The organism is Ignavibacteria bacterium, assembly GCA_025612375.1.
Classification (GTDB): domain Bacteria; phylum Bacteroidota; class Ignavibacteria; order Ignavibacteriales; family SURF-24; genus JAAXKN01.
Genome location: JAAXKN010000002.1, coordinates 115,343 through 173,013 on the forward strand (window position 1 = coordinate 115,343; position 57,671 = coordinate 173,013).

The 57,671-nt window shown below is 44.7% G+C and carries 47 protein-coding genes (2 of these 47 running past the window's edge); 44 read left to right on the top strand and 3 right to left on the bottom strand.

The window, feature by feature from the left end; translation table 11 throughout:
* Positions 1-2,436, bottom strand: partial view of a CHRD domain-containing protein gene (locus HF312_02275; protein MCU7519012.1) — the 5' portion only. 126 nt of this gene lie to the left of the window's left edge; 2,436 of the gene's 2,562 nt are visible here — the first part of the coding sequence; its start codon is at positions 2,434-2,436; the stop codon falls past the left edge of the window.
* Between the two features lie 517 nt (positions 2,437-2,953).
* Here HF312_02275 and HF312_02280 point away from each other — a divergent pair.
* The 14 genes from HF312_02280 to HF312_02345 all read left to right on the top strand — a co-directional run bounded on the left by HF312_02280 (position 2,954) and on the right by HF312_02345 (position 20,467).
* Positions 2,954-3,976 carry a phosphatase PAP2 family protein gene (locus HF312_02280; GenBank protein MCU7519013.1) on the top strand — a complete coding sequence of 341 codons (1,023 nt, stop codon included), beginning with the start codon at positions 2,954-2,956 and terminating at the stop codon, positions 3,974-3,976.
* 169 nt (positions 3,977-4,145) lie between these two features.
* Complete coding sequence (locus HF312_02285) at positions 4,146-4,994, top strand: phosphatase PAP2 family protein (GenBank protein MCU7519014.1); 849 nt, start codon at positions 4,146-4,148, stop codon at positions 4,992-4,994.
* 314 nt (positions 4,995-5,308) lie between these two features.
* The gene (locus HF312_02290; GenBank protein ID MCU7519015.1) at positions 5,309-5,959 is read left to right on the top strand and encodes a TetR/AcrR family transcriptional regulator; all 651 of its coding nucleotides are present in this window, start codon (positions 5,309-5,311) and stop codon (positions 5,957-5,959) included.
* A gap of 1 nt (position 5,960) precedes the next feature.
* Positions 5,961-7,331 carry a TolC family protein gene (locus HF312_02295; GenBank protein ID MCU7519016.1) on the top strand — a complete coding sequence of 457 codons (1,371 nt, stop codon included), beginning with the start codon at positions 5,961-5,963 and terminating at the stop codon, positions 7,329-7,331.
* Positions 7,332-7,417: 86 nt separating this feature from the next.
* Positions 7,418-8,503: an efflux RND transporter periplasmic adaptor subunit gene (locus HF312_02300; GenBank protein MCU7519017.1), complete on the top strand. Its 1,086-nt coding sequence runs from the start codon at positions 7,418-7,420 to the stop codon at positions 8,501-8,503.
* A 20-nt stretch (positions 8,504-8,523) separates the two neighbouring features.
* Complete coding sequence (locus tag HF312_02305) at positions 8,524-11,679, top strand: efflux RND transporter permease subunit (protein ID MCU7519018.1); 3,156 nt, start codon at positions 8,524-8,526, stop codon at positions 11,677-11,679.
* 114 nt (positions 11,680-11,793) lie between these two features.
* The gene (locus HF312_02310; protein ID MCU7519019.1) at positions 11,794-12,093 is read left to right on the top strand and encodes a hypothetical protein; all 300 of its coding nucleotides are present in this window, start codon (positions 11,794-11,796) and stop codon (positions 12,091-12,093) included.
* A gap of 277 nt (positions 12,094-12,370) precedes the next feature.
* Entirely contained in the window at positions 12,371-12,751 is a 381-nt protein-coding gene (locus HF312_02315) for a DUF4870 domain-containing protein (protein ID MCU7519020.1), read from the top strand.
* Between the two features lie 304 nt (positions 12,752-13,055).
* A complete protein-coding gene (locus HF312_02320) occupies positions 13,056-14,552 on the top strand; it encodes an aminotransferase class V-fold PLP-dependent enzyme (protein ID MCU7519021.1) in 1,497 nt (498 codons plus the stop codon).
* 75 nt (positions 14,553-14,627) lie between these two features.
* Positions 14,628-14,930 (top strand): polyhydroxyalkanoic acid synthase, encoded by a 303-nt coding sequence (locus HF312_02325; protein MCU7519022.1) that lies wholly within the window; start codon positions 14,628-14,630, stop codon positions 14,928-14,930.
* A gap of 185 nt (positions 14,931-15,115) precedes the next feature.
* Entirely contained in the window at positions 15,116-15,916 is an 801-nt protein-coding gene (locus tag HF312_02330) for an FRG domain-containing protein (protein MCU7519023.1), read from the top strand.
* Between the two features lie 136 nt (positions 15,917-16,052).
* A complete protein-coding gene (locus HF312_02335; GenBank protein ID MCU7519024.1) occupies positions 16,053-18,629 on the top strand; it encodes a hypothetical protein in 2,577 nt (858 codons plus the stop codon).
* 166 nt (positions 18,630-18,795) lie between these two features.
* Entirely contained in the window at positions 18,796-19,989 is a 1,194-nt protein-coding gene (gene serA / locus HF312_02340; protein MCU7519025.1) for a phosphoglycerate dehydrogenase, read from the top strand.
* 10 nt (positions 19,990-19,999) lie between these two features.
* Positions 20,000-20,467: a methylated-DNA--[protein]-cysteine S-methyltransferase gene (locus tag HF312_02345; GenBank protein MCU7519026.1), complete on the top strand. Its 468-nt coding sequence runs from the start codon at positions 20,000-20,002 to the stop codon at positions 20,465-20,467.
* A 78-nt stretch (positions 20,468-20,545) separates the two neighbouring features.
* On the opposite strand, the gene HF312_02350 is transcribed toward HF312_02345, so the two are convergent.
* Positions 20,546-20,821 (bottom strand): hypothetical protein, encoded by a 276-nt coding sequence (locus HF312_02350; protein MCU7519027.1) that lies wholly within the window; start codon positions 20,819-20,821, stop codon positions 20,546-20,548.
* 369 nt (positions 20,822-21,190) lie between these two features.
* Here HF312_02350 and HF312_02355 point away from each other — a divergent pair, with 369 nt between their 5' ends.
* The 28 genes from HF312_02355 (at position 21,191) to HF312_02490 (ending at position 51,791) form a co-directional block, all read left to right on the top strand.
* The gene (locus HF312_02355; protein ID MCU7519028.1) at positions 21,191-22,060 is read left to right on the top strand and encodes an ATP phosphoribosyltransferase; all 870 of its coding nucleotides are present in this window, start codon (positions 21,191-21,193) and stop codon (positions 22,058-22,060) included.
* 22 nt (positions 22,061-22,082) lie between these two features.
* Positions 22,083-23,372 carry a histidinol dehydrogenase gene (gene hisD / locus HF312_02360; GenBank protein MCU7519029.1) on the top strand — a complete coding sequence of 430 codons (1,290 nt, stop codon included), beginning with the start codon at positions 22,083-22,085 and terminating at the stop codon, positions 23,370-23,372.
* A complete protein-coding gene (hisC, locus tag HF312_02365; GenBank protein MCU7519030.1) occupies positions 23,366-24,415 on the top strand; it encodes a histidinol-phosphate transaminase in 1,050 nt (349 codons plus the stop codon). The genes hisD and hisC overlap by 7 nt, the downstream gene beginning before the upstream one ends.
* A 321-nt stretch (positions 24,416-24,736) precedes the next feature.
* Positions 24,737-25,318, top strand: a complete 582-nt coding sequence (gene hisB, locus HF312_02370) for an imidazoleglycerol-phosphate dehydratase HisB (protein ID MCU7519031.1) — start codon at positions 24,737-24,739, stop codon at positions 25,316-25,318.
* Positions 25,315-25,899 (top strand): imidazole glycerol phosphate synthase subunit HisH, encoded by a 585-nt coding sequence (gene hisH, locus HF312_02375; protein ID MCU7519032.1) that lies wholly within the window; start codon positions 25,315-25,317, stop codon positions 25,897-25,899. Before hisB ends, hisH begins: the two co-directional genes overlap by 4 nt.
* Positions 25,896-26,612: a 1-(5-phosphoribosyl)-5-[(5-phosphoribosylamino)methylideneamino]imidazole-4-carboxamide isomerase gene (gene hisA / locus HF312_02380; protein ID MCU7519033.1), complete on the top strand. Its 717-nt coding sequence runs from the start codon at positions 25,896-25,898 to the stop codon at positions 26,610-26,612. The genes hisH and hisA overlap by 4 nt, the downstream gene beginning before the upstream one ends.
* A complete protein-coding gene (hisF, locus tag HF312_02385) occupies positions 26,605-27,360 on the top strand; it encodes an imidazole glycerol phosphate synthase subunit HisF (GenBank protein MCU7519034.1) in 756 nt (251 codons plus the stop codon). The genes hisA and hisF overlap by 8 nt, the downstream gene beginning before the upstream one ends.
* A 9-nt stretch (positions 27,361-27,369) precedes the next feature.
* On the top strand, positions 27,370-27,978 hold the full coding sequence (locus tag HF312_02390; GenBank protein ID MCU7519035.1) for a bifunctional phosphoribosyl-AMP cyclohydrolase/phosphoribosyl-ATP diphosphatase HisIE: 609 nt from the start codon (positions 27,370-27,372) through the stop codon (positions 27,976-27,978).
* A 177-nt stretch (positions 27,979-28,155) separates the two neighbouring features.
* Positions 28,156-28,359 carry a 4Fe-4S binding protein gene (locus HF312_02395; GenBank protein MCU7519036.1) on the top strand — a complete coding sequence of 68 codons (204 nt, stop codon included), beginning with the start codon at positions 28,156-28,158 and terminating at the stop codon, positions 28,357-28,359.
* On the top strand, positions 28,349-29,515 hold the full coding sequence (locus HF312_02400) for an NAD(P)/FAD-dependent oxidoreductase (GenBank protein ID MCU7519037.1): 1,167 nt from the start codon (positions 28,349-28,351) through the stop codon (positions 29,513-29,515). The genes HF312_02395 and HF312_02400 overlap by 11 nt, the downstream gene beginning before the upstream one ends.
* Complete coding sequence (locus HF312_02405) at positions 29,515-31,020, top strand: PAS domain S-box protein (protein MCU7519038.1); 1,506 nt, start codon at positions 29,515-29,517, stop codon at positions 31,018-31,020. Before HF312_02400 ends, HF312_02405 begins: the two co-directional genes overlap by 1 nt.
* A 17-nt stretch (positions 31,021-31,037) precedes the next feature.
* A complete protein-coding gene (locus tag HF312_02410; GenBank protein MCU7519039.1) occupies positions 31,038-32,411 on the top strand; it encodes a sigma-54-dependent Fis family transcriptional regulator in 1,374 nt (457 codons plus the stop codon).
* An 86-nt stretch (positions 32,412-32,497) separates the two neighbouring features.
* Complete coding sequence (gene rpmE, locus HF312_02415; protein MCU7519040.1) at positions 32,498-32,707, top strand: 50S ribosomal protein L31; 210 nt, start codon at positions 32,498-32,500, stop codon at positions 32,705-32,707.
* A gap of 267 nt (positions 32,708-32,974) precedes the next feature.
* Complete coding sequence (locus HF312_02420; protein ID MCU7519041.1) at positions 32,975-34,234, top strand: transferase; 1,260 nt, start codon at positions 32,975-32,977, stop codon at positions 34,232-34,234.
* A 114-nt stretch (positions 34,235-34,348) separates the two neighbouring features.
* Positions 34,349-35,713, top strand: coding sequence for a 16S rRNA (cytosine(967)-C(5))-methyltransferase RsmB (gene rsmB / locus HF312_02425; protein MCU7519042.1), 1,365 nt, complete (start codon positions 34,349-34,351; stop codon positions 35,711-35,713).
* Between the two features lie 107 nt (positions 35,714-35,820).
* Positions 35,821-36,696 (top strand): DUF4115 domain-containing protein, encoded by an 876-nt coding sequence (locus tag HF312_02430; protein ID MCU7519043.1) that lies wholly within the window; start codon positions 35,821-35,823, stop codon positions 36,694-36,696.
* The gene (gene ligA, locus HF312_02435; GenBank protein ID MCU7519044.1) at positions 36,689-38,707 is read left to right on the top strand and encodes an NAD-dependent DNA ligase LigA; all 2,019 of its coding nucleotides are present in this window, start codon (positions 36,689-36,691) and stop codon (positions 38,705-38,707) included. The genes HF312_02430 and ligA overlap by 8 nt, the downstream gene beginning before the upstream one ends.
* The gene (locus tag HF312_02440; GenBank protein MCU7519045.1) at positions 38,673-39,260 is read left to right on the top strand and encodes a glycosyltransferase family 9 protein; all 588 of its coding nucleotides are present in this window, start codon (positions 38,673-38,675) and stop codon (positions 39,258-39,260) included. Before ligA ends, HF312_02440 begins: the two co-directional genes overlap by 35 nt.
* Before the next feature lie 14 nt (positions 39,261-39,274).
* A complete protein-coding gene (locus HF312_02445; GenBank protein ID MCU7519046.1) occupies positions 39,275-39,622 on the top strand; it encodes an STAS domain-containing protein in 348 nt (115 codons plus the stop codon).
* The gene (locus HF312_02450) at positions 39,619-41,151 is read left to right on the top strand and encodes a sodium/solute symporter (protein MCU7519047.1); all 1,533 of its coding nucleotides are present in this window, start codon (positions 39,619-39,621) and stop codon (positions 41,149-41,151) included. Before HF312_02445 ends, HF312_02450 begins: the two co-directional genes overlap by 4 nt.
* 20 nt (positions 41,152-41,171) lie before the next feature.
* Positions 41,172-42,038 carry a Cof-type HAD-IIB family hydrolase gene (locus HF312_02455; GenBank protein MCU7519048.1) on the top strand — a complete coding sequence of 289 codons (867 nt, stop codon included), beginning with the start codon at positions 41,172-41,174 and terminating at the stop codon, positions 42,036-42,038.
* Positions 42,022-44,214: an HDIG domain-containing protein gene (locus tag HF312_02460; GenBank protein ID MCU7519049.1), complete on the top strand. Its 2,193-nt coding sequence runs from the start codon at positions 42,022-42,024 to the stop codon at positions 44,212-44,214. The genes HF312_02455 and HF312_02460 overlap by 17 nt, the downstream gene beginning before the upstream one ends.
* Before the next feature lie 21 nt (positions 44,215-44,235).
* On the top strand, positions 44,236-45,129 hold the full coding sequence (xerD, locus tag HF312_02465; protein MCU7519050.1) for a site-specific tyrosine recombinase XerD: 894 nt from the start codon (positions 44,236-44,238) through the stop codon (positions 45,127-45,129).
* Between the two features lies 1 nt (position 45,130).
* On the top strand, positions 45,131-45,793 hold the full coding sequence (locus HF312_02470; protein ID MCU7519051.1) for a site-2 protease family protein: 663 nt from the start codon (positions 45,131-45,133) through the stop codon (positions 45,791-45,793).
* Positions 45,794-45,798: 5 nt separating this feature from the next.
* Positions 45,799-47,064 carry an SPOR domain-containing protein gene (locus HF312_02475; GenBank protein ID MCU7519052.1) on the top strand — a complete coding sequence of 422 codons (1,266 nt, stop codon included), beginning with the start codon at positions 45,799-45,801 and terminating at the stop codon, positions 47,062-47,064.
* Positions 47,061-48,917, top strand: a complete 1,857-nt coding sequence (locus tag HF312_02480; GenBank protein ID MCU7519053.1) for an ABC transporter ATP-binding protein — start codon at positions 47,061-47,063, stop codon at positions 48,915-48,917. The genes HF312_02475 and HF312_02480 overlap by 4 nt, the downstream gene beginning before the upstream one ends.
* 4 nt (positions 48,918-48,921) lie before the next feature.
* Positions 48,922-51,024 carry a hypothetical protein gene (locus HF312_02485; protein ID MCU7519054.1) on the top strand — a complete coding sequence of 701 codons (2,103 nt, stop codon included), beginning with the start codon at positions 48,922-48,924 and terminating at the stop codon, positions 51,022-51,024.
* Positions 51,024-51,791 carry a glycosyltransferase family 2 protein gene (locus tag HF312_02490; GenBank protein MCU7519055.1) on the top strand — a complete coding sequence of 256 codons (768 nt, stop codon included), beginning with the start codon at positions 51,024-51,026 and terminating at the stop codon, positions 51,789-51,791. The genes HF312_02485 and HF312_02490 overlap by 1 nt, the downstream gene beginning before the upstream one ends.
* A gap of 80 nt (positions 51,792-51,871) precedes the next feature.
* Here HF312_02490 and HF312_02495 read toward each other — a convergent pair whose 3' ends face one another.
* On the bottom strand, positions 51,872-54,079 hold the full coding sequence (locus tag HF312_02495; protein ID MCU7519056.1) for a S46 family peptidase: 2,208 nt from the start codon (positions 54,077-54,079) through the stop codon (positions 51,872-51,874).
* 142 nt (positions 54,080-54,221) lie between these two features.
* Between HF312_02495 and recG the strand changes: the two genes are divergently transcribed.
* Positions 54,222-56,411: an ATP-dependent DNA helicase RecG gene (gene recG, locus HF312_02500; GenBank protein ID MCU7519057.1), complete on the top strand. Its 2,190-nt coding sequence runs from the start codon at positions 54,222-54,224 to the stop codon at positions 56,409-56,411.
* 435 nt (positions 56,412-56,846) lie between these two features.
* Positions 56,847-57,671, top strand: the 5' portion of a protein-coding gene (locus HF312_02505; GenBank protein MCU7519058.1) for a D-alanine--D-alanine ligase. The gene runs 249 nt beyond the window's last position; 825 of the gene's 1,074 nt are visible here — the first part of the coding sequence; the start codon lies at positions 56,847-56,849; its stop codon lies beyond the right edge, outside the window.

A 57,671-nucleotide genomic window follows, 5' to 3' on the forward strand; every position in this document is an offset into this window, starting at 1 on the left:
ATTCATGAGCATCTGAACCCTTTGTCCAAGCATATTATAAATTGTAAGGTTTACAAATCCCGATGCCGGCAGTGTAAACCTGATTGAAGTTGAAGGGTTGAAAGGATTCGGATAGTTCTGCTCAAGAGCGAACTTTTCAGGCCTGTAGGTTTTATTTCCAGCCGACATTACCGCGTCTTTAACCAGTTTTACAATCTGGCCTCTGATCTCGCCGCTTGGGTTCAGGGCTGTGGAGGCATTCAAATAAAGGCCTTCGGTTAAGAGAGCGGCAATGTTATCAAAGTCCAGAGAATCCTGTCCCGTTGTAAGCCATACATCTGAGACGGTTTTGGTCTGGAAATTGGAGTTAACGTTATGAATAACATTTCCATTCTGTCCCAGCGGACCCCTGTAGATGCCAAGTCCTGCCGGTTCAAGACCCGTCAGTGTTGCATCGAGCACCAGGCCTGCAGGTGTAAGTGTCATGGAAGCGTTGCCGCGGGCAGTTGTTGTTACAGGCGGGACTTCCTGTACGCCGTTCATATGGGCGCTGAAGCCCCATCCGCCGTTAAGCTGTATCTGTCCTCTTATTTCTCCCATCGGGCGGCCGGGTGAATGAATTGAGAAGTAGAGTTTACCCGTCATTAAGGCTGTAATTAAATCGGGAGTCAAGGCCTGGTTGCCTGTAGTCTTCCAGATGCCTGTAGCAGTATTGCCCACAAAGTCGGTTATAATGTCTTTTACCACATTGCCCGGAACTCCGGGCTCTCCCATGTGGAAGTGCGCGCCGGAGATGACAATGCTGTCGGCCGTGATCTTATAAGTCAGTCCTTCATTTGTAAGCGTGAAGCTTCCAGTAGCCTTGGCGTTTGTAGCAACTTTAGGCACTTCCTGGCTTCCTGTAAGGCTTGCCCTGAAGTTAGTTCCGTTAGCTAAAAGGAGCTGGCCCCTGATGGCGCCAAGAGTATCAACTTTTGTGCGCACGTTCAGATAAACCTCGCCCTTAAAAAGGCGGCTGATCAGGTCGGGTGTAAGGGCCTGGAGCGAATCGGTGTATTTCCATACGCCGTTTGCGGTATAGCGCACGAATTCTTTTATGCTTCTTACTATGTCCCCGTTCTTACCTAATTTTCCGGTGTGGAGGTGAGCTGATTTCAGGGTGTCTGAATTTGCAAGCGTTATATTAAAAGCGAGTCCTTCATCGGTAAAATAAAAGCTGGCGGTACCTATTCCCTTAGTATTCTGCGGGGCTGCCGTGTGTACCTGGGAAGAAGAAAGGTTTGCCGTAAACAGGGTTCCGTTAACCATTGTAAGCTGGCCTCTGATTTCCCCGGCGCGGTTTTTATCGGTCATCAAATTGATATAGATGTTGCCTTTCATCAGCTCGGCAAGTATATCGTTTGAAAGAGGTTCGGGATCGTCAAATTTCCAGATGCCCGCGGCCTGGCTTCCTTTTAATTCATTTAGCGTTCTTACAACTCCTCCAATCATTCCTGCCGGCGCCCTGTAGAACTGTGCGGCAATAATGGAGTCCTTTGAGTTTACCGTAATATTGAAAACGAGTCCCTTGTGTGTAAGGACAAAATATCCGGTTGCCTTTGCCGTTGAATTCACAGGGGGTACTTCCTGCGCACCGGTCATATTTGCATAGAAGCCGATGCCTCCCTCAAGGTGAATCTGTCCCCTGATTTCCCCTTCGGTATGGGCTTTTGTGTGGACGTTTACATAAAGGCTGTCTGTAAGAAGAGCGGTTATCAATCTATCAGTAAGGGGCGCCGTAGCGTCAGTTCTGGACCAGATGCCGACAATCCTGTTGCTTGAAATTGAGAGCGGTTTTACCACTTCGCCGCTTAAGCCCAGCGCTCCCAGGTGGAAGTGTGCCTCGGTGGGGTCACTCAGCTGGTTTACAGTAATTGAATATACGAGTCCGGCATCAGTTAAAAGGAATGTTCCTGTGCCCGCTCCTACTGATGTTACGGCTGGTACTTCCTGGTCGCCTGAGAGGATTGTGCTGAGGCTTGTTCCGGAAGTCACCAGTACCTGTCCTCTTATCTCCCCATTGGGGTGATTTTCGGAATGTACGTTGACATAAATTTTCCCGGACAGCAGGGCATTGATAATTTCCTCAGTCAGTGGAACTGTATCATTTGATTTCCAGACGCCGTAGGCAACGTTTCCCCTGAAGGTGGGAAGAATTGATATGAGTGCCCGGCCCGTATCGCCCGGTGCACCGAAATGGAAATGAGCATCTGTAATATTTGAGATGCTGTCCACTGCAATTATATAGGTCAGACCTGAGTCTGTGAGCGTGAATGCCGCTGTTCCTGATGCCTTGGACGTATCGGCCGGGACTTCCTGCGAGCCGGTAAGCCTGGCTGTAAAATGAACCTGAGCTATGACTGCTTGTGAAAGAAAAACAAGCAGAAATAACATGCTGAATAACACGTACTTCTTCATCTAGATCCCTCCTTTTGTAATTAATTTTTTCAAAGTCTATTCACTTAATCTGCTGATGGTTCCATGTCCTGCTTTAGAATGCCGGCTTCAGGTTTTGAAAGTTAACGGGACCTGAAATGGGCAGAATGATTTTAATAGTCCTGTTTTTAGTATCTGTTTTTCAGCAAATAACATTTCAGATAAAAATACATGGCTAACTTCATCTGGTTATAATTTTGTAAAACATAGCTGGAATAGTCATAGAAGATTTGCTGCTGAGGTCTTCCGCGCTCCCTCTTAATAATATTATATTTTAATAAAATCAGAGTGTCAAGTTTTTGTTGCATCAGGAGTTATGAAATTTTTTATGTGAGGCACGGACTGGGCCAATTGTGATTTATATAAAGTTTTGTGGAAAAATTAATTCACACTCTGGCGGCTCTGTGCTAAAGATTTATATTAACTAAATGGACCGGACGCAGAGTTCCAGCGTAAACGTGATTAAAGTGCATACTAAAACAGATAATACGGACGCAGAATGAGAACAAGAATTTTATGCCTGATTGCAGCAATACTGTTTATACCGCTTTCATCTTATCCCCTGACATTATCGGCGGGGGATTTTTTCAATATATCAGACAGCCTGCTAGTAAATGGAGGAGATAAAACTGAAACGGGAGTGGCCGGCTTAAGGTCTGATTCAATTTCCGGCAATTTCAATATAAAAGAAAATCCTTCAGGTGAAGAAAAGCTTTCTGAAGGGAAGCCTCAGGATTATCTGCCCAAATGGTATGAAATGATATCAAACATTCCGGGCGATTACGTGAGGTATTACAGGACTGAGCTTACCGAGGAAAACCTTCCCCTTTATGCCGGAATATTTACTCTTACGGCACAGCTTATACTAGCCGATGACATTACCTGGCAGGGGTCTCACGGGATTTATAAGAGCAGTACATTTGCCAAAAACTGGAGCGACATATTTACCGAGATCGGCGACGGCAGAACACAGTTTGCGCTTGCGGCCGGTTTTGCGGCCTACGGCTTTATCGGCGGGAATAACCGCGCCCTTAGAACCGCAAGCCAGATAGTTGAAGCTGTGCTTGCCTCAGGCGCCGTTGTACAGGTGCTGAAGCACCTGACCGGAAGGCAAAGTCCTTATGTTTCCTCTCAGCCCGGGGGGGTGTGGCGGTTTTTCCCCAACCAGATTTTATATCATAAGCACGTGCCTGAATATGATGCTTATCCTTCCGGGCACATTGCAACCTCAATGGCTGCATTTGTGGTAATTGCAGAAAATTATCCTGAATATAAATGGATCAAGCCCGCAAGCTATTCACTGGCCGCTCTGATATGCATAGGCATGGCCAATAAGGGAATCCACTGGTACAGCGATTACCCCCTTGGAATTGCACTGGGATACGCCTTCGGAAAGATGATTGCTCATCCTGAACTGACACCCCGCAAAGAAACGATGGAGAAAAAGAAAAAAGTTGAAGTAAGCCTGATGCCTTACGTAACTCCTGCTGCAAACGGGCTGAGCCTGGGCGTGTCATTCTAAAAAAATGTTTTGTTTTTTTTTATGGCACTGCTCTGCCATAACAAGGACAGTTTTTCGCATTCAACAACTGACATTTGGGAATATGAAATATATCTTTTCCGTTCTCTTAATCTTATTGTCTTTTTTCTGCGGGATAAGTGCGGCTGCTTTTAGTGAACCTGACTCACTTATGGCAGCAAGAGGTGATTCCCTCGTGACAGAAAAAAGGGTCCAGTTAATTGTTCCCCGGGAGGCTGATACCATTCAGGCCATACCCTGGCATCAGATGATTACCCGTATTCCGGAGGATTACAGCTTATTTTTTAAGACTACTTTTTCCTCCAAAGCCCTTCCTGTTGTAGCAGGGCTTGCGGCCCTGACCGGTATACTTATGACAGTGGATGAACCTCTGGGTTCCTGGAGCCATTCGCTTGTCCACAAGTCGGAGGGCTACAATCGTTTTTCCAGGCTGATGGTGGAATTTGGCGACGGGAGGTATCATTTCCTCTTTGCCGGGGCACTTTCGATCTATGGAATTTCAGCAGGCGACTCAAGGGCCCTTTCCACGGCAAGCAATATAGCAGAAGGGATAATTGCAAGCGGCATTGTGGTTCAGGTGTTAAAAAGAATAACAGGCCGTCAGAGCCCCGAGGCATCAGGAAACGATGCGGGCGAATGGCGCCTGCTTCCAAATCCGCAAAAGTACCAGAGGAATCAGCCGAAATATTACGCGTTCCCCTCAGGCCACATAACAACTGCAAGCCTTACAGTTACAGTTCTTGCCAATAACTATCCTGAAATCAAATGGATCAGGCCCGTTGGGTATGCTCTTGTAGGAGGGCTGGGTATAGGGCTAATGTCAAAAGGGATGCACTGGATCAGCGACCTTCCGCTTGGGATCCTCCTTGGATATACTTTCGGCAATATAGTTGCGCCTGAAAAAAGGAGCAGCCCGGGGGAAGCCACAAAAGGGGGATTGTCGGTCCTCCCGCTGTTTTCCCCTGATTCATATTCTTTAATGTTTGCCTACAGGTTTTAGGACCATTTCATGCGAGCATGGGGCGGCTTACCTTTCTCTTTTTTGCATCCGCAGGTGTCTCTGCTCCCTCTTACCGGCCAAATTCCCATATTGGCCGATATTCCCTTTAAAGGCCTGAAGGATCTCATATTTTTGTACTATAGATAAATTCATTAAATGAAAAACCCCTGATTTGGGCGAAATTAGATGGATTTTGTAAAAAGTGAACGGTCGTTCGGAAAATGAATGGTAAAAATAAATACTACAATTGATATTCATCTAGTGAATACATATTTTAGTATTTGAATTATCATTTATATTATGGTTAAGAAAAAATGGAAGATATCAGTAAATTGGGCAGAAAAGAAAGAGAACGCCTGCAAAGAAAGCAGGAAATACTCAAATCTGCCGCAAAACTCTTTGCCGAGAAGGGATTTTCAAATGCTACACTGGAAGATATAGCTACAAGTTCTGAGTTCGGGATCGGTACGATCTACAACTATTTTCAGAATAAAGAGGAGATCTTCAGGAGTATTATAGAAACCATTCTCAATTCTAACCTGGAGATTGTAAGTGAAACGGACCGCACCACTACCGGGCTCATTGAATTTTTGAAGTCATACACCAGAAGCACATTTAAAAACTTTATTGATAACAAAGATGAACTGCTTCTGCTTGTAAGTTACTTTACCGGCATCGGGGAAAAACCGGTTCACCTCAGCCAGGATTGTTTTAAGGACAAGAATTGTCAGATTGACGAGGTATTCAGGAAAAGAATCCGTGAGGGAATTGAAAACAGGGAAATCAGGGATCTGAATCCCGAATACTTCTACTACTTTTATCATACGTTAATTTTCCCTTACGTCGTTACGCAGCTTAAAAAGAAAAGGCTGGATCATTCAAACGTTGATGAGCACTTAAATTTCGTACTGGACATTTTATTTAATGGAATCTTAAACAAGCAGATAGATCGTGAAAGGAGTTAAAGTGAAAAAAAGCATATTGTTAGTTTTAGTATTGTTTGCAGCTAGTCTGTATGCCCAGACCTCTTCAGAAGGCGTTCTGAAGATATCACTGGGTGACGCAGTAAATATGGCTCTTCAGAAAAATAAAGATATACTCATTTCCAGGCAGGATCTGGATAAGTCGGAAGCCCAGATAAGCGAAGCATACGGTAATGCTCTGCCGCAGGTCAATCTGTCGGCCAATTATTCAAGGAATATTGAGCTCCCGGTGCTCTTTCTTCCGGCCGGCGTGTCATTTGGCGCGCCAAAGACTGATTCGCCGTCCGGCACGGCAGCTTCTGAACATCCTACAGCCTTAAAGCTTGGTTCAAATAACAGCTACACGGCAGGTATTACGTTGAACCAGGTCCTTTTCAGCGCAAAGGTTAATACTGCAATACAGATTGCAAAGGAGTATCGCAACTATACTCAATACAACACGGATGCAACCCGTGAAAATGTGGTTGATTCTGTAAAGAGAGCTTATTATAGTGTTCTATTGCTCCAGCAGGTGCTGGAAGTAAGCCGCCAGGGGCTTGATCTTGCAAAGGCTAACTATGATAACGTAAGCCAGCTTTACAAGCAGGGGATGGCAAGCGAGTTTGATTATCTTCGTTCAGGCGTTCAGGTATCAAATACGGAGCCCGGAGTAAGCAAGGCTGAAAACACGCTCCAGCTGGCAAAGAACGGACTCAAGTTCCTTCTGGGAGTGGATCTGAAGGAGAATATTGAGCTTACAGGCGCACTTGAACTGGATGAACTGCCGCAGGGTGTAATTGAAAGCGAGAGCCAGACGGCTGTTGAGAAGAACAGCATGATTCAGGCGCTTGCTTCACAGGAAAACATACTGGAGAAGAACATACAGATACAGAGATCTGATTATTTCCCTACTCTGGCAGCATTCGGTTCCTATCAGTACCAGACGCAGGATAACACATTCCAGTTCAGTAATTACAACTGGGCCAAAAATTTTACGGTTGGCCTTCAGATCAGTTATCCTATATTTAACGGTTTACAGACTAAATACAGGACAGAGCAGGCGGTTATAGACAAGGAAAAGCTTTCTATTACGCGTTCAAAGCTGGAAGAGGGAATTAAGATTCAGGTTGAGGCCGCGCGCCTTAAGATGATGGAAGCCAAGAAAAGAATTGATGCGCAGCAGAAAAGTGTGGAACAGGCTGAACGGGCAGTTACAATTGCAGAAGTCCGCTATAAAAACGGCCTTGGCACACAGATAGAGCTCATAGATTCACAGGTGGCGTTGACAAATACAAAGATCAATAAGGCTCAGGCGGTATATGATTATCTGACTGCACGCGCCGACTGGGAAAAAATAACAAGTTTTGGAAAATAAATCTTTCGGGGAAAGACTCAAAAGAAACAGGGCTTCCGGGACAAAACCCGGTGCGGGATTAAAACAATAAGAGGAGTTTTCAAAAAATGAAAAGAAAGTTTGGATTTTCAGGAGGGACGGCAGTAATGCTGCTCTTAGCTTCTTCGCTGGCTTTGACAAGCTGCGGCAAGAAGGATGCAGAGGCGGAAAACAGGACTGCCAAAAAGGAAAAGTCGGACTCGGTTTCTGTAATTACGGCCAGGGTTGAAACAACCAGCATGTCATTAACCAAGACTTATACAGGTACTCTTGAAGGCGATAAACAGGCTAACATTGTGTCTCAGCTTGCCGAGAGGATTGTGGATATTCCGGTTAAAGTCGGGGATAACGTGAGGGCCGGGCAGGTTATAGTAAAGCTTGACAAGGGAGGCCTTACCTCGCAGTACTATCAGGCGCAGTCGAATCTGCAGAATGTGCAGAAAAGCCTGGAAAGGACAAAGTCGCTCTTTGAAAGCGGGGCTATTGCGCGCCAGGCTTTAGATCAGGCGCAGACAGCTTTTGATATAGCCAAAGCAAATTTTAACGCCGCAAGAAACGCCGTTGAGATAACCACTCCGATAAGCGGCGTTGTTACAAGTGTAAAGCTTAACATTGGCGACTTTACCTCACCCGGCACACCGATTGTAACGGTTGCCACAATAAGCCAGCTTAAGCTTATAATGAGTGTAGGCGAAGGAGACATTCCTTATGTGACGGCGGGTAAGAACGTTAAGATTTATTCCGAGCTGAATCCCGATATAACTGCAAAGGGGAAAATTACAGAAATATCGAAGAGTGCGGACCTCAGCACGCGTACTTTCCAGATCAAGGCCACGTTCTCAAATGCAAAGAACGCCTGGTTTAAGCCGGGCATGTTTGCCAAGGCCGACCTGGATCTTTCAACTCAGAAAGCTGTAAACATTATTCCAAGGGAAGCCGTCGTTTACGCTGAAAAAGGCCCGCAGGTCTTTGTTATTTCAGAAGGCAAGGCTTACTCAAGGAACGTTAAACTTGGCCTGCAGAATGACAAGTATATTGAAGTTGTTGACGGCTTAAAACCCGGTGAAGCAGTTGCACGCGTGGGCATGAATAACCTGAAAGACGGAATGCCTGTAGTTGTTTCTACGGACACGAAGCTGCTTTCAGAAAACTAAAAGAAAGGGAAACTAATTGTATGAAACTTGCTGATGTATCAATAAAGCGTCCCGTATTTGCTACGATGATGATTTTTGCTCTCGTGGTGCTTGGGCTTTTTGCTCTGACGAGGCTTAATATTGACCTTTATCCGGACGTTGATATACCTGTAGTTGTTGTAACAACAGTTCTTCCGGGTGCAGGTCCTGAGCAGATAGAGTCGGACGTTACGAAACTTATAGAGGATGCAATAAATCCTGTTGCGGGCGTGGATCATATATCATCAACCTCACAGGAAGGTGTGTCAATTATAGTCACGCAGTTCAAACTGGAAGTAGATGGAAAACAGGCCGCACAGGAAGTGCGCGAAAAAATAGCTGCAATCAGGAGCACTCTTCCGCAGGACATAAAGGAACCTATTATTCAGAGGTATGACCCTGCAAGCCAGCCGATACTTACCCTTACAGTTGCAGGACAGCGTTCTGAAAAAGAGCTTACTACGTTTACAAAAGACGTTATAAAGAAGCGTCTTGAGAACGTGCCGGGCGTAGGTTCTGTCGATCTGATAGGCGGCGCCGAGAGGGAAATACATATTGATGTTGACCTTGAAAGGCTTAAAGCCTATGCGCTTTCAATTAATGACGTTGTTCAGGCCGTCGGCGCCTCAAACGTGGAGATCCCGGGTGGTAACCTCGACCAGGGTACGCGCCAGTTACTTTTGCGCACGATGGGAAAATTCCAGAACATTGAAGACTTTGGGAAAATTATCATTGTTTCGAAGTCGGGCGGTATTGTAAGGCTTAACGAAGTTGCACAGATCAGTGATGCCGCTGTTGAAAGAACGAGCCTCTCCAGGTATAACGGAAAGCCTGCCGTTGGTCTTAACATCATGAAGCAGTCGGGAGCCAACACGGTACAGGTTGCCGATGAGGTCCAGAAGGAGCTCAAAATACTCCAAGGGGATATTCCGCAGGACGTAAAGGTTTCGGTTGCAGAGGATTATTCAACATTCATACGTGACTCTGTAAACGACGTGCTCTTTGACCTTTTCTACGGCGGTCTATTGGCAGTTATAGTGGTTTACCTCTTCCTTGCCAACATGAGAAGCACGATTATTAGCGCCATAGCGCTTCCGACATCCATCATAACAACGTTTATGGTGATGTACATGCTGAACTTTACGCTTAACATGATGTCGCTTCTGGCACTTTCGCTTGCAGTAGGTTTGTTGATCGATGACGCCATAGTGGTTATTGAAAACATATACCGGCATCTTGATCAGGGCGAGACCCCGATGGAGGCGGCAAAGTCGGCTACAAGTGAAATCGGCCTTGCGGTGCTTGCAACGACGTTCACTATAGTTGCGGTATTCGTGCCTGTAGCGTTCATGCCTGGAATAGTAGGAAGATTTTTCTACCAGTTCGGTATCACGGTTTCAGTTGCCGTGCTTGTGTCGCTTTTTGTGGCTTTTACGCTGACGCCTATGCTTTCATCGCGCTGGCTGAAGAAAGAAGACGAGCATTTATCGAAATCGGGCAACCCGCTGCATAAAATGCTTTATTACTTCAATCATTCATTTGAATGGCTGAACGGCAAATACCGTTCAACACTGGCCTGGTCGTTAAAGCACCGTCTGATGGTAGTGCTGGGTTCAATTGCGGTATTTATCTTCAGCATATTCATGATGCGGTTTTTAGGTACGGCATTCTTCCCTGATACAGACAGGGGTGAATTTACGATACAGGTCAACGCCGCGGCCGGAACATCGATTGAGCAGACGGACAAAATGTGCCGCATTATTGAGGAGAAGCTTCACGGCGTAAAAGAGGTGACAAACCTTCTTACAACCGTAGGCGGCAACAATATTCCGGTAAACAAGGCGTCCATTCTGGTAAAGCTGACCAAGAAAGGCGAGCGCCAGAGGAGCCAGGATGAGATCATAAGCAGCCTGAGAAGCGAGCTGGTAAACTTCCCCGGAGCAAATCTGAACTTTGCGGTTCAGGGAGGTCCCGGAGGGCAGGAGAAGCCCGTTACATTAAGCGTCAGGGGTGCTGAAATAAATAAAATCAACAGCATTGCTGAAAATGTTAAAAGTATTGTTCATTCCACTCCGGGCGCGGTGGATATTGAATCTTCGCTTGAGGCTTCAAAGCCAGAGGTGAGGGTCAGGATTGACCGCGACAAGGCATCGGATCTTGGAGTTAATGTAATGTCAGTTGCTTCTTCAGTGCGTTCGATGGTTGACGGATACGTTGCCACAAAGTACCAGGAAGGTAACGAGCAGTACGACGTAAGAGTGCGCCTGAAGGAAGAAAACCGCAAGTCGATCAGCGATATCGAGAACCTCTCAATCATGAGCAATAAAACGGGTCCAAAGAGCGAAAAGATCAATGTGCGCCTGGGCGATGTGGCAGATGTTTTTGAAGGAGTAGGTCCTTCGAAGATCAACCGCTACGACCGCCAGAGGGAGATCCGTGTTGATGCAAACGTGTCCGGAAGGCTTATGGGCGAGGTTTTAGGAGACGCAATGAAAAAGACGAGCAAGATCCCTCTTCCTGCGGGTTATACAATTTCTGTAGTAGGACAGGGGCAGCAGCAGGCGGAGTCATTCTTAAACATTCTTATATCGCTTGCACTTGCAATTGTGTTTGTTTACATCGTGCTTGCAATGCAGTTTGAAAGCTTTGTCTACCCGTTCTCGATCATGCTTTCGCTTCCTATGGCTATTGTAGGAGCGATCATGGCGCTCATTATATTTAACAGCGCGCTTTCAGTAATGTCGATGATCGGTATAATCATGCTGATGGGTCTTGTGACCAAAAACGCAATTCTGCTTATAGATTTTACAAATACGCTGCGTGAGAGAGGTCTTTCAAGGACGGAAGCACTTCTTCAGGCAGGTCCTACAAGGCTTCGTCCGATTCTTATGACCACGCTGGCCATGATTTTCGGTATGGTGCCTGTAGCGCTCGGTTTAGGTGAAGGAAGCGAGTTCCGCTCGCCCATGGGGCAGGCAGTAATTGGTGGTCTTATCACCTCCACAATGCTGACGCTGCTTGTTGTGCCGGTTGTATATACAATTATAGACGACTTATCGATAAGGAAGGCTTTCGGATGGGTATATAAGCTCTTCCCATTCCTCAGGCGCAGGGAAAAATTAGAGGTTGAACCTAACCCTGCATCTTTCGAAAAATAGTATTATCTTACCAACAAGTTCCGCCATGGCTTAATATCCATGGCGGAATCTTTTCTTTTTTCATTCAACATTCAGCATTCAAAATTCAAAATCCTTTTTTATGGAGGTGCTGCGATGAAAATAGCATTTGTTATTTACCGTGATATTTACGAAGACAGGGTTTCGACTGTTCTTGAGAAGGCCGGAGTTGACTTTTACACCGAATGGGAGAACGTGAAGGGAAAGGGGCATAAGACAATCCCTCACCTGGGTACGCGGGCCTTTCCGGGCTATAATAACGTCCGCATGATTGCCTTCGAGGATGAATGCCAGCTGGAGGAAGTAGCCAGGCTCTTAAGGGAGATGAATGCCGGCATAACGATGAAAGACGACCTTGCGCGCATGTTCCAGATCCCGCTGGAGAAGGTGATTTAAGAATTGAATCCGGCTGTATAAAAATTGCAGCCGGATTTTTTTTTTTTGCGCAGTAAAATAACCGAAATCTCCTTCCCCTGATTTATTTTGCGGGCTTGTTGCTTGCTAAAAATATTTGAATTAACTTTCCATGTAAGAAGTTATACCTGTTGCTATACCTGAGAGATGACATTTTTTACCGGTCCGGATATGTTATTATCCCCATCCGGCAGAGAGAAAACAAAAGTGTTCCCTGCGTCCTTTAACGTTAAGTTAAAAACAATTAAAGGAGAGTATAATGGAAACCGTAGAAAATGCAGAACATGTGGGAAATGAAGCACTGGATAAGGATACTAAGCTCTGGGGTATGCTCTGCCACCTGTCAGCCCTTCTGATGTTTGTTATCCCCTTTGGAAATATTATCGGGGCGCTGGTCGTCTGGATGCTCAAGAAAGATGTTTCCCCTTTTGTGAACGATCAGGGCAAGGAATCGCTGAACTTCCAGATTTCCATGACAATTTATATCTTTGCCGCTTTTGTTTTAATGCTTGTGGCAATAGGCATAGTGCTGATGGTAATTCTGGGTATTCTTGAGCTGATACTGATCATAGTTGCCTCAGTTCAGGCTAACGATGGTAAAGCCTACAGGTATCCTTTAACTGTGAGGTTTATAAAATAAAGCCGCTCTTAAAAAGAGTTTAAGGGAGAGGTCAATTCCCCCTTAAAAATTCCGCCTCCCCGTCAAGGGAGGCCGGAAAAATAGCGCCTTCTGAAGCCCTAGTGATTAAAACCTCAGGAGCCTCATAGTACAAAACTGTTAAAAATGTGTATGATAAGGTAACTAACCTTTTTATGGAAAGGAGCAAATTCCCCTTTTTCTCCAGGCAGGAAGAAATGTCTTTAGTCTATCGCTTTGGAGGAAAAGATTACAATATAATTGAACATAGCATGATTTTGCTGCATGCAAAAACAGGAGTTATTGAATGGACAGCACTCAGAAACCCGGCTCAACGGTGCCCGGCCAGGAATCGGTATCCGTCAAAGGATCAGATTCAATTGACGAGCTCATTAAACTTGAAGAATCTTTTAACCTGCATGACCGTATTTTCGGAATTGACCGCAGGGTCCCTCTTTTAGACGGCCGCTGCATACCTTATGTAAATCTGGATAATGGAGCAAGCACTCCCCCGTTAGTTGAGGTAATGAAGGCCCTTGAGGAGTTCATGCCTTACTATTCCAGCGTTCACAGGGGTACGGGATTCAAAAGCCGCCTCAGCACGGCAGCCTACGATAAAGCTCATGAAATCATCGGGCACTTTGTGGGCGCAGATCTCAGTACAAACACAGTTATTTTCGGCAAGAACACTACCGAGGTATTAAACAAACTTTCATACCGCCTTGAAATCCCGAAAGACAAGGTGGTTATAACAACGCGCCTTGAGCACCATTCGAATGACCTTCCGTGGCGCGACCGTGCAAATGTGGTTCACGTAAAGGCTACACCGGAAGGAAGATTTGATGAAGAGGATTTTGACCGCCTTCTGGAAGAGTATAAAGGGCGCATAGGGCTTGTAACCGTAACCGGGGCATCGAACGTAACGGGATTCATCCAGCCGATTCACCGCCTGGCCCGCAAGGCCCATGCCGCAGGCTCCAGGATCCTGATAGATGCCGCTCAGCTAGCCCCGCACCGCAAGATAGATATGAAAGCCGACGATGATGCCGAACACCTGGATTTTATTGTGCTTGCAGGACATAAAATGTACGCTCCCTTTGGAACGGGTGCTTTAGTAGGTCCCAAGGAAGTATTCTTAAAAGGAAAGCCTGAATACTCGGGCGGCGGCACGGTTAACGTTGTTACGCAGGATGAGGTATACTGGGGCGGCACCCCGGACCGTGATGAAGCAGGAAGCCCTAACGTTCCGGGTGCAGTTGCCATGGCTGCCGCGGCAAAGGCTTTGCTTAAGATCGGAATGGATAATGTTGCAGAGCACGAAAGGGTGCTTACAGCTTACTGCCTGGAGCGCCTGAGGTCAATTCCCGGCGTAACTGTTTACGGCGAGACCGATCCGGCCAGGGCAGAAGAAAAAGTCGGCGTTATTCCATTTAACCTTGAAGGCGTTCCGCACTTCCTTTTGTCCGCAATTTTAGGCTACGAAGGGGGCATTGGCGTAAGAAGCGGGTGCTTCTGTGCGCATCCGTATGTGGTGCATCTTCTGAATTTAAGCGACAAGGAAGCCGAGGACTGGAGAACACAGCTCCTTGCGGGCGACAAGTCGAACATGCCCGGCATGGTGAGGATCAGCTTCGGGTGCTACAATACAATGGAAGACGTGGATAAACTGATAGAAATGGTTGAAAAGATTTCGCGCGGTGAATACCAGGGCAAGTACCGCCTGGTGAAGAAAAGCGGCGAATACATTCCCGAAAACTATGAGGACATTTTTGAGCCCTATTTCTCACTCGGCGAAGAGGCTTAAGGGAAATAAATATAGCCTTTCATCAGGCATAAATTTTCATAAAATTATTAAAAAGTGAATTAAATGGAGATTAAGATGTCCAAGATGAAAGTAAGTGTTCCGCACAATCTGGGTGAAGGTGAAGCCGTAAGAAGGGTAAGCAGCCTTATTCAGGAGCTTAAGAACCAGTTCGGCAGCCAGGTGACTGACGTAAGAGAGAGCTGGAACGGGAACCGAGGGGTTTTCTCATTCCGTGCCATGGGAATGGCTGTTGACGGTGAGCTGTCGGTGCACCCTTCAAAAGTTGAAGTGGAAGGAAATCTTCCCCTGGCGGCCCTGCCGTTCAAGGGCACAATTGAAAGTACAATAAGGAACAAGCTTGAGAATCTCTTAAGCTGAAGTAATCTTAAGCTGAAGTAGTCTCAGGCTGAAGGAATCTGATAAATGAAAATAAGCCGCCTTATGGGCGGCTTTTTTCTTATTATTATGAGGACGATAAATCTGCAGGAAAACTATCCTGAAATATGTTATATTTAGTTGGTCCGCTGTTTTTATCATATTTGCGCGCCCTGACCCGAAATAAAATGAAGACAAAAAACGACATTACTGTAAATAACTGGCTTGAGCTGCAGAAGCTTTTATTCGAGAACTCCTGGGATGAAAACATAATGCGCTACCGCTCCCCTTATGCATTCAGGGGGCTTTCAGACAGGGACTATGACCTTAAGACCAGCCTAATGAGGCTTGGGGGCAAGTACGAGGATATGGAACGCCACCTGCTTAGAAATTTCAGGAAATATGCCCCTAAAGGCACTCTGGAAAGCGATCTGATCTGGGACTGGCTTGCCGTGGCCCAGCACCACGGGCTTCCGACAAGGCTTTTGGACTGGACCTACTCGCCATATATAGCACTGCATTTTGTTACAGATGACCTTAGAAAGTATGAAGAAGACGGCGCCATATGGTGCATGGATTACATGAGGTCCAATGAGCTCCTTCCGGGTCCATTAAGGAGTATACTGAGGCAGGAGAGTTCACTTGTCTTTACGGGCGAGATGCTTGAAAGCGTCTGCAAGGGGCTGTCTGAACTGGAAAGGCTAAAAAGCTCGGCTGATGAATTTGTGGTTTTTCTGGAGCCCCCATCCTTTGACGAACGCATAATAAACCAGTACGCCCTGTTTTCCTTTATGTCGAGCGCCAGGAGCGTACTTAATGAGTGGCTGGAGAACCATCCGGAGCTATTCTTCCGCATCATAATTCCTGCAAAGCTCAAGTGGGAGATCAGGGATAAGCTGGATGAGGTAAATATAACAGAAAGGGTCCTCTTCCCGGGCCTTGACGGGCTGAGCGCCTGGCTGAGAAGATATTACAGACCTCCAAGATAAGGATCACGTAAGATAAGGATCACGCAATATATCGTTCATTCGAGGCAATAGACATACGAACCTGATTTTGGCTTTATAAATAATATATTTTCTTTTATTATATTATCCGAGTAATCACAAACACCGGGGCAATTCCATGAAAAAGAAATTTGCAGTTGTAAGCATTATCCTGCTCGTAGTTATTCTCCTTATGATGTTCGTTCCGATGCTTTTTAAGGATCAGATTGCTGAAGTAGTAAAAAAACAGGCTAATAAACAGCTTAACGCTGTTCTGAACTTCGAGAGTGCCGGACTTAATATGTTCAAGAGCTTTCCCGACCTGACGCTAAGCATAAACAATCTGACAATTGTAAACAAGCCTCCTTTCAAGGGGGATACGCTTCTTAGCGCCGCATCTTTTAACGCCACAATAGACCTGTGGAGCCTTGTAAAGGGCGGCGCAATCAGAATTGAAGAGGTAAATCTCCACAAGCCGAATATCAAGCTCATTGTGCTGGAAGACAGTACGGCAAACTACAACATAATGAAGCCCGATACCGTAAAACCAAAGCCGTCGCAGAAAGAGGTAAATGTAGCCCTGAAATACTATTCGGTTGACGGCGCAAACATTGCCTATATTGACCAGACTTCGGGGATGACGGCAATAATTAAAAACCTCGACCATGAGGGAAGCGGCGACCTTTCGAAGGACAAGTTTGACTTAAAAACGGTAACTAAAATCGACGAGCTTACATTTGAGTATAACGGCCTTACTTATCTCAACAAGGTAAATGCATACCTTGATATGGCCCTTTTTGCCAACATGAGCGAGAAGAAGTTTACACTGAATAAAAATGAGCTCAGGATTAATAACCTTACGGTTAAGTTCGACGGCTTTGTTGCCAGGCCCGACACGAGCAATATTTCAATGGACCTGACATTTGCCTCAAACCGTACGGACTTTAAGGATATAGTTTCACTTATACCGGCAGCTTATTCTGAAAACTTCCAGGATATGAAGTCCTCAGGCAAAATGCTTCTTAACGGCTCAGTAAAGGGCATTTATAACAAAACCCGCATACCTTCTTTTAACATTAAGCTTATGGTGCAGAACGGGAGTTTCCAGTATCCGAAGCTTCCGAATGCAGTCAGGAACGTCAACCTCGACCTGAACGTAAATAATCCCGGCGGCACTCCTGATAACACGGTTGTAAACCTGAAGCAGATGCATTTTGAACTTGGCAGTGATCCTTTTGACGCCACACTGGTTGTTACAACGCCAAGGTCCAACCCTTATATAGATACAAAAGTAAAAGGGCGCCTGAACCTTGGGCAGCTGAAAAATGCCATGCCGATGAAAGGCGTTCAGAGGCTCGACGGGCTCATTCAGGCCGACTTTCAGGCAAAAGGAAATATTGGGGGGCTTAAAAGTAAAAATATCGGTAACCTTACGGCCTCGGGAACAGTCCAGGCAAATAACATTGTCTACGGAAGCGACGAGCTGACGCAGGAGATAAAGATCAACCAGGCTTTTCTTTCTCTAAGCAATCAGGCGTTTAATCTGAGCAATTTCAGCATGAATATCGGTCAGAACAACATAAATGCCAATGGCGGGCTTTATAATACGCTTGGCTATTTATTGAACAAGGGGGTAATAAGCGGCAATCTTTCGCTTAACTCCAACTATCTGGACGTAAACCAGCTCATGAGGCTCAATAAAAAAGAGCAGGTAAAGACGACCCCCTCAGGCACTAAGATGCAGGCCGTGGAGCTTCCCGAGAGAATTAACTTTACCATGAACTCAAGCATAGGCAGGATGATCTATGACAACCTGACGCTTGATAATGTAAGAGGCGTTATTGCCATTAGCGACAGGAAGATTTCCATGCAGAGCCTGAGCATGAATCTTCTTGGGGGAAACCTTGTTGCTACCGGTTACTATGCGACTCCCGCCGGAGCGAATCCGAATATGGCATTTAACTTTACGGTTAGCAACTTCGACATCGGCAAAACATATGAGAGCTTTGTAAGTGTAAGGCAGATTGTGCCTATGGCGCAGTACATACACGGAAACTTTGGCGCAAAGATGAATATCACTTCGGCTCTTGACCCTAGTATGATGCCCGTCTGGAACACTTTTAACGGCAGCGGCATACTTAACCTTCAGAGGGCGGAGGTAAAGGGGTTCAAACCCTTTGAAGCCGTTGGAGGCGCGCTGAAGCTTGACGCGCTGAAAAATCCCGTCATTACAAACGTCAATCCGTCGTTCCAGATCCGCAACGGCAGATTCATCATTCAGCCTTTTTCATACAAGGTGTTTAATTACGACGTCACGCTTTCCGGCTCCAACGGAATGGATAAGAGCATTGATTATACGATGAATGTGCAGATCCCGGCAGGACAGTTAAAGCAGCAGGCCAATCAGGCAATAAACAGGCTTCTTAAAAAAGACATCAACCTGGTCTCAGCAGATAAAATTGACGTGAAGGCATTCTTAAGGGGCAACATTAATAATCCTTCTGTTACCACAAGCGCAGCCGATATTGTAGGCGGCAGTGTAAAGACCGTTCAGCAGCAGGTCCGGGAGCAGGTAAAGCAGCAGGCGCAGCAGCAGATTGAGCAGAAGAAAGCCGAGATACAGAAGCAGGCCCAGCAAAGGGTTGACACCGTAAAGCAGCAGCTGCAGAAAAAAGCCCAGGAGAAGCTGAAGGACATATTTAAGAGGAAATTCTAGGGCGGCGGGATAAATTGTTATTTACGCAGGGGCGAGCGGGGCGGCTCGCCCCCTGCGTAAAAGCATTCGGTTAATTAAATGACGCAATCCGGAGACAATAATTACAAATTTATTGAAAGAAATCGTACATTTGACTTGACGAAAATAAAATATACGAGATCTTTTAATGAAAGCTTTATTACTTGAAAATATACATCCCTGTGCAAATGAGGTTCTGAAGAAAAGAGGTGTGGAAGTTGAAACCCACAAAGGGAGCCTTTCTGAAGACGAGCTGATTGAGGCGCTTCAGGGGGTTTCACTGCTCGGAATCCGCTCGAGAACCTATTTAACCAAAAAAGTATTTGAAAATGCACCCGATCTTCTGGCCGCCGGGGCCTATTGCATCGGCACCAACCAGATTGACCTTGACTCGGCCTCCAAAAAAGGCGTTGCGGTTTTTAACGCTCCTTACAGCAACACGCGCAGCGTGGCTGAAATAGTCATTGCTGAAATCATAATACTGATACGCCGCCTGCACGACAAGATCGTAAAGGCCCACGAGGGGATATGGGATAAGTCGGCTGAAAACGCCCGCGAGGTAAGAGGCAAAAAGCTCGGAATTATAGGCTACGGGAACATAGGAAGCCAGGTTTCAATGCTTGCCGAGGCGATGGGAATGGATGTTTACTACTATGACGTGGTTGATAAGCTGACAATCGGAAACGCAACTAGGATGTCTTTTCTTGAGGATATGCTGAGAATTGTGGACGTGGTTACAGTGCACGTGGACGGCAACCCGGCAAACAGGAACCTTATAGGCGAAAAAGAATTTGAAATCATGAAAGACGGGGTCATACTGCTTAACTTAAGCCGCGGCTTTGTTGTGGATGTGGAAGCCCTGAAGGAAAATATTTTAAGCGGTAAAGTTGCCGGAGCCTCACTGGACGTCTTCCCGGAAGAGCCGAAAGACGCCAACGAAAGGTTTGTTTCCCCATTGCAGCACCTGCCTAATGTTCTTCTGACTCCTCATATTGGCGGAAGCACCGAGGAGGCACAGTATAACATAGGGGAATTTGTCTCCAGCAAACTTCTTGAATATGTTTACACCGGGAGCACCTTTACGAGCGTCAACTTCCCGAAAATTCAGCTGCCCTCTATCAGCGATGTACAGAGGCTGCTGCACGTTCATGAGAACGTTCCGGGCGTACTGTCGCAGATTAACGCCATTTTTGCGCGCAACGACGTTAACGTGGTCTCGCAGTACTTAAGGACCAACGAGAAGATAGGTTACGTTATTGCAGACGTGGATACAAAGTACAAAGATTCGCTCTTTGATGACCTGAAGCAGGTTGTACGCACAATTAAAGTAAGAATACTCTAAAGGTTAATATATGCCTGAAGCATATTACAAATCCCCTTTCGGATGGCTTAAGCTTAAGGCCGGTGATGAGGCTCTTAATGCAATTGAGTTCATAGAGGGAGGCGGGTATACTTCAGGCAGTGACCATCCGGTCTTAAAGGAAACCCTACGGCAGCTTGATGAATATTTTAAGTCTGAAAGGAAAACTTTTGATCTAAAACTTGAGCCTGAAGGCACGCCTTTTCAGAAGAGGGTCTGGAATGAGCTCCTTAAAATTCCTTTCGGCAGCACAATAACGTATCTTGAACTTGCCCGGCGCCTGGGTGATGAAAAAGTTATACGGGCAGCCGGTACGGCAAACGGGAGAAATCCCATTCCGGTTGTTATCCCCTGCCACCGTGTAATCGGCAGCAGCGGCAAGCTGGTCGGCTATGCGGGCGGGCTTCAAATAAAAGAGTGGCTCCTCAGGCACGAAGGGAGTTTTATGGAATTATTCTGACTGCTGTTTTTTTTGCAGTGCCGCCTATAATCGCAGCTGTTACCTCTTCAATTTACCTGATGAATCTCTTAAGTATTACTAATAATCCCTTCTTCTGTAGTATCTTCTTCCGCCGGGCGACATATCGATAAGGAGTGCTATTACAAGACCGATTATGGGAACCGTGCCCCAGGAATTATCGAAGAAGTGAAAGACCACGCTGTACCACAGAAGTGTTACAGGAAGGAAAATAAAACCCAGAATGGGCCAGAGTAAGGTATGAAACATGCCGTTAAACCAGTTTGTTAAAAACCACAAGAGGGCTATGGAAACTCTTGGTATGAGGACTGCAAAGATCAGTATTAAGTAGATCATATCTTTCTTCCTTATGGCTCTTTCATAATAATCTATAATAATATTAAGTAATAATAAAACTTTAAATTCATGCAAAAAATTGCGGAAAAAACTTCCTTCCATGCAATTTATTTACATATGAAGCCAAAAATGCTTTGAAATACAGGATTAATTTTCATAGATTTGATTTATCAGTTATGAAAAACATTAATTTTAATATGACCCATTCAACCGGCTGCCTTAAAGCGGCTTTACATCATCATGCTCATCATCTTAACTGCATTGCCGGTGTCGGATTGTATTAAACTCTATAAAAAAGTTTGAATTTTAATAACCCCGACACACTTGCCGGGGTTTTTTGTTTTTAAAGAATAAGGATTAAAAATAATAATGGAAAACGGGAACTTAAAGCTGGCTATTCAAAAGAAAGGAAGACTTTCTGAAAAATCGCTCGAACTGATGAAACTTTGCGGGCTGGATATAGAAAACTATTCTGACAGGCTTATCGTCTCTGCCAAGAACCACAAGCTGGATCTTTTATTCTTAAGGGATGATGACATACCTGAGTATGTTCAGGACGGCGTTGCGGATATTGGCATTGTAGGCGAGGATGTGGTTTATGAAAAACAGGCAAATATTACGGTAAGCGAAAAGCTGGGCTTCGGAAAATGCAAGCTCATGATTGCCGCACCGCAAAACGGGCTTCCCAAAACGCTCGAAGACATTAACGGCAAGACCATCGCAACCTCTTACCCCAACATCTTAAAACTCTTCCTCAGCGCAAATAACCTCCAGGCTAAAATAATTGAAATCAGCGGATCTGTTGAAATTGCCCCCTCGCTCGGCGTGGCAGACCTTATATGCGACATCGTCTCAACGGGCAACACGCTCATGATGAATAAGCTCGCGAAGTCGTTTAACGTTTTTGACTCGGAAGCAGTTTTAATTTCCAACAACGCCCTTAAGAAAAATGAGGAGAAGTATGCAATTCTTCAGGACCTGATAGGCAGAATGAGAAGCGTGCTCTCGGCAAAGAAATCGAAGTATCTTATGATGAATATACCGAAGGATTCTCTTGAAAGGATTTCAGAAATTATTCCTTCGCTTAAAAGCCCCACTGTGCTTCACCTTGCAGACGAGGCTTCACTTGCCGTTCATGCCGTAATTCCGGCAGACCGCTTCTGGAGCATTGTTAACGACCTTAAGGATGCAGGAGCAACGGGAATCCTTCTTCTGCCGATTGAAAATATGATATTCTGAAACTAAACGGATTGGACTAAAAATGAAAATCTATAATTTCAGGAATTTAGACCCAAAGGAAAAAGAAAGCCTTTTAAGACGCCCGGCAATAGACTTATCGAAGTCTTTTGAAGCCGTAAGGCCTATCTTAAGTGAGATAAAAACTATGGGTCTTGAGGCTGCACTTAAATATGCCGCGAAGTTTGACCATTTTTCGGGAGAGAACCTCCTGGTATCCAGGGCTGAGTTCGATGAGGCCGAGAAAAATCTGGATAGTGAGGTAAAGCGTGCAATAAAAAAAGCAGCCGACAACATCCAGAAATTCCACATCAAGCAGATGCCTAAGCCGTACGCGACTGAAACTATGGAAGGAATTTTCTGCTCAAGAGAATACAGGGCAATTGAAAATGTGGGGCTCTATATCCCGGGCGGAAGCGCCGTACTGCCCTCAACAATGCTAATGCTTGGAATACCGGCACGCATTGCGGGCTGCAGAAGAATTGTTGCCGTCTCCCCTTCAAAAGATAACAGGGTTAACGATGCGCTTCTTTATGCGGCAAAGTACCTGGAGATAACCGAGTTCTATAAAATAGGAGGCTCTCAGGCAATAGGGCTTCTGGCTTACGGCGACAAGGAGTTTCCGAAGGTAAATAAAATATTCGGTCCCGGCAACCAGTATGTTACGGCGGCCAAGCTCCTGGTAAGCATAGACCTTGAGGGCTGCCCGATTGATATGCCCGCGGGTCCAAGCGAGGTGCTGGTAATTGCGGATGAGTCTTCGGAGCCGTCTTTTATAGCAGCGGATCTTCTGTCGCAGGCTGAGCACGGAAGTGACTCACAGGTGGTGCTTGTTACAACCTCGCAGAAGGTTTTGTCAGGCGTGCTTGAACAGCTGGAGCTCCAGCTGCAGCTTCTTCCAAGAAAAGACACGGCTATTAAGGCGCTTGAATCATCTTTTGCCCTTGTAACTGAAAACGTGGAGGATGCCTTTACTTTCAGCAACATGTACGCCCCTGAGCATCTTATTCTCCACCTTGAAGAGCCGGAGCAGTATAAGGCGCTAGTAAATAATGCGGGCTCGGTTTTCTTAGGCGGATACTCCCCTGAAAGCGCGGGCGACTATGCCTCAGGCACAAACCATTCACTCCCCACATACGGCTATGCAAAGTCTTTTGGAGGAGTTACGGTTGAAAGCTTTATGAAAACAATGACATTCCAAAAATTAACGCGTGAGGGCTTAAAGAGCATCTCGGGGGCAGTTGAAACCCTGGCCGAGACGGAATCTTTAAGAGCACACAAGAACGCTGTAACTATAAGGTTAAATCAATTATGATAGAAAAGTTAGCCAGAAAAAATATACTGAACCTGAAGCCGTATACTTCGGCAAGGGACATGTATTCAAAGGGAATACTCCTGGATGCAAATGAAAACAGCCTGGGATCTACGGCTGAATACTACGAGGATCTTTATCTTAACCGCTACCCCGACCCTCACCAGGAGGACCTGAAAAAAGCGGCAGGAGAATACCTGGGCGTTGAGGGGAAAAACCTCTTCTTCGGCGTTGGCTCCGACGAGATTATAGACCTTATAATCAGGATCTTCTGCGAGCCGAAAGAAGACTCGGTTATGATACTGGATCCCACATACGGCATGTACCAGGTGGCCTGCGACATAAATAACGTAAAGACAAAGTCAGTAAACCTGACCGAAGAGTTTCAGATAGATTTTGAAGCCGTAAAAAAGAATTTCGATGAGACGGTTAAAGTTATTTTCCTCTGCTCGCCAAATAATCCGACGGGCAACCTGTTAAAGAAAAGTGACGTCATAAAGCTTGCTGAGAGCTTCAATGCCATCATTGCTGTTGACGAAGCCTATGTTGATTTTGCAGGGGATAATTCATTTATTAAAGAGGTTAATAGCCATGAGAACCTGGTCATAATCAGAACCTTCTCCAAGGCGTGGGGACTTGCGGGCATAAGGCTCGGTTTCTGTGTGGCAAATGAAGAGGTAATTCAGCTCCTGTTCAAGGTTAAAGCCCCCTATAACGTCAGTTCACTTACAAGGCAGGCCGTGATCGGTGCTATTGGAAACTACGGGAAAAAAGACGAGTTTGTTCAAAAGCTCATCTCAGAAAGGGAGCGCGTTAAAAATGAGCTCATGAAAATTCCGGGCATATTAAAAGTCTATCCTTCAGACGCCAACTACCTTCTTTTTAAGTGCAGGGATGCAAAGCTCATTCAGAAGAAAATGGCAGACGAAGGGGTTATAATACGCGACAGGAGCTCCTACGAGATGCTTGAGGGATGCCTCAGGGTTTCAATAGGTACAGAATATGAAAACAATAAATTTCTGGACATAATTAAAAAACTCTTATAAATAAATCCAATGAATAAAGTTGTAATAGATAAACAATTTTTTGATCTTACCTCTCCTCTTTCAGGGGGGCTTGTTACGGGCTTAAAAAAGCTGAGCCGCAAGGGCCTTCTTCTTGAAGTAAAGAACGGAAAAATCAGTGGCGCCCTGGAAAAGGTGCTTACGCTGGAGGCAATTAGTCTCGGCAAGGCTTCAGACGGAAGCACGGGGGATTTTTATATAACAGCCTCCGGGAGTTCAGAGCCCGGTGGCGGTATAATAGCCGTAAAAGAAGGGTCGAAGACGGACACTTTCGGCAAAGCAGCCCAACAGGTTATAAAAAGCCTGAGGCACTCCATAAAGACGAGGAAGACAAAAGAGACCGATATAAATGTTGAAGTTTCTTTAGACGGTGAGGGCATTTCTGAAATCTCAACCGGCGTCGGGTTTTTTGACCATATGCTAGAGCAGATTTCAAAGCATGCCAACATAGACCTCAAGGTTCAGGTTAAAGGGGATCTTTTTGTGGATGAACACCATACGGTTGAGGATACCGGCATAACGCTGGGCCAGGCGATAAGCGAAGCCCTGGGAGACAAACTCGGCATCAAGCGCTACGGGTTTTTCCTCCCCATGGATGAATCCAGTGCAAAATGCGCAATTGACTTAGGGGGCAGGACGTACCTCAACTTCAAGTGCAAATTCAAAAGAGAGAAAGTAGGCGACTTCCCCGTTGAGCTGACAGAGGAATTTTTCCGCGGACTCTCCTCCGGCCTCAAGGCAAACGTATTCCTGAGGGCCAAGGGGAAAAACGACCACCATAAGATTGAAGCCATGTTTAAGGCTTTTGCAAAAGCCTTAAATGAGGCCCTGAGGATGGATGAAAGAAATGAAGATAAATTACCATCAACAAAAGGAGTTTTATGATAGCTCTTATTGACTATGACGCCGGAAATACCGCCTCGGTAGCCAACGCCCTGGAGAAGCTGGGGCACGAGTTTGTGCTAACCAACAAGGAGGCGGATATCTGCAGGGCGGATAAGGTTATATTCCCGGGGGTCGGAGAGGCATCATTTGCAATTAAGCAGCTTCACCGCTATAACTTGATTAATCTCTTAAGAATAGTTAAAAAGCCCCTTCTTGGCATATGTCTTGGGATGCAGCTCTTGAGTGAATATTCAACAGAAGGAAATATCCCGTGCTTGGGCGTTGTGCCGGGGAGGGTTGAGAAGTTCGATCCTGCAGAGGTTAACGTTCCGCATATGGGCTGGAATGAAGTTTTCCAGAAGAAGGAGAGCAAACTGTTTAAGGATATTAAAGACGGGGAGTTTTTCTACTTCGCAAATTCCTATTACCTGCCCGCGGGTGAATTTACAACCGCCGTGGCAAATCACGGCATCGATTTTACGGCAGCGTTGGAAAAAGATAATTATTACGGGATCCAGTTTCACCCGGAAAAGTCGGGCGAAGCGGGTCTTAAACTATTAAATAACTTTCTTGAAATATGATTGTAATACCAGCAATAGATTTATATCAGAATAAAATTGTAAGACTTAAAGAAGGGGATTTTAGTAAGGTCACCTTCTACGAAAACAGCCCGCTCGAGCAGGCAAGGATTTTTGAAGAGAGCGGATTCTCCTGGCTCCACATGGTGGATCTGGAGGGCTCCAGGACGGGCAGCGTCTCGGTGCTTGAGACTGTAAGGGAGATAAAAGCCAAGACAGGACTTAAGTTGGAGTTTGGCGGGGGCGTAAGGGATGAGGCTTCAGTGGCCAAAATCTTTTCCTCAGGCGCCGACCGTGTAATAATCGGGTCTTTATCGGTAGAAAATAAAAAGGAATTTGAAGCTATAGTTGAAAAGTACGGAGCAGAAAAGGTAGTGGTTGCAGCCGACGTTAAAGACGGCATGATTGCCGTCAGAGGGTGGACGGAGAAGACCGCGATGTCATTAAAAGACCATATTACGTACTGCATGGGCCGGGGTGTGGATACTTTCCTTTGTACCGATATTTCGCGCGACGGAATGCTCTCGGGCACAAACATAAAACTCTACCAGGATATTATTAGTGAATTTCCGGGCATTAAGCTGATTGCCTCGGGAGGCATTAAGGATATTGAGGACGTCCGGAAAGTGGCGGAACTTAATGCTTACGCGGTTGTAGTAGGCAAGGCAATTTATGAAAACAGGATCAGCTTAAAGGAGCTTTCAGAAGTTGGTTAGCAAAAGAATTATTCCGTGCCTGGACGTTAAAGACGGGAAAGTGGTTAAAGGGACGAACTTTGTAAATTTAATTGATGCCGGGGATGCAGTCAGTCTTGCAGAACGCTATAGCAGTGAAGGCGCAGATGAACTTGTATTCCTTGATATAACGGCTTCGGCCGAGAAAAGAAAAACACTCCTGGGGCTGGTTGAAAAGGTGGCAAAGGCTATCCGGATCCCTTTTACAGTGGGCGGCGGCATTTCGGAGCTGAAGGACATTGAAAGCCTTCTTAAGGCCGGTGCCGACAAGGTATCGCTTAACTCATCAATTGTCCGCAATCCTGAGCTTATTACACAGGCCTCCAGGCGCTTCGGCAGCCAGGCCATAGTAGCTGCAATTGACGTAAAGCGGGCGGGCGGCCTCTATAAGGTTTATGTAAAAGGAGGACGCGAGGAAACTGAGCTCGAAGGCCTCAGCTGGTGCAAAAAGGCGGCTGAACTCGGGGCGGGTGAAATACTCCTTACCTCGATGGATAAAGACGGCACAAAGGATGGCTACGACGTGGAATTCCTCCGGGAAATTACCTCGTCTGTAACAATTCCTGTTATCGCCTCGGGCGGAGCCGGGAAAAAAGAGGATTTCCTGGAGGCTTTCCTTAAGGCCAGGGTGGATGCCTGCCTGGCAGCAAGCCTGTTCCACTTCAGCATTCTGGAAATAAAAGAATTAAAAAAGTATCTAAAGGAAAATAATATAAAAGTAAGGCTTTAAGGTTAAAAAATGATTGATATAAGCAAACTGGACTTTAATAAAATGGGCGGGCTTATACCCGCAGTTGTAACAGACAATTCAAACGGCGAAGTCCTTATGCTGGGCTTCATGAATAAGGAAGCCCTGGATAAAACCATGGAGTCGGGGCTTGTTACTTTCTTCAGCCGCTCAAAAGGGAGGCTCTGGACAAAAGGAGAAACTTCAGGCAATTATCTTAAATTAGTGAGTGTAGCGCAGGACTGTGATAACGATTCACTTCTGATTAAAGCCAATCCTGAAGGCAACACCTGCCACACTGGGGGCTACTCGTGCTTTTTCCCGGAAAAGCCAGGTTCAATTAACTTCCTAAACGAGCTTTTCTCACTTATTAAGGACAGGAAAGAAAAGCTTCCGGAAGGCTCATACACAACAAAGCTCTTTCAAAGAGGGGCCAACAGAATAATACAGAAGGTTGGTGAAGAGGCCATTGAAACCGTAATTGCAGCCAAAAACAGGGATAAAAACGAGCTGATAAATGAGACCTCGGACCTCATCTATCATATGTTTGTAATGCTCGCTGAGCAGGAAATTGAATTTACGGACATAGTAAAAAACCTTGAAATGCGCCATTCCAAGTAAAACTGAGTTTAATGTGGGGCGGAAAAGAGCTGTTTTTCTCAAATCCGCCTCAAAATACCCCCTAATACTCCTACAAAATTCTCATTTTTGAAAATCCTCAATTACTTTCATTGTTTTTTTTCTTATGTTTGCTCTGTATTAAAATTAAACTTTCAGAAAGGCGTTGCTGTTATGCTAATGATAGAGATTCTGCCGGATAAATGCGATTTTTGCGGCTGTTGTGTGGGCGTCTGCCCTGAAGATGCCATTGAGCTTAAAGAAGCTGAGATCAGAATTATTGAGCAATTGTGCACGAACTGCTGTAAGTGCGTCTGGAGCTGCCCTTTTGAGACCCTGAAATTCAACAAGAAAGAAACTGTGAGGGTAAACGTTGAAAGCTGAATATGATCTTATTGTTGTTGGCGCCGGTCCGGCCGGATCGATAGCAGCCAAATTTGCTGCCGAAAAGGGGATCTCGGTACTGATGCTGGAAAAAGACAGGGACGTTGGCTATCCGGTAAGGTGCGGCGAGGCCGTAAGCAAGGCCGGAGTTGAAGAGTTTTTAACACCCGACCCCAAATGGATCGCTTCTTCAATAGACAAGTTTTCTCTTATTTCTCCTGATAATTCAGAAGTAATAATAGGGTTTACGGACACGGGTTACATACTGGAAAGAAGAGTTTTTGACTATGAACTGGCCAGAATGGCCTCCAATGCGGGCGCCGAAGTTTTGACTAGGGCCTATGTCTCGGGGCTCCTAATGGAAGATGGCCGCGTTTCAGGCGTAAAATACCAGTACCGCGGGGAAGAAAAAGAAGTCAGGGCTAAAATTGTCATTGCAGCCGACGGGGTTGAAAGCCGCGTAGGGCGCTGGGCGGGCTTAAAGACGCATGTGGATTTCCGCGACATGGAGTGCTGTGCACAGGTTACGGCTTCCAACATTGATGTCGATCCCAATACGTGTTATTTTTATTTCGGGCAGGATGTTGCCCCCGAAGGATACCTCTGGGTTTTCCCCAAGGGTAACCGCTCGGCTAATATAGGTCTTGGCGTAAGCGGCCTTACAGGCAAAAAACGCTCTGCGGTGTCTTACCTGAACAGCTTCATGGAAAGTAACTTTCCGGATGCCCCGGTGCTGACTTCAATTGCAGGCGGTGTACCTTGCTCTGTTACTCTGGGCAGGATATCTGCCCCCGGCATTATGCTAACCGGCGACGCGGCGCGCCAGGTAAACCCTCTTTCGGGGGGAGGCATAATAAGCGGCATGATAGGCGGATCAATTGCAGGCAGAATTGCAGCGGAATCTGTGCTTAATAATAAGCCTGAGCACGTAATGACTTACGACAGGGCCTGGAACGACAGGCTCGGAAAACGCCATGAGGTATTTAACCGCATAAAGAACGGGATTTATAACTTTTCAGACGAAAAGTTTAATTCCATTGCCCATTCTTTTCTTAAGGTGCCGGGGGATAAAAGGACGCTGGGCAGCCTGTTCAGGACGGCGCTGTTTAATCAGCCCTCCCTGCTTTTGGATGTAGCAAAGGTGTTTTTAGGATAATGAAAAAGATCATATTAGAATTATTAAAGAAGAATTTCGATTTTATAAAGAATAACTGGACGAGCGTTCTGCTGAGGCTCTTTGAGGGGAAGCTGACGCAGGGCCAGGTTAATCTCTTCGTCGAAAGCACGCTTGAGGTGATAAGGGAGATTCTGGAAAAATCCGACTATTCTTTGGCCGATAATTATCTGATTGATATCTTTAATTTATTTGAAAATGCCAAGCTGAACCTGCTGGAGGTAAGCCAGCTGTTTAATAACGGAAGGGTTTCCATTCTGCACTTTATAGACAAGGACAAGAACTCTGGCTACGACCCTATTATAATTGTGGAATTTGTTGACGAGATAATTGAAAACCTTTACGCCCGCTACAGCATGCTTCACCAGGAAGCGCAGATGAAGGAAATCTCGCATGACCGCGACAGCCTGGCTCTTAAGCTTGAGATTAACCAGCAGTACCTGAAAAATATACTTCACACTTCAGATTCCGCCATAATGCTGATAGACCAGAATGAAAAATTTATCGCCTGGAATAAAGGCGCCGAGATAATCTTCGGCTATAATGAAGCTGAGGTAATCGGGCAGCCCTCTTCCCTTCTGCTTCCCAAGGAAGAGAAGTACTTTAAGGAGCTGGAATATATAAGAGGCGAGGTTATAAGGGAGGGCTTTGTAAAAGTAGCTGAAACTGAAAGAATGACAAAGCTCGGAAAAATAGTCTCGGTTGAACTTAATATTAAGCTTCTTCCAAGCAGCGACGGCGAGTACATAGGCCGCTCCGTAATTATAAAGGATTTTACGGAGGTCAAAAAGCTCCAGCAGCAGATAGACCAGTCGGAAAAGCTTGCCGTCATAGGGCAGCTTGCAGCCGGTGTGGCCCATGAGATAGGTAACCCGCTTACGTCAATTTCCTCGATCGTGCAGATACTGCAGAGGCGTTCTGCCGACTCGCTTTTCAGTGAGCAGCTTGCAAACATTAAGCTGAATATAGACAGGATCTCAAGGATCGTCCGCGAGCTCGTGGATTTCTCAAGGCCACCCAGCCATGAAATGCTGCTTATTCAGATTACGGACGTTATAAAAACCGCCCTTGGAATCGTCAAGTACGACAAGAGGGTTAAAAAAGTGCTTTTTGAAACCAGGCTCGACAATGATCTGCCTAAAATTAACATTGTTCCCGACCAGATACTGCAGGTTTTAATTAACATCCTTTTTAACGCCTTGGATGCAATTAACGGGGAAGGTAAAATTGAGGTTATCTCCTCGCACGACAAGGAAAATGTATATATTGAAATCAGGGACAACGGCTGCGGAATGGACAAGGATACCATGGGCAAGATCTTCGATCCCTTCTTTACAACCAAGGAGGTTGGCAAGGGTACGGGCCTTGGGCTTTCGGTCAGTTACGGCATAATGAAGAAATTTAAGGGTGACATACTGGTTCAAAGTCAGTTAAAACAGGGCAGCAGCTTTACGGTTAAACTGCCTTTACATCAAAGTGTAAATTAAATAATTGGAGTTATTAAATGTGTGCTAAAGTGCTTATTGTTGACGACGAAAAAGTAATCCGCGAGTCGCTGGAGATGCTCCTTAGGGATGAGGGCTACAAAGCGGAAACCGCTGCCGATGGTGAGGAAGCACTTCAAAAAATCAGCAATGATGATTATGACGTTGTTTTAACCGACATTAAAATGCCCAAGGTGGATGGAATTGAGCTCATGCAGAAAGCTGCCAGGATTTCGCCTGAGACTTTTTTTATTATAATGACGGCTTATGCCTCGGTTAAAACCGCAATTGAGGCCTTAAGAGAGGGCGCATATGATTATTTTATTAAACCGGTTGAGTTTGACGACGTGATTTTACGCCTGAAAAGGCTTATTTCATATAAGAAGCTCTCAACTGAAAACAAATCGCTCCGCCAGAGGCTTTCCTCTGAGGTGGGCTTCCAGAACATTATAGGTAAAAGTGAACCTATGCAGAGGGTTTTTGACCTAATCTCCAGGGTTTCACAGACAAACAGCAACGTTCTGATAGTAGGTAAAAGCGGTACCGGAAAGGAGCTGGTTGCAAAGGCAATCCACTTTAACGGCCACAGAAAAGACCAGATATTCCTTCCTGTAAACTGCGGCGCAATTTCTGAGAACCTGATTGAAAGCGAGCTTTTCGGGCACAAAAAAGGGGCATTTACCGGGGCAACCGAAGATAAAATGGGTCTTTTTAAGGTAGCCGACGGAGGGACACTTTTCTTAGATGAAATTGGCGACCTTCCTCTTAATATGCAGGTGAAACTCCTGAGAGTCCTGGAAGACAAGCAGTTCATTCCGGTTGGTGCAACAAGGCCCGTTACAACTGACGTCAGGATTATTGCAGCAACAAACCAGAACCTTTTTGAGAAAACCAAAACCGGGGAATTCAGGGAGGATCTTTACTACAGGCTGAACGTTGTGGAAATTAAACTCCCCTCTCTTAATGAAAGAAGAGAAGACATACCGGTCCTGGTGAGCCATTTTATTGAAAAGTTCAGGGTCGAGATGGGGCGCAAGATAGTCGGGGTAGATAATGAGACCATGAGACTTTTAATGAACCATGACTGGCGCGGCGGTGTTAGAGAGTTAGAAAACGTAATTGAAAGGGCAATAATATTCGCCAGAGATGAAGTAATTACAATTAATGATCTCTCGGATTACTTAAAAGGCAACACATTCAGCGATAATTTCCCCGATGCCCTGAAGGACGCGCTTAAGATTTTTGAGCGCGAGCACATAATAAAAACAATTAAAAAATATAATTACGATAAAGAAGAAGCGGCCAAGGCTCTTATGATCGGTCTTTCTTCCTTATACAGGAAAATGGAAGAGCTGGATATTCCCACAAAGGCACCTAAAGAAGTGGAAGAATAATTAAGGCTTAACCCTTTTTAAGAATTGAATTTAACATTAGTGTTATTTATATTTGAAAATAATATTTTTAGAAGGCAAGGTACAATATGAAAGCAGGAATTCATCCCTCATACAAAAAAGCTACTGTAAGTTGTGTATGTGGCAATACTTTTACAACCCGCTCAACAGCCGGTGACATAAAACTCGAAATTTGCGCAAATTGCCATCCGTTCTTTACCGGTAAGCAGAAACTTATCGATTCAACCGGTAGAGTTGAAAGATTTAACAGAAAATACGCTAAAACAGCAGCAAAATAATAACTTTTCTTGGGTTTCTTTAACGGAAAATTTTTTTCCGTTAAAGAGCTCCCTATAGCAGCTGATCCTGCCTCAAGACTCTCAGTTTTTGCAGTATCCCATCTGATTTTGAACAAATTTGGTGCTTTGAAGCCATTTTACGGTGTCATCTTCCGGTTTCTGCATTTTAGGCCGGGGCATTTAAAATTCCAGCCGTCTGGCATTTCTCATAGCAGTGTGAGTATATTTAATTAAAATACATTTTCACAGAACTAAAGAGGGTGTCATATGCAGCTATGCATTTTCGAGGATATATATTTTGACAGGCTCGAACCCCTGATCTACTCAAGGCCTACGTACGATCTTATCTGCGGCATAAATTCACTGAGGGCGAAAATACTTCGCGCCTATCCGGAAGTCAAATACTCGCTTCATTGCAGGCAGTATCTTGAACCGGTTGTAAAGGCAAAAAATCCAAATGTGGACGTAAATAAAATTGAGGACGATGCATGCCTTTTTGTCAATGGCCGCATTCTGGCTCCCCCGGACATGATGGGCCAGATCCCCTTAGAGGACACAGGAAACAAGCTTTATCTTAACAAAGGGACTATTATTGCAGCCAGGGTTTCAGGCTCGAAGCTCCAGGAACTCAAAGGAAATCTTTTCGACCTCTTCTCCATGGCTGATTTTGACGGCATTCCGGCCGAGCAGGTGGAAATCAGGCACATCGATTACATCTGGGACCTCATTACAAATAACCGCCAGCAGCTCCTCTGCGATTTTGAAATACTTACGCGCGATAAAGAAGAAAAAATACTGGGAAAAGTCTATCCGGGGGCACATCTTCTGGAAAAAGGGAACATATTTATTGATGAGGGGGCCGAGATAAAGCCCGGTGCGGTTCTGGACGCTGAAAAAGGGCCAATATATATAGATAAGAACGCCGTAGTTGGAGCCAACGCAGTAATTGAAGACGGGGTTTATGTAGGTGAGGGCAGCCAGGTTAAAAGCTGCGCAAGAATTTACGATAATGTCAGTATTGGCAAGATCTGCAAGATAGGCGGCGAGGTAGAAGATACGATAATACTGCCCTTTACAAACAAGCAGCATTCGGGCTTTATGGGGCACGCGTACCTGGGAAGCTGGGTCAATATAGGTGCCGATACGAACTGCAGCGACCTTAAGAATAATTACGGGTCGGTTAAGATTTACGTTAACGGTGAGGTTGTTGACTCAGGGACGCAGTTTCTGGGTGCCATAATGGGAGATCATACAAAAACCGCCATTAATACGATGTTTAATACGGGCACAATTGTAGGTTATTCATGCAACATCTTTGGAGCAGGGTTCCCGGCAAAGTACCTCCCCTCTTTCTCCTGGGGCGGAAGCGATGCAGTAACGACTTACGACCTGCAAAGGTCGATCGAAACTGCAAGGCGCGCCATGCTAAGACGCGATTATAATATGACAGAGCAGGATGAGAAACTTTTTAGAAAAATATTTGATTTAACTACTAAGGAAAGAAGGAAAAAAGGTTATCCTTATTGATATATTTGTGTAATATATTTGTGCAGTAATTATTTGATTTTTAACTCTAATTCTCCGGAAGATGTGATTACCTCTCAGCTTTCGGACAAGTACGGAAGGGAAACTCTATTATATATGGTACATGAGGAAGATCAGACAAAGTCTGATTTGTATGCGGGTGCAAGAGGCATAGCAGTCAAGGTCTTAAACAGAATTGACCGCACGGATGCCTATCTGGAAAAGCTCCTTGAAAATGAAATGAAGACCTCAGGACTCTCGGGGCAGGATAAAGCCCTGCTTTACGAGATAGTGCACGGCGTCTGCCGCTGGAGCGGCAGGATCGACTGGATATTAAACAGTTTTTTCAGGGGGCAGTTCTCCAAAAGCGTTCCGAACGTAAAGAACACACTCCGTGTGGCAGCTTATCAGATCCTGTTCTTAAATAAAATTCCAGCCTATGCGGCAGTCAACGAGGCCGTGGAGCTGATTAAAAGGCTACAGGGGCAGAAGTCTGCAGGTCTTATTAATGCCGTCTTAAGAAACATAATACGCAGCAAGGACGTTATCCGTTATCCCGATCCCAATGAGGACGCTGCGCTTTATTTAAGCGTCTACTATTCCCACCCGCTCTGGATGGTAAAGCGCTGGATAACAAGATTCGGTCCTGAGGCAGCTGAAAAGCTGCTGATTGCAAACAATGAAAGGCCGGGGCTCTCCTTAAGGGTAAATACACAAAAGACAACCGTTGAAGAATTCAAGGAGCTTCTAGACAGCGTTTCATTGAAATATTCGCCGGGCAGGTTCCTGCCTGAATTCATCAGGCTTAATACGGTTACCAATATCATGGACTGGGAGTATTTCTCTAAAGGGTATTTTAATATTCAGGACGAAAGCACCGGGTTTTCATGCAGGCTTTTAGATCCAAAGGCCGGCATGCGTGTCCTGGACCTCTGTGCCGCCCCGGGAGGGAAAACCACCTATATTTCCAACCTGATGAATAATGAAGGGGAAATTGTTGCAATAGATAAGTATGAGAGCAGGCTTAAGTCCTTAAGGAAAAATCTTGAGCGCCTTGGTATTACCAACGTCAGGACCTTAGAGGCCGACGCATTAAGGTATGAAGATGAGCCTTTTGACCGTGTCTTGCTGGATACACCGTGCTCGGGGATGGGGACGCTGTCGAAGAAGCCGGACATCAAATGGAAAAGAGATCCCTCTGATATCAGAAACCTGAACGCCCTGCAGTCTGAGCTCCTGGAGAAGGCGGCTTCCCTGGTTAAGGCCGGAGGGGCATTAGTCTACAGCACCTGTACAATTGAGCCTGATGAAAACTTTGAAATAGTAAGCCGCTTCCTTTCAACACATCCGGAATTTGTAATTAACAGGAATTGCGGCGCGGTTCCTGAGGAACTGATAGATGAAAACGGGTGTCTTCAGACACTGCCGCATGTAAACAATACTGACGGCGCCTTTGCATGCAGGATGGACAGGGTTGGTTGATTTGGCTGGCAAATGTTGCCAATTTTTCTCATAATTGCATATCTATTATAAAAAGTTTTTAATATTTTAATAATGAACAATTAAAAGTTGTATTACATGGGTCACTAATGATGAGAAAATTAGCAGAGGAATTGAAAGAAAACAGGCTGAAGCAGGAAATTACGCTTCAGCAGATGTTTGTTAAGACACGTATAAGCATAAAATACCTTGAAGCTATTGAAAATGGTAATTTTGAGGTGCTGCCTGAGGTATATCTGAAGGCTTTTATTAAATCATATGCTGCCGCAGTTGGCATGGACGAAGAGGCTGTAATCCGGAAATTTGAGGCTGCAAAAGGCGGTCACGAATACCAGGAACGGCAGGAAGAGGAAACTCACCATGCTCAGAGGGAGGAAAGACCACCGCAGCAGCCAAAGCACCCCAAAAAAGAATATCATTCTATCGATACATCTGCCCCGCTGTCTGAGGACGACTCCTTGTCTCAACAGTCAGGCAGAGGTAATCTGATTGTTGCAGGAATAGGTATTCTGCTTTTTATTGTGATTGTAGCTGCTTACTTCATGTTCTTCCATCATTCTTCAAAGGAAATAGTTACAGAAAAGCCTTATGAGGAATATATTGAGAACAATAAACCTAAGACCGACAGCCTTGCAGCTACTGCTCCAGCGCAGACGGCTCCTCAGTCTGCATCAAATGACAGTCTTACCTTAAAGGTAAAAACCAAAGATCTTACGTGGGTTAAGATTACAGCAGACAGTACACGCGTAAGCGAATTTAACCTTCAGCCCAACACGGAAAAGGACATAAAGGCCAGGAGAAATTTCAAAGTAATTCTTGGAAACTCCGGTTCCGTTGAGCTGATGTTAAATAATAATCCGCTCAGTTTCTCTGGCGGCAAGGGAACTGTAAGAGTGCTTAGAATTGATTCAAGCGGAGTAGCTTCTTCGAGAGCCGTCAAATCATCAAAAGACAAGAATGAGTAATATCGCCCAGAAAAGAATTGAAGAACTCATAGAACTGATACGGGAACATGATTACAAGTATTATGTTCTCGCCGAGCCTTCCATAAGCGATTATGATTATGATATGCTCGTTAAAGAGCTCCAGAGTCTTGAGGAGGAGAATCCAGAGCTGATATCTCCTGACTCTCCGACGCAGAGGGTCGGGCGTGACCTGACCAGGGAATTTAAGCCCGTTACGCATATTGTACCGATGCTGAGCCTTGCAAACACGTACAGCGAAAAAGAGCTCCTGGATTTTGACAGGCGTGTCAGAGAAGGCCTACCGAAGGGCGAAAACGTGGAATACGTTGTGGAAATGAAAATTGACGGCGTTTCGGTGAGCCTGAGGTATGAAAAAGGCGTCCTTATAACTGCAGCTACGCGCGGCGACGGCACGATCGGCGAAGAAATTACGGCTAATGCCAAGACGATCAAGTCTGTTCCCCTGCGCCTGAAAAGAGAGTTTGTTACAGATCACAGGCTGGATAATATTGAGGTCAGAGGGGAAATATATATAGAGATAGAGCACTTCAGGAAGCTTAACCGTGAGCGCGAGGAAAGAGGCGAAAAACTCTTTGCAAATCCAAGAAATCTTGCGGCCGGTACAATAAAGCTCCAGGATCCGAAGCTTGTTGCCTCACGCCCTTTGAGCATATTTGTTTATTATCTCTTAAACCCTCAAAACGGTTTTGAAACGCACGCTGAAAACCTGAAACTGCTGCAGAAGCTGGGCTTCAAGGTTAACAAGGAGTACAAACTCTGCAGGAATATAGATGAAGTGCTCTCCTTCTGCAGGCATCTTGAAGAAATAAGGAACACTCTTACCTATGAAATTGACGGTGCCGTTATAAAGGTAAATTCACTGCGCCAGCAAAGGATTTTAGGTACAATTGCCAAAAGCCCCCGCTGGGCCGTGGCATTTAAGTTCAAAGCGCGCCAGGCGGTTACAAAACTAAGCAGGATTGTCTGGCAGGTTGGCCGCACGGGCACACTGACGCCGGTAGCGGACCTGGAACCTGTGTTCTTATCCGGCTCCACAATAAGCCGTGCCACTTTGCATAATGCAGATGAAATTAAAAGAAAAGACATTCGCGAAGGGGACTCCGTCATAATTGAAAAGGGCGGCGACGTAATACCCAAAGTGGTTGCTGTGGTCCTAAGCGAAAGGCCCGCTAGCAGCAAAGAGCCGGAGGTACCATCGGTATGTCCTGTGTGCGGCTCTCTGCTGTTCAAGCCCGAAGGCGAAGTTGCAATTTACTGTGAAAACCACCAGTGCCCGGCCCAGATTAAAGGGAGGATTGAGCATTTTTCATCCCGCGGGGCAATGGATATTGAGGGGCTTGGAGAGTCGCTTGTGGACTTGTTTGTTGAACTTGGATTTTTGAATACTTATGCGGATATTTATAAGTTAAAGGATAGAAGAAGTGAGCTTATTCAGATCGAGCGTTTAGGGGAGAAAAGTGTTGATAATCTTCTGAAATCTATAGAAAAAAGTAAGCAGCAGCCATTCTCAAAAGTTCTCTTTGCTCTTGGTGTAAGATATGTGGGGGCAGGTGCTGCACGCAAGCTTGCCGAGCATTTCAGGTCTATAGACGATCTTATGAACGCCTCTGAAGAGGAAATTGAGTCGGTCTATGAGATCGGGCCAAGCATCAGCAAAAGCGTCAGGAAGTTTTTCTCCGATGAAAAAAACAGGCAGATAGTTGAAAGCCTTAAAGAAGAAGGGCTTAACTTCCAGGCGGAAGGGAAACTTCAGGCTTTAAGCGCAGTTGAGAATAAAACCTTTGTACTTACAGGAACTCTTTACCGTTTTACGCGTGAGGAGGCGTCCGATAAAATAATTGCTGCAGGGGGTAAAGTAGCCTCCAGTGTCAGCAAGAAAACTGACTTTGTCCTTGCCGGCGAAAATGCCGGTTCAAAACTGGCTAAAGCTGAACAGCTTGGCGTGAGAATCATAAATGAAGACGAATTCCTTGACCTCCTTAAAGGATAATAACCGCTTCTTCGAGACACTCAGAAGCCGTTTGGGTTATCTGATTGCCTCGAGGACATTCTTAAAGAAAAGTGACGCTAAGGAGTCTTATGCGCCGCAGTCTTTCTCGGGCTTTGTTGCCGATGCTGAAAGCTTCCTGATTGTAATGCCCGAGAGCAGTGAGGACTTCAGCAATGCGCTTGAGTTTGCCGGTTTAATTATGAAGAAGGGAAAGAAAGTCAGTCTGTTTGTGAAAGAGGATAAGATAGCAAACCTCTGGCACAACAGCTATTATAATTATATTCAGGTCAAGCCTGAGGACATGACGCGCCTGGAGCTGCCGAAAAGAAGGTTTGCTCACATGCTCAGGCAGGAAAAGTTTGACGTTGTTGTGGATTTGAATATCCCTGAGAATATTTATTGCAGCGTTGCGGCGAATTTGGTGGATTCGAAATACAGAATCGGTTTCCGGAAGAGAAATTCGGATAAATTTTATAATCTGCAGATTATAAATAATGAAATTAACTCTGCATTTTCATATAGAAATTTATTAAATTCGCTACAAATGTTTTAACAGAGAGAATAAATATGGACTTTGAAGTAAAAAGAGTTGGGGATATTTCAATCTTCAAATTAAACGAAAAACGTCTTAATTCTTCTCTTGCCGGAATGGTTAAGGGAGAATTTACGATTATGCTTCATGCAGAAGAGATAAGTAAGCTTATTGTCGATCTGTCTGAAGTAGAAACGTGCGACAGTTCTGGTTTAAGCGCCCTGCTTCTTGCCTACCGTATATTAAGCGGAAATCAGGGGCACATCAGGCTTGCCTCCCCTTCAAAAAATGTCATGACATTAATTCGTATTTCACAGCTCGACAGGGTTCTGCCGGTCTGCAATACGGTTAATGAAGCTATTTCTGAACTCGAAAAAATATAGGTATAATTTTGGACCGTACAATTGATTATGTTATTATTGTGGCCTATCTGATAGGCATTGCAATTTTCGGTGTTGTCTCGGGCGGAAAACAAAAGTCTGCCAAGGATTATTTCTTAGGTGCCAAGGCTGTTCCATGGTGGGCAGTCTGTTTTTCAATTGTTGCCTCGGAAACAAGCACACTTACTTTTATTTCAATTCCGGGCGTTGCGTATCTGACAAATCTCAATTTCCTGCAGCTTACCTTAGGATATCTGATTGGAAGAGTTGTCATAGCATATTTCTTTTTACCACAGTATTACAAAGGTGAACTCTCTACGGCTTATGCCTTCCTGGAAAACAGGTTCGGCGTTAAGACGAGGTCTTTTGCGTCTGTTGTATTTTTGCTTACCAGGACACTTGCCGACGGCGTAAGGCTCTTTGCAGCAGCAATTCCCTTGAAGCTGATGCTGAACATCAACTATCCGGTGGCCATTGCTATTATCGCCTGTGTTACTTTAATCTATACATATACCGGCGGCGTTAAAGGGGTTATATGGGTTGAGGTAATTCAGATGTTTATCTATCTTGGCGGCGCTGCTATTGCAGGAATATTTCTTCTGCAACTGCTGCCTGAAGGCTGGACATCAGTTGTCAATGCCGCAGCTCCGAACAATAAATTAAATGTTATCAACTGGGGTTTTGAAAACGGCATATCGGGATTTTTCTCGACGCCTTATACTTTTATAGGCGGCATACTGGGAGGTACTTTCCTTTCAATGGCTTCGCACGGAACAGACCAGATCATTGTTCAGAGACTTCTTACGGCAAAGAATCTTTCAGGCGGAAGAAAGGCTATCATTGGTAGCGGTATAATAGTAATCGTACAGTTCGCACTGTTCCTCTGTGTCGGCCTTGCGCTTTATGCATACTATGGACCGATGAATGTAAAGTCGGATGAGATATTCCCGAAATTCATTCTGGACGTTCTTCCCGTTGGAATCTCAGGCATCATCATTGCGGGTCTTTTTTCTGCTGCAATGTCGACTCTTGCAGGCTCGATGAGTGCGCTTTCATCTTCGACTATGCTGGACCTGTTTAAGAACTACTTCAAAAAACACAACGTCGATGATAAAAAAGAGCTCAGAATATCCAGGATAGTTACAATAGTATGGGCTGGAATTCTGGTTCTGTCCGCAATATTCTTTATGAATTCATCGCGTGCAGTAGTTGAGCTTGCCTTAAGCATTGCATCATTTACTTATGGAGGGCTTCTGGGCACGTTCCTTTTAGGCCTCTTTGTTAAAAAAGCCACGCAGGAAGATGCTCTTGCAGGCTTTACCTCGGGTATATTTGTAATGATTACGGTCATTTCACTTAAACTCGTTGCCTGGACCTGGTACACCATTATTGGTGTGGCTACAACGATGTTTATCGGCTGGTTTTTGAGCAAGCTTTCTGTCAGGAAAGATGAAATTCCTGATAAATCGAACGGTACTGCAATAGCGAGAGAAAAACTGGCTCCTGCGGTAAATGAAAATAAAAATTCTTAAAAAAAGCGTAATTTTCTGTTATGATAAATAAAGATAATCTAAGTGAGCTTAAACTTATAGTATTTGATCTCGATGGTACACTGCTAAATGACAAGGGAATGATTGGTGAGGAAACACAGAAGCTGGTTAAAGAGCTTAAGAACTATGACATGCGTTTTACGATGGCCTCAGGAAGGCTTCAGTGTGCAATAACAGAATATGCGTCTTTGTTGGAACTTAAGACCCCGCTCATATCTCTGGACGGGGCCCTGATTAAAAGTAATTACGATGCTGAAACGGTATTTAATTCGTATGTGCCTGAACGCTACGTCAAAAAGGCTATAAAGCTGGCAGATAAGCTTTTCCTTAAAATTGCGCTCTGCCATGACGAGGCGATTTTCTTTACGGAATATAATTCCTCCATACCCAATATACTGGACAAGTTCGGGGCGGAATTCAGGGAAGTGGAAAGCTACGACGGGCTTTCAAAAAAAGTTCTTGAGGTGGTTGTTGCAGGCGATCAGAACGATGCGGTCAAATTCCTCAAAAACAAAATGAGCTTCCCGTACAGTTTCGGTATCAATGCTTCTTACTTCAAGTCGCATTATCACGACGGAATTTACTATTCAGAAATAAGAAAGTCCGGGGTTTCAAAGGGTTCCGGCCTTGAAAGGCTTCTTAAGCACCTGAAAATAAAAATTACAGAGGCAGCTGTCCTTGGCGACTGGTACAACGACAGGAGCCTTTTTGAAACAGGAGCACTGAAGATTGCTATGGCGAACGCCGTCCCGGAAATTAAAAGAATGGCTCAGTATGTCACCAAAAGAACAAACAATGAAGATGGTGTGGCTGAGTTTTTGGAGATGGTATTAAGAGCAAAAAAGGAAAAGAATGGGATTCGCAGATAAGTCCGTTCTGAGAAAAAGTCTGAGAATAAAACTGCTTATTTTATTCGTTACAGTTGTTCTGATAGTAATGATGTTCCCCGGAGGAGAGTCAATCGAATCCGAGGTCACCGTGGGGTCAATCTGGCTGCACGACGATTTAATCGCAAACAACAGCTTCCCGATTTATAAAAGTCCTGAAGCATATAAGCAGGAAAAAAGGCGGGCTGCCGAGAGCGTTTTACCTATATTTCAGAAAAGGGAAAACGTAATCGGGCAGGTGCTGGATTCTCTTTCGAAATATAACGAGTACCTGATATCTGTAATTGACCGTGACCTGGCAGCCAGCCAGCCGGAAGAAGACCAGATATTCCTAAGCCCTTCTTCATATAAAAGCTTCAGAAACCTCAGGCAGTCGGAAAGCACCTTCTCAGCTCCCAACAATCAGAATCTCCGCTACATACTCACGCTTGCCGAAAATATTGTAAAAGACGTATATAAATCTGATATACTGAACCTGCTTTATAATGAAATTAAAAAAGACAGCATTGCCGTCAGGGCAGGTAAGTTTGACCAGATAGAACCCAAGACGAAGTTTCAGGATATTACGCGTGTGCGCGAGGCTGTTGCCGAAAGGGCCGCAAAGATAAGCGGAGATGCGCAGCTTAATAACGCGGTGGCAGAGTATATTGCTCATTTCATCAAACCGAATCTGATATACAGGGAAGACCTTACAGAGCAGGAAGTAAAGGTTGCAGAAAACAAGGTTTCTCCTAATATCGGCATTGTAAATGAGAATGAAAGAATAATAGCAAAGCACGACAGGATAAGCGAGGAGACAAAGCTCAAAATTGATTCTTACAGAAGAGCTAAGGCCGAAAAACTTGGCTTTATTAACAGCTATACGCAGCTTTTGGGAAAGTTTCTGCACGTACTTCTCATACTTGCTCTTTTTGTAATATACCTGTTCCTGTTCAGGAAAAAAGTTTACGGCGACAACGTTAAGATACTCCTTATTTCCATCATCGTCTTGTTCATAAGCTTTGTTGCATTCCTGGTGCATCAGATAAATGTCGACTCGCCGGTTTACCTGCTAATAATTATTCCGGCAGCTTCAATGCTGCTTACAATAATATTTGATTCCAGGGTAGGTTTCTACGGTACGGTTGTTATTTCTCTTATTGCCGGGGGTTTAAGGGGTAATGATTATTCTTTTGTTGCAATGAATATCTTTGCCGGTGCACTGGCTTCCTACACGGTGCGCGATATCAAAAACCGCACACAGGTCTTCCGCTCTTTTGTTTATATACTGCTCGGCTATGCCGTCAGCATTTTTGCCTTCGGCCTGGAAAGGTTTGATACAATTAATAACATTGTGCTCGAACTGGTCTTTGCCGCTTCCAATGCACTTATCAGTCCGGTATTTACGTTCGGAATGATAATTTTCTTCGAGCGTTTATTTAAGATTACAACAGACCTTACGCTTCTGGAGCTTACGGATTTCAACAGGCCGCTTCTAAAAGAGCTGGCGCGCAAGGCTCCAGGCACTTTTACGCACGCAATGACGGTAGGTTCACTGGTTGAAGGCGCTGCCGAACAGATCCACGCTAACCCCCTTCTGGCAAGAGTCGGTGCTTATTATCACGATATAGGCAAGACAAAGGATCCGGCGAACTTTGTTGAAAACCAGCTGAATGATGAAAACCGCCACGAGCACCTGGACCCGAGGGAAAGTGCAAGCCTGATTATTGATCACGTTAAGCAGGGTATTGAACTTGCCAGTGAGAATAATATTCCGCAGGAAATTATAGACTTTATTCCAATGCACCACGGAACGCTCGTTGTAAGCTTCTTTTATGAGAAGGCAAAGGCGTTATACGGCGAGGATAACGTTGATATAAACAACTTCCGCTACAAGGGTCCGAAACCCAATTCAAAGGAAACTGCGCTTGTAATGCTTGCCGATGCCTGTGAATCCACGGTAAGATCGATACAGAATCCTGATCCCGTTAAGGTTGAAAATGTAATCAACAGCCTCATTAAAAACAGAATTGATGACGGCCAGCTCGATGACTCCCCGATTACATTGTCGGATATTAAAAAGATTAAAGAATCTTTCCTGAGTATATTACTCGGACAGCATCATAAGAGGATACGCTACCCGAAGCAGGATGAAATGGAAAACCTCAAGGGAATCTGATAACTGTAATCAAAATTACTAATGAAAAATTTAATAGACGAATATCTAACTGTCTTAGAGCTCGAGAAAAATCTTTCTGAAAATACCATTACGAGCTACAGGAACGACCTCATGAACCTGGTAAATTTTGCCGCCGACAGGGGTGTCCTGGACGAAAGTGATATTGACTACGGACTTCTTTCCGACTTTTACAAAATGCTGAGCGACCTGGGTGTTGCAGGAACAACTTCTGCAAGGTATCTTTCCTCGCATAAGGGTTATTTTGAATATCTTCTTGCGAGCGATTATATAAAAAGTAATCCTGCAGAGAAGATCATGCCGCCAAAACTCTCAAGAAAGCTTCCCGAGGTGCTTACCTTTAACGAGGTTGAGAAGATATTATCGCGTCCTGACACTGATTCAAAGCTGGGGCTGCGCGACAGGGCGCTTCTTGAAGTGCTATACGCTTCAGGCCTGAGGGTTTCCGAGGCAATAGGGCTTCACCTGCAGGACCTTTTCTTAAGTGAAGAGGTTATACGTGTCTTCGGCAAAGGCTCGAAGGAAAGGCTCGTCCCGATCGGTTCAAGCGCAATAGAATGGATAAACATTTATCTGAAGCACAGCCGTCCCCTGCTGGAGAACAAAATGAAAAGCCAGAACGTGCTTTTCCTTAATAACCGGGGAAGCAGGCTCTCGAGAATGGGATTGTGGAAAATTGTTGACCGGTATACACGCGAAGCGGGCATTATGAAGCCGGTACATCCGCATACATTCAGGCACTCATTTGCCACTCATCTGCTTGAAGGAGGAGCTGATTTGCGTGCAGTGCAGGAGATGCTGGGGCATGCAGACATCTCAACCACACAGATCTATACCCATATAGACAGGGAGTACATTAAACAGGTCCACAGGGACTGCCATCCGAGAGGAAAATAAATTGCCTGAGATACAAGTTAACGATAAACTGATAAATTTTATCCTGTTTTTGCCGGTGTTTTTTATTTCACTGGCTTTTCATGAATTTTCGCACGCTTTCTTTGCCTCGAAGTTTGGCGACGATACGGCAAAGAACCAGGGGCGCCTGAGCATGAATCCTATAAAGCACATAGACATGATCGGGAGCGTTCTGATGCCACTTATTTCTTTTGCTTCATCGTCATTTCTTATAGGATGGGCCAAACCGGTTCCTGTTAACAGAAGAAATTTTAAGAATATGTTAAGAGATGATGCTGTTGTGTCCTTTGCCGGTCCCTTTGCAAACTTTTTTCTTGCTGTTGTGCTGTTTCTGCTTTATGCTCTTCTGGATTCCCCTTCTACGGCACAGACCTCCATGCTTCAGAGGCTTAGCGGCATTCTCTGGATGGGAAGCTACTTTAACGTATTTCTTTTCTGTTTTAACCTGCTGCCCATTCCACCGATGGACGGCTCACATATACTGTTTGACCTGTTTCCGAATGAGGTTACATCAAAAATTGCGGGCTCGGGCCTATACGGCTTCTTTATACTTATGATATTTATGTTCAGCCCGCTCTGGGGTTATTTTATAAGAATTGTCAATTTTATCTTTAAAATGTTTATCTTTGCCTTTGGAAAACTTTAACAATTATGAAATGGTCGCTTTATCTGCTGTCTTTTTCTGTTTTCATTATATCGTGTGGTAAAAAAGACAAACCGGAAGATACGAATAAGGGAATTTACTATGTTCAGGTGAGGACGTTTGGAACTAAGGATAGCGCTGAAGATTATATAAGAAAACTGGAAACAAAGACAAACCAGCCCCTTGCGGTAAAAGAGATTCCCCAACAGAATGGGAAACAGCCGTATATTGTTAGACTCGGAAATTTCTCCTCATCCTATGAGGCCGGGCTGGCTGCCTACAAACTCCTGAACGCTAAAGCTATTGATAACTACCTTATTACGCGCGACCTGGCCGCTATTCCGGATGAATTCTCAAGAGTTGTTGTTGTAGGAAATTTCAAAGGTGCGACAGCACTCTATGAATATGACCTGAGGACGGGCAGGAAAAAGAAGCTGTGGGGCCATCCGGGAGAAATGATAACCGACTGCAGCTACTCTTCCGATATGTCGGGCGCTCTTTTTACTACGGTCGGCTCTTTCGGAAGGAAAAGCATTTTCCCGTATGTCGATAATGTTAAGGTTTACAGGATTGACCTTTCTTCCATGAAGATAGAAAAGCTTCAAAATCTTGGAAGCGGTATTCAGATTTATACAAATAACGATCTTGGCAAAGCTTACAGAATTATAATGAACGTATTTGACAAGGCAAAAAATACGTTTGTTGTGCAGAATACTTATACTTACGACTTTAATGGCAGGCTTGTAAGCAATGAGAAGAAGAGTTTTGACCTGGCAAAAGAAAATTACCCTGCTCCGCCGGAGCTGATTTTCGACAACCGTTCACCTGACAACAAAAATCAGCTTGAGGTCTCCTTTAATGCGGGTTCATATACATTTTCAGTTACCAGAGTTGCAATATCTTCTAAAAGGAACATACTTACTACCAGGCAAAGGCTTAATGAGGCGGCCTGGTCGAAAGACGGAAGATATCTCGTATTTTCAACCGTGGATCTTTCGCCGCGTAACAGGAGCCTTTACGGCAGGAGGCCCGAGACATCAAACCTTTACCTTTTTTCGGCAAACGAAGGTAAGCTTTTGAAACAGTGGGCAGGCGCAGGCTATAAAAATTTTCTCTTAAGGGGCGACCTGATTTTCTTCGACGACGGATTCAACGAAAAGTCACAAATAATAGTTTACGATTACAGAAACAACAGGATAATTGATACAGTTGCCATTGCCGGCGGCTGTGGAATAAGAAATATCCCATATATACCCGATTTTGGAATAGAGTGAAAACATACTATAGAATATTAGATTTTATAAAACCTTACTGGAAGCATCTTTCAGCTTCCATATTCTGCACAATCTTTTTTGCACTGCTTAATGGCGCATCCATATACCTGATGATACCTCTGCTCGATACACTTTTCCAGGAGCCTGGAAAAGTCAAGGCTCCGGATCAGACCCAAATGATTGACAAGGCCAACGGTCTTCTGCCCCACTGGATTACTGACTTTAAGGAGTCAATATCGCATGCCTTCAACAGTTATATTTTCTCGGGCAGCAAAACAGATTCTCTTGTAAAGATATGCATACTAATACTTGCTTCATTCCTTGCAAAGAATATCTTCGGATACATGCAGGCATATTATCTGGCAACGGTTGAGCAGGGGCTCATAAAAGATATGCGTAACAGCGCATACAAGCACCTGCATAAACTTCCAATGAGCTATTTTAAGAATGAAAAGACGGGCAATCTAATCTCGCGCATTACAAACGACGTAAATGCCGTTCAGGCAAGCGTCTCTGCCGTGTTTCTGAACCTTATACGCGAGCCCCTTACGATCCTTGTATTCCTGGGAATTGCGGTTTCCATCAGCTGGAAGCTGATGCTTTTTTCCATACTGATCCTCCCTGTTTCTCTTTTTATTATCAGCTGGATCGGCCTTATACTGCGCCGGCACAGCATACTGCTGCAGGAAAAAATGTCCGACATCACGACAGTGCTCCACGAGACGATCTCAGGTGTCAAGATAGTTAAAGCTTTCGGCATGGAGGAATATGAAAATAAAAAGTTTACAAAAGAGACCAAAAGCTATTTTAACCTGTTCCTTAAAATTGTAAGGATCAGAAATGCCTCAAGCCCGATAACGGAATTCTTAAGCGTTGTAGTTGGAGTCTTTATAGTTTACTATGGCGGCAGGCTTGTCCTTGTGGACGGAACGCTAAAGGCAAGTGAATTCCTGGGGTTCCTTTTTGCGATATTCCAGCTCATGCCTCCGATTAAGGAGTTAAGCGGCGTAAATAACCGTATACAGGAGTCGAGTGCCGCGGCAGACAGGGTTTTTGAAATACTTGATACAAAGCCCGGAATTGAAAACGCGGCTGATGCTGCGGAGGTAACTACACTTCAGGATAAAATTACTTTTAAGAACCTCTCATTCCACTATGAGGATTCAGATCAGCTGGTTCTTAATGACCTCTGTTTTGACATTAACAAAGGCGAGATCGTGGCCCTTGTGGGCAGCAGCGGCTCAGGCAAGACCACACTCGTGGACCTGCTTCCGAGGTTTTATGATCCCACTTCAGGAAAAATTCTTATTGACGGCCTTGATATTAAAGATATAAAGATTGAAAACCTCAGAAGCCTTATGGGAATTGTAACTCAGGAAACCGTGCTCTTTAACGACACGATAAAAAATAACATAGCCTATGGGCTTGATAACTATCCCATGGAAAAGATCATTGAGGCTGCCAGGGCCGCAAACGCCCATGATTTTATTATGCAGATGCCTCACGGATACGATACGGTTGTAGGCGAAAGAGGAGCCAAGATTTCAGGAGGCCAGCGCCAGAGGATTTCAATAGCCAGGGCGCTTCTGGTTAATCCTCCAATTATGATTTTTGATGAGGCCACTTCGGCCCTTGACAATGAAAGTGAGGTCTTGGTGCAGGAGGCCATTGAAAGGCTCATGAGGGACAGGACCACGGTTGTAATTGCCCACAGGCTGAGTACAATAAGAAATGCGGACAAAATTCTGGTGCTTGAAAAAGGACGCATTATTCAGCAGGGAAAACATGAAGAGCTCATGGAAAACAGCAAAAGCGTATACAGAAAACTTTATGAACTTCAATTCAGGGATTAGCAGAATGGAAAACAAAACCTCAGTCATAAAAATTTTGGACGGGATTATTTTTGGTTGCGCGATTCTTTTCCTCGTAAGTACCAATAATTCCATTTTCGTAAACCAACTCGGCTACTATGGAGCGCTTCTGTGCATCATTGCAGAGTACTTTCTTGGTAAGAACAGGTTTAAGAGAACCGGCCTGGAAGTGGCCTTCCTTCTTTTCATACTGATTGAAGTAGTTGCCGCCTTCTTTTCGTTTAATGAACGCCAGGCATTCAGCAATGTACTCAGAAGATTTCTCCTGATACCTACGGTCTATACAATTATGGCCTCCGCAGATGATTTTTCCAAGGCAAAGCTATTTTTCAAGGTTTACCTTGGAGCGGCTTTTCTTACAATAATATTTTATCTCGGTTTTGCCGTTAAATACTTCCTTTCCAACCTCTATGTGGTGCAGGGAAAAGGGCCTTCGGTTTTCCAGTATGTTATGACTGCAGGAGGGCTCATAAGTTTTACCACTATTTTCTTCTTTGCCTTCCTCATAAATGAAAAGGGAAGTTTTAAGGTTAGAATATTTTATCTGGCGGGTTTTTTATTGTCCCTTATTGCCCTCGTTGCAAGCGATACGCGTGCGGCATGGATCGGAACAGCTGCGGCTTTATTCCTGATTCTCGTTGTAAAAAGAAAGTGGCTCATACTGGCCCCAATGATTATCCTGCTTGTTGCAGTTATTTTTCTCCAGAAGAACAAGAGCGTGCTGCACGTTTACAAATTTGACGGCAATAGCCTGGTGGAAGAAAAAGCTATTCCTACAATGGGAAGAGCCACCGGGGTATACAGTGAAAATGATGATGTTTACCTCTGCGATTATGACAACGGCATACTTGAATATAAGAACCTCAAACTTACGGGCAGGATACCGACACCTTTCCCCGTTCAGAGCATGGAATACTGGACTGACAGCACTTATGTGGCAAGGCTGTTGGATTTGAGATTCCTCCTTTTTAAGAAGTCCAACGGGAAAATGAAGCCCGCGGGGGAGTTTACTGCCCCCGGCTTAAATGTTGACTATTTTACCTCCAATGGGAGACTTTATCTGGCTGATTCCGACAGCGGGCTTACTGTCCTTTCTAATCCTGCTAATCTTAAGGAAAAAGTCAGGTTCCCTGAAATAAACAAAATTAAAAGAATGTCCGTTGATTCATCGGCGGCTGCAGTCTTTGACGGAAATAACAATCTTGAAGTTTACAGATTGAGTAATGGCCTGCCGAAAGAAAAAATCTTCAGCCGGAAATTTAATACCAGTTACGGATTTCTTTATCTGAAGGGAGACAGGCTCCTCTTTACAGATAACAGCAGCCTGAGGCTCTTCCGCATAGATAATGGCGGCCTTAGCCTAACAGATTCAAACAGTAAACTTCAGGGCGTTTCGGTTTTCGGCTTTTCTATGGGCAAGCTCGTTGCTGTTGACTATAAAGGAAATGCCTATGATCTGGAGTACCCGATAAAGGATAAATTAGTCATTAAAAGTGAGATCCATATTAACTACCAGCCTTTAGGCCTTGCCGTTCTTGATGGGGGCTTCGCGGCCTCAGAGGTTAAGCGCAGCCGCATCGGTTCTATGGTTGATCCCTACCATCCATCAAACGTAGAAAGGATGAACCTCTGGAAGGCAGGCTCACGCATTGTAAGGGACCATCCCCTATTCGGAGTGGGCGACATCGATATGCAGAACATATACAAGCTGTACAGGGATTATTACGACAAGGAAACATACGGGCACTTCCATAATAATTATGTGCATTTTCTGGTTGCCTTGGGCATTCCGGGATTTATTATTGTAATGTTTCTTATTATCAGCATCCTGGCGGTACACGTAAAGATTTACAATGCACTCAAGTCGGTTGAATTTGCTTCTTCTTATGCCCTGGGGGCTATGGCTGCATTCATAGGGTTCCTGGGTTCAGGTCTTGCCGAATGGAATTTCGGCGACCATGAGATTATTACAATGGTCTGGTTCACGCTTGGGCTTAACCTGGCTTTTTATCTTACTTCCAAGAGAAAAGACCTGAAGGCTGAGGCGGGCAAAATTGAAGAAACAGTTCTTAATCCGAAACAACTTTAATGATAAAGATATCTTCCATCATCCTTGCAAAGGATGAAGAACATAATATTGCTCGATGCATCGACAGCCAGGCGGGCTGTGTTGACGAAATTATAGTCATTGTAGACAGCAGGACCAAGGACAATACGCTTAATATCCTGAAGGAAAAAGGTGTAGTCTACGAAGTCTGCCAGTGGCAGGGGTATGCCAGGACAAAGGAGTATGCTCTTTCGAAAGCCTCAAACGACTGGATATTCTGGATTGATGCCGATGAAGCCCTGACGCCTGAGCTTAAAAATGAAATACTTGAATTCAAAATGGGCAAGCCCGCATTCAGCGCTTATTCAGTTCCACGCAAGGCAAATTTCCTTGGAAGGTGGATTATGCACAGCGGCTGGTATCCGGGGCGCGTTGAAAGGCTTTTTAGTAAAAGCCGTGCGCATTTCAGCAACAAGGATGTTCATGAGCATCTTGTTGTGGAAGGTGAAACAGGGAGATTGAGGCACGACCTGGAGCATTATACCGATCCTTCAATCAAGCATTACTTCGATAAATTTAACATTTACACGTCACTTGCTGCTGAAGAGCTCTTTAAGAAAAACAGGAGTGCGTCTTTGAAGGATATACTTCTCAGGCCGCCATTTCTTTTCTTTAAGATGTATATAATGAAACTGGGTTTTCTGGACGGCCTTAACGGCTTTATGCTGGCCGTATTTTCATCACTTTATGTTTTTACAAAGTATTGCAAGCTCTGGGAATTAAACAAGGCTTCCAAAGAAAAGGCGTAAGAGTTTAATAAAGGTATTTACAAAAAAAGCATGGCAGCTTAAGTGCTGCCATGCTTTTTTTTATAAGTACTTGTTATGCCTTAAAGATTAACACCCAGTTCGCTTAAGATAAAATCTGCTCCGCCAATTTTCTGTGTAACCCAGAGCACATAGCGGATATCCACGCCGATTGAGCGGCTGTAGTCTTCATTCCAGGCGTAGTCATTAATTGTTGCCTCATATGTCCTGTCGAAGTTAACCCCTATTAGTTCCCCGTAGGCATTCATTATAGGGCTTCCTGAGTTGCCGCCTGTTGTATCCATGTCGTAGAGAAGAGCAACCGGCAGGCCTTTAGCTTTTTCGCTGTAGAAGCGTCCGAAATCCTTATTCTCATAAAGCTCGCGGAGTTTTTCAGGTATTCTGTATTCACCTCCAAGGTAGCTCTTTTCAATTACCCCCTGAAGAGTGGTAAAAGGAGAATTATAAACAGCGTCTGCAGGTGAATAGCCCCTGACGTGTCCGTAGGTAAGCCTGAGCGTAGAGTTGGCGTCAGGAATAAAGGACTTTTTCTGCCAGAGCCTTTTTACTTCAATGAGTCTTGCCGAGAGTTCATCAAGTGTTCCTTCAAGCGCTCTTTTTTCATCTTCATAAGATGAAGCCTCTTTTCTTAAGTCTAAGGCCAGAGTAATGATGGGGTTATTTAATGAAACAAGCTCGTCATAGCTTTTTGTAAGAAGTTTCAGGAAATACTCTACATCGGAAAGTCTGTTGTTGTTAAAAGCTTTCTCAATATATTCATCAATAGCTTTAGCGTTGCCTTTTTCCCTGGCTATCTTATCTACAGAGCTTATTCTGGATCCTTCAGGAAACTCCGAGGCATCCTGAAGCATTCTTTTTAGGAAGACCTTGTCTGCCTCAAGGCCGAATGTGCCGTAGATAACGGAAATATTTTTCTTTAGCTCAGGCATATTAAGATAAGCCTGCTTTCTTTCACTTTCGGGTTTTTTTGAATCAATTGCATAGTCCAGTGCCAGGTCGGCAAGCCTGAGGAGTGTGGAAGATCTGTAAATCTGTCCCATCCACAGGTCGCGTTTTGCAGTTCTGAACATGCTCTTATAAGCCTTTTCGGTTTCCGGGAGCACACTTCCGTACTGTGCTTTAAGTGAAGGGTCATTATCTATAAATGCCTGAAGGTCCTTTTCCTCACGGCGTTTTTTATCTACAAGTGAAAGCGATCTGAGGCCTTTCAGCTTCCCTTTATAGTTCTTTGTCACGTTTGCAAGCCCCTTAATTCTTGAAGCAAAGCGGATTGCAAGTTCGTGATTATTCTCTCCCATCTTCTCCATTGCGGCAATCTGGAAGTCATAAAGTTCAGAGATGTAGGGGAGCTGATATTTTTCCTGGAACTTCAGGAACTCTGAAGGCTTATGGCGGAAAGTCCTGCCCGGGTAACCTAGAATAAAGACAAAGTCTTCCTCGTTAACGCCATTGGGATTAACCTTCAGGAATTTTTTCGGCTTAAAAGGAACGTTGTCCTTTGAGTATGGCGCGGGGGAGCCGTCTTTTGCAACATATGCTCTTACAAATGAAAAGTCACCCGTATGGCGCGGCCAGACCCAGTTATCAGATTCTCCGCCGAACTCCCCTATAGAGCGCGGGGGAACGTAAACTATTCTTACGTCGCGGATAAGCCTGTACCTGAAGAGGACGTATGTTTGTCCTTCAAACATTTCAGAAACTTCAGCTCTTATGGTTTTATCCTTGCTTTCAGCTTCTTTTACCAGCTCTATTCTTTTTTTCTCCATTGCCCTGGATCTTTCAGCAGGGTCGGTAATTCCATCGGCTGCTTTCAGGATTTTTGCCGAAACGTCTTCATATGAATCCGTAATACGGCAGCTGAGCCCTTTGGCTTCAATCTCCTCTTCCTTTGCAGAGGCTTTGAAACCATTTTCAATATAGTCGTGTTCTAGTGTACTGGCGGCCTGCAGAGCGCCGAAGACGCAGTGGTGGTTTGTAATAATAAGGCCTTCGCCGGAGATGAAGCTTCCTGTGCATCCTCCTACATTTACCAGTGCATCTACGAGGCTGATGCCGTTTGGATTATATACTTCCAAAGGATCAATCCTTAAGCCCGCCTGCTTTAAGGCGATGTTATGGATTTCACTTAAGGGGTACATCCCTTCATCCAGATCCGGCATGCCTTTTTCGGGCAGTGGTTTTTCGGGCACAGCCTTAGCCGCAAAGAACGATATGGAGACAATACCGATTATAAGAAGAAAAGTCTTCCTGTACTTGTTAAACAAAAACATTAATACACCTCTTTCAGTGGAAAGATTAAGATTTAAGTCCTAAAAATATGAAATTAATAGCCATAAATCATTTGGTAAAGGATTCTCCGGCGGCAGCCTATAAGTTTGCATGTTCATTTCTAATGGCTTATTTTTGAAAATCATGAATAACCCGAATACAAATACACTGGAACATTCTGTAAAGTTCATTAAGTCCGTAGGGCCCAAGAGGGCTGAATCGTTTGCCAAGGTGGGTATTGAGACCATAAGGCAGATTCTTTACTATTTTCCTACCAAATACCTGGACCGTTCCACTACGCTGAACGCCGCAAAGGTATACGGGCACATTGTAAACGGCTACGAGGGTGAAGTTACCATAATAGGGCAGGTGCTCGATAAGGAGAAGATCCGTTATGGTAAAAAAGAGATACTGAAAGTAAAGATGCGCGACGCAAGCGGATTTTTTGAATGTGTCTGGTTCCAGGGTATCAGGTACATGCAGCTGCTTTTTAATCCGGGCGAGCATTATGCTGTTTCATCCAAGCCTGTACTTACAAAATACGGCCACCTGCAGTTTGTGCATCCCGATTTCGACAAGATCACCGAAGATGAGTCGCAGCGTTTCTTAAACACCGGCAAAATTATTCCTTTCTACCGCGTTTCAAAGGAATTACGCTCGACAAATATAGGGGACCTGAGCCTGAGAAAGATCATCAGTGCTGCCGTGGAAACCTATGCTGATGACTTGGGTGAGACACTTACGCCTGAAATAATAGAGCAGTATAAGCTCCCGGGCATTCGGGAGGCGGTAAAGAACATACACTTCCCTCCTTCAAAAGAAGAGCTTGAACGCGCGCAGCTGCGCTTTAAGTTTGAAGAGCTCTTTTATATTGAGCTTCTTGTTGCCTTAAGGAAATATAACATTCAGGAGCAGCTTCCGGGCTATTCCATGAAAGTAAGAAGCCATCTTGTAGCTGACTTTCTTAAAACGCTTCCTTTTGACCTTACACGGGCACAGCTCGGGGTCTTAAGCGATATAAGGCATGATATGGAAAGGAATAAGCCGATGAACCGGCTTCTGCAGGGGGATGTAGGCAGCGGCAAGACCATTGTAGCCCTTATTGCAATGCTGATAGCAAAGGATAACGGCTTCCAGTCGGCGCTCATGGCGCCCACGGAGATTCTGGCAGACCAGCACTATAAAAATATCACGCGCATGCTGGAAGGATTTGATATAAAGGTGAGCCTGCTTGTAGGGGGGCAGAAGAAATCCGAAAAGCAGAAGAATAAGTCAATGATTGAAATGAATGAAAGCGACATTGTTATCGGCACGCACGCACTCTTTGAAGAAGCGGTTACTTTTAACAACCTCGGCCTCATTGTAATTGACGAGCAGCACCGCTTCGGAGTTGTTCAGCGTTCAAGACTTATTACCAAAGGGCACTCGCCCGACGTGCTGGTTATGACTGCCACACCAATTCCAAGGACTTTGTCGATGACAATTTACGGTGACCTGGATGTTTCAGTAATAAAGGAAATGCCTAAAGACAGGATTGCAATTAAAACCTCTTTAAGAGGCGAGGCAAGTCTTCCAAACATATATAAATTCATAGTTGATAAGGCCAGGGAGGGCTATCAGTCGTTTATTATCTATCCCCTGGTAAAAGAATCCGATAAAATTGAGCTTAAGGCAGCTGAAACCCACTTTGTTGAGCTCAAGGAGACGCATCTGAAGGAGTTAAGGATAGCCATGGTGCATGGACAGATGTCCTGGCAGGAAAAAGAAGAGGCTATGATGCGCTTTGCCAGAAAAGAGTTTGACGTGCTGGTTGCAACAACTGTTATTGAGGTAGGAATAGATATTCCGGATGCCAATATAATAGTTATTAATGATGCCGAACGTTTCGGCCTTTCACAGCTGCATCAGTTAAGGGGAAGAGTGGGAAGGAGCAACAAGCAGGCATACTGCATTCTTGTAACAAAAGATGAATACGCCGAAAGGACAAATAATTTCAGCGCCGACTTTGAGTATATGTCACCTTCGCAGATAGAGAAGAATAAAGCCGTGGCAAGGCTGCATTCCATGGTAAAGTATACGAGCGGGTTCGAACTTTCGGAAATTGACCTTAAGCTAAGAGGTCCGGGTGATATATTCGGGACAAAGCAGAGCGGCTTTCCTGAACTGAAGTACGCAGACGTTGTAAATGACACTCAGATACTTGTGGAGGCTAAAGCAGCTGCATTCAGCCTTATCAGTTCAGATCCTAAGCTTAAGGCTCCGGAGAACGGACTGATTAAGGAGAACCTGCTTAGAAGCTACCGTGAAAATCTCGCCTATGCGAGGATTGCATAGGTAGAGTTTTCAGATTCCTCTTAAAAGTTTAACGCCCGGTTTCGTTTTATAGTTAACAATCCCCATTATATCCCCTTGCATAAGTTCCACCTTCGTAATTTCTGTATAGTGAGGCTTCATTGCATGAAAAGTTTACTTAAGCCTGGAATGTTCATGCGTTAAAGAAAAAAATAAAAATATTTTAATATGTTGTTTTATTTAAAGAATAACTTTTTATATTTTTACAAAATATTTTTTCCGAAAGAATTTTTAAAAATATTTTGATTTTTAGCAAAATATTTTCCTTATTGCTCCAAAAATATTTTTAAATAATAAAGAATGTTTTATATTACAATTAAGTGTTCTTGCAAACTGATTTAGAAAAAATTTTAGTCATAAATTTTTTATCGCTTAACTTTGGGAGCAGTTATTACATCACTTAATAATAACATTCAGATGAATGTTGCAATTACATTTAATGTTAAACCCGAAGAGGAGTCTTTAACAGAACCTCCGTCTTCGAAAGAAGAATTAACCTCAGAACGATCTGTCCTGCCTCAGACTTCTACTTCATACAATGACGTTTATGCTGAGTGGGATTCCTTTGAAACCATAGATGCTGTAAATAAGGCGCTTTCACTTTACCACAATGTAACCTTAGTTGAAGCAAATGACCTGGCTTTTGAGAAATTAAAATGCCTTAGGCCCGATATTGTATTTAATATTGCCGAAGGAATGAACGGCATTAGCCGTGAGGCACAGATTCCGGCAATGCTCGATATGCTGAATATACCATATACAGGAAGTGACCCGCTTACGCTTGCAACATGCCTGGATAAGGCAAGAACAAAAGAAATTTTATCATTTTATAACATAAAGACCCCGCGCTTCATTACGGCTTCAGGCCTGGATGATCTTAAAGACTTTTCCTTGAGATTTCCTGTCATGATCAAGCCCGTAGGTGAAGGCTCAAGCAAGGGAATATTCGATTCTTCGTTTATCAGAGACTTTGAAGGGCTGAAGGAAGCCTTATTAAGCAACAGCAGAACATACGGACAGCCTTCTTTGATCGAAGAATTCCTTCCCGGAAGGGAATTTACAGTAGCCATAATCGGTAATGACGATGATGCCACGGTGCTCCCGATCGTAGAAATTAACTTTAGTGAACTTCCCGGCGGAATGGCGCCTATCTATTCCTACGAGGCAAAGTGGATTGTGGACAGAAGAGAAAATCCGCTGGAGATTTTTACATGTCCGGCCGGGCTTAGTGCTGCTCTGGAA

What these genes read in the sequence shown, in the direction of transcription:
- HF312_02280 (MCU7519013.1), top strand. Translation starts at nt 2,954, where the DNA reads ATGAGAACAAGAATTTTATGCCTGATTGCAGCAATACTGTTTATACCG.
- HF312_02285 (MCU7519014.1), top strand. Translation starts at nt 4,146, where the DNA reads ATGGCAGCAAGAGGTGATTCCCTCGTGACAGAAAAAAGGGTCCAGTTA.
- HF312_02290 (MCU7519015.1), top strand. Translation starts at nt 5,309, where the DNA reads ATGGAAGATATCAGTAAATTGGGCAGAAAAGAAAGAGAACGCCTGCAA.
- HF312_02300 (MCU7519017.1), top strand. Translation starts at nt 7,418, where the DNA reads ATGAAAAGAAAGTTTGGATTTTCAGGAGGGACGGCAGTAATGCTGCTC.
- HF312_02305 (MCU7519018.1), top strand. Translation starts at nt 8,524, where the DNA reads ATGAAACTTGCTGATGTATCAATAAAGCGTCCCGTATTTGCTACGATG.
- HF312_02310 (MCU7519019.1), top strand. Translation starts at nt 11,794, where the DNA reads ATGAAAATAGCATTTGTTATTTACCGTGATATTTACGAAGACAGGGTT.
- HF312_02315 (MCU7519020.1), top strand. Translation starts at nt 12,371, where the DNA reads ATGGAAACCGTAGAAAATGCAGAACATGTGGGAAATGAAGCACTGGAT.
- HF312_02320 (MCU7519021.1), top strand. Translation starts at nt 13,056, where the DNA reads ATGGACAGCACTCAGAAACCCGGCTCAACGGTGCCCGGCCAGGAATCG.
- HF312_02325 (MCU7519022.1), top strand. Translation starts at nt 14,628, where the DNA reads ATGTCCAAGATGAAAGTAAGTGTTCCGCACAATCTGGGTGAAGGTGAA.
- HF312_02330 (MCU7519023.1), top strand. Translation starts at nt 15,116, where the DNA reads ATGAAGACAAAAAACGACATTACTGTAAATAACTGGCTTGAGCTGCAG.
- HF312_02335 (MCU7519024.1), top strand. Translation starts at nt 16,053, where the DNA reads ATGAAAAAGAAATTTGCAGTTGTAAGCATTATCCTGCTCGTAGTTATT.
- serA (MCU7519025.1), top strand. Translation starts at nt 18,796, where the DNA reads ATGAAAGCTTTATTACTTGAAAATATACATCCCTGTGCAAATGAGGTT.
- HF312_02345 (MCU7519026.1), top strand. Translation starts at nt 20,000, where the DNA reads ATGCCTGAAGCATATTACAAATCCCCTTTCGGATGGCTTAAGCTTAAG.
- HF312_02350 (MCU7519027.1), bottom strand. Translation starts at nt 20,821, where the DNA reads ATGATCTACTTAATACTGATCTTTGCAGTCCTCATACCAAGAGTTTCC.
- HF312_02355 (MCU7519028.1), top strand. Translation starts at nt 21,191, where the DNA reads ATGGAAAACGGGAACTTAAAGCTGGCTATTCAAAAGAAAGGAAGACTT.
- hisD (MCU7519029.1), top strand. Translation starts at nt 22,083, where the DNA reads ATGAAAATCTATAATTTCAGGAATTTAGACCCAAAGGAAAAAGAAAGC.
- hisH (MCU7519032.1), top strand. Translation starts at nt 25,315, where the DNA reads ATGATAGCTCTTATTGACTATGACGCCGGAAATACCGCCTCGGTAGCC.
- hisA (MCU7519033.1), top strand. Translation starts at nt 25,896, where the DNA reads ATGATTGTAATACCAGCAATAGATTTATATCAGAATAAAATTGTAAGA.
- HF312_02390 (MCU7519035.1), top strand. Translation starts at nt 27,370, where the DNA reads ATGATTGATATAAGCAAACTGGACTTTAATAAAATGGGCGGGCTTATA.
- HF312_02395 (MCU7519036.1), top strand. Translation starts at nt 28,156, where the DNA reads ATGATAGAGATTCTGCCGGATAAATGCGATTTTTGCGGCTGTTGTGTG.
- HF312_02405 (MCU7519038.1), top strand. Translation starts at nt 29,515, where the DNA reads ATGAAAAAGATCATATTAGAATTATTAAAGAAGAATTTCGATTTTATA.
- HF312_02410 (MCU7519039.1), top strand. Translation starts at nt 31,038, where the DNA reads ATGTGTGCTAAAGTGCTTATTGTTGACGACGAAAAAGTAATCCGCGAG.
- rpmE (MCU7519040.1), top strand. Translation starts at nt 32,498, where the DNA reads ATGAAAGCAGGAATTCATCCCTCATACAAAAAAGCTACTGTAAGTTGT.
- HF312_02420 (MCU7519041.1), top strand. Translation starts at nt 32,975, where the DNA reads ATGCAGCTATGCATTTTCGAGGATATATATTTTGACAGGCTCGAACCC.
- rsmB (MCU7519042.1), top strand. Translation starts at nt 34,349, where the DNA reads ATGGTACATGAGGAAGATCAGACAAAGTCTGATTTGTATGCGGGTGCA.
- HF312_02430 (MCU7519043.1), top strand. Translation starts at nt 35,821, where the DNA reads ATGATGAGAAAATTAGCAGAGGAATTGAAAGAAAACAGGCTGAAGCAG.
- ligA (MCU7519044.1), top strand. Translation starts at nt 36,689, where the DNA reads ATGAGTAATATCGCCCAGAAAAGAATTGAAGAACTCATAGAACTGATA.
- HF312_02440 (MCU7519045.1), top strand. Translation starts at nt 38,673, where the DNA reads ATGAAGACGAATTCCTTGACCTCCTTAAAGGATAATAACCGCTTCTTC.
- HF312_02445 (MCU7519046.1), top strand. Translation starts at nt 39,275, where the DNA reads ATGGACTTTGAAGTAAAAAGAGTTGGGGATATTTCAATCTTCAAATTA.
- HF312_02455 (MCU7519048.1), top strand. Translation starts at nt 41,172, where the DNA reads ATGATAAATAAAGATAATCTAAGTGAGCTTAAACTTATAGTATTTGAT.
- HF312_02460 (MCU7519049.1), top strand. Translation starts at nt 42,022, where the DNA reads ATGGGATTCGCAGATAAGTCCGTTCTGAGAAAAAGTCTGAGAATAAAA.
- xerD (MCU7519050.1), top strand. Translation starts at nt 44,236, where the DNA reads ATGAAAAATTTAATAGACGAATATCTAACTGTCTTAGAGCTCGAGAAA.
- HF312_02475 (MCU7519052.1), top strand. Translation starts at nt 45,799, where the DNA reads ATGAAATGGTCGCTTTATCTGCTGTCTTTTTCTGTTTTCATTATATCG.
- HF312_02485 (MCU7519054.1), top strand. Translation starts at nt 48,922, where the DNA reads ATGGAAAACAAAACCTCAGTCATAAAAATTTTGGACGGGATTATTTTT.
- HF312_02490 (MCU7519055.1), top strand. Translation starts at nt 51,024, where the DNA reads ATGATAAAGATATCTTCCATCATCCTTGCAAAGGATGAAGAACATAAT.
- HF312_02495 (MCU7519056.1), bottom strand. Translation starts at nt 54,079, where the DNA reads ATGTTTTTGTTTAACAAGTACAGGAAGACTTTTCTTCTTATAATCGGT.
- recG (MCU7519057.1), top strand. Translation starts at nt 54,222, where the DNA reads ATGAATAACCCGAATACAAATACACTGGAACATTCTGTAAAGTTCATT.